Annotated in this window: 40 protein-coding genes (1 of these 40 only partly in view); 22 read left to right on the top strand and 18 right to left on the bottom strand. The window is 47.0% G+C overall.

Going from position 1 to position 57,671, the window contains the following annotated elements:
• The 8 genes from F3I09_RS17760 to F3I09_RS17795 form a co-directional block, all read left to right on the top strand.
• Positions 1-747, top strand: partial view of an efflux RND transporter periplasmic adaptor subunit gene (locus F3I09_RS17760; RefSeq protein WP_149696368.1) — the 3' portion only. It extends 396 nt beyond the left edge of the window; the window shows 747 of its 1,143 coding nt (coding positions 397-1,143); its start codon lies beyond the left edge, outside the window; it ends in the stop codon at positions 745-747.
• Positions 748-792: 45 nt separating this feature from the next.
• Positions 793-3,984 (top strand): efflux RND transporter permease subunit, encoded by a 3,192-nt coding sequence (locus tag F3I09_RS17765; RefSeq protein ID WP_149696369.1) that lies wholly within the window; start codon positions 793-795, stop codon positions 3,982-3,984.
• Positions 3,981-5,402, top strand: a complete 1,422-nt coding sequence (locus F3I09_RS17770; protein ID WP_149696370.1) for an efflux transporter outer membrane subunit — start codon at positions 3,981-3,983, stop codon at positions 5,400-5,402. The genes F3I09_RS17765 and F3I09_RS17770 overlap by 4 nt, the downstream gene beginning before the upstream one ends.
• Before the next feature lie 81 nt (positions 5,403-5,483).
• Positions 5,484-6,020, top strand: coding sequence for a hypothetical protein (locus tag F3I09_RS17775; RefSeq protein ID WP_149696371.1), 537 nt, complete (start codon positions 5,484-5,486; stop codon positions 6,018-6,020).
• A 421-nt stretch (positions 6,021-6,441) separates the two neighbouring features.
• Positions 6,442-7,716, top strand: coding sequence for a hypothetical protein (locus tag F3I09_RS17780; RefSeq protein ID WP_149696372.1), 1,275 nt, complete (start codon positions 6,442-6,444; stop codon positions 7,714-7,716).
• A 28-nt stretch (positions 7,717-7,744) separates the two neighbouring features.
• Positions 7,745-8,116 (top strand): hypothetical protein, encoded by a 372-nt coding sequence (locus F3I09_RS17785; protein WP_149696373.1) that lies wholly within the window; start codon positions 7,745-7,747, stop codon positions 8,114-8,116.
• A complete protein-coding gene (locus tag F3I09_RS17790) occupies positions 8,116-10,599 on the top strand; it encodes an Hsp70 family protein (protein ID WP_149696374.1) in 2,484 nt (827 codons plus the stop codon). The genes F3I09_RS17785 and F3I09_RS17790 overlap by 1 nt, the downstream gene beginning before the upstream one ends.
• 134 nt (positions 10,600-10,733) lie before the next feature.
• Complete coding sequence (locus tag F3I09_RS17795; protein ID WP_149696375.1) at positions 10,734-11,879, top strand: hypothetical protein; 1,146 nt, start codon at positions 10,734-10,736, stop codon at positions 11,877-11,879.
• A gap of 95 nt (positions 11,880-11,974) precedes the next feature.
• On the opposite strand, the gene F3I09_RS17800 is transcribed toward F3I09_RS17795, so the two are convergent.
• A complete protein-coding gene (locus F3I09_RS17800) occupies positions 11,975-12,436 on the bottom strand; it encodes a nuclear transport factor 2 family protein (protein ID WP_149696376.1) in 462 nt (153 codons plus the stop codon).
• Between the two features lie 42 nt (positions 12,437-12,478).
• Positions 12,479-13,318 (bottom strand): hypothetical protein, encoded by an 840-nt coding sequence (locus F3I09_RS17805; protein WP_149696377.1) that lies wholly within the window; start codon positions 13,316-13,318, stop codon positions 12,479-12,481.
• Between the two features lie 374 nt (positions 13,319-13,692).
• Between F3I09_RS17805 and F3I09_RS17810 the strand changes: the two genes are divergently transcribed.
• The 7 genes from F3I09_RS17810 (at position 13,693) to F3I09_RS17840 (ending at position 26,870) form a co-directional block, all read left to right on the top strand.
• The gene (locus F3I09_RS17810; RefSeq protein WP_149696378.1) at positions 13,693-14,175 is read left to right on the top strand and encodes an RNA polymerase sigma factor; all 483 of its coding nucleotides are present in this window, start codon (positions 13,693-13,695) and stop codon (positions 14,173-14,175) included.
• A gap of 251 nt (positions 14,176-14,426) precedes the next feature.
• Positions 14,427-15,026, top strand: a complete 600-nt coding sequence (locus F3I09_RS17815) for a hypothetical protein (RefSeq protein WP_149696379.1) — start codon at positions 14,427-14,429, stop codon at positions 15,024-15,026.
• Between the two features lie 1,142 nt (positions 15,027-16,168).
• Positions 16,169-18,367 (top strand): radical SAM protein, encoded by a 2,199-nt coding sequence (locus F3I09_RS17820; protein ID WP_149696422.1) that lies wholly within the window; start codon positions 16,169-16,171, stop codon positions 18,365-18,367.
• The gene (locus tag F3I09_RS17825) at positions 18,368-20,293 is read left to right on the top strand and encodes a 7TM diverse intracellular signaling domain-containing protein (RefSeq protein ID WP_149696380.1); all 1,926 of its coding nucleotides are present in this window, start codon (positions 18,368-18,370) and stop codon (positions 20,291-20,293) included.
• 504 nt (positions 20,294-20,797) lie between these two features.
• The gene (locus F3I09_RS17830) at positions 20,798-23,773 is read left to right on the top strand and encodes a TonB-dependent receptor (RefSeq protein ID WP_149696381.1); all 2,976 of its coding nucleotides are present in this window, start codon (positions 20,798-20,800) and stop codon (positions 23,771-23,773) included.
• A gap of 11 nt (positions 23,774-23,784) precedes the next feature.
• Positions 23,785-25,263 (top strand): RagB/SusD family nutrient uptake outer membrane protein, encoded by a 1,479-nt coding sequence (locus F3I09_RS17835; RefSeq protein ID WP_149696382.1) that lies wholly within the window; start codon positions 23,785-23,787, stop codon positions 25,261-25,263.
• A 152-nt stretch (positions 25,264-25,415) separates the two neighbouring features.
• Positions 25,416-26,870 carry a glycoside hydrolase family 30 beta sandwich domain-containing protein gene (locus F3I09_RS17840; protein WP_149696383.1) on the top strand — a complete coding sequence of 485 codons (1,455 nt, stop codon included), beginning with the start codon at positions 25,416-25,418 and terminating at the stop codon, positions 26,868-26,870.
• A gap of 429 nt (positions 26,871-27,299) precedes the next feature.
• On the opposite strand, the gene F3I09_RS17845 is transcribed toward F3I09_RS17840, so the two are convergent.
• From F3I09_RS17845 to F3I09_RS17870, 6 genes are read right to left on the bottom strand one after another with little or no spacing between them, the layout of a single operon-like run.
• The gene (locus tag F3I09_RS17845) at positions 27,300-28,628 is read right to left on the bottom strand and encodes a sugar porter family MFS transporter (protein ID WP_149696384.1); all 1,329 of its coding nucleotides are present in this window, start codon (positions 28,626-28,628) and stop codon (positions 27,300-27,302) included.
• 24 nt (positions 28,629-28,652) lie between these two features.
• Complete coding sequence (locus tag F3I09_RS17850; protein ID WP_149696385.1) at positions 28,653-29,720, bottom strand: aldose epimerase family protein; 1,068 nt, start codon at positions 29,718-29,720, stop codon at positions 28,653-28,655.
• Entirely contained in the window at positions 29,714-33,016 is a 3,303-nt protein-coding gene (locus F3I09_RS17855) for a DUF5107 domain-containing protein (protein ID WP_149696386.1), read from the bottom strand. Before F3I09_RS17855 ends, F3I09_RS17850 begins: the two co-directional genes overlap by 7 nt.
• 24 nt (positions 33,017-33,040) lie before the next feature.
• Positions 33,041-35,227: a hypothetical protein gene (locus F3I09_RS17860; RefSeq protein ID WP_149696387.1), complete on the bottom strand. Its 2,187-nt coding sequence runs from the start codon at positions 35,225-35,227 to the stop codon at positions 33,041-33,043.
• Between the two features lie 3 nt (positions 35,228-35,230).
• Positions 35,231-36,736 carry a RagB/SusD family nutrient uptake outer membrane protein gene (locus tag F3I09_RS17865; RefSeq protein WP_188133852.1) on the bottom strand — a complete coding sequence of 502 codons (1,506 nt, stop codon included), beginning with the start codon at positions 36,734-36,736 and terminating at the stop codon, positions 35,231-35,233.
• Positions 36,737-36,755: 19 nt separating this feature from the next.
• Positions 36,756-39,767 (bottom strand): SusC/RagA family TonB-linked outer membrane protein, encoded by a 3,012-nt coding sequence (locus F3I09_RS17870; protein ID WP_149696389.1) that lies wholly within the window; start codon positions 39,765-39,767, stop codon positions 36,756-36,758.
• 204 nt (positions 39,768-39,971) lie between these two features.
• Between F3I09_RS17870 and F3I09_RS17875 the strand changes: the two genes are divergently transcribed.
• Complete coding sequence (locus F3I09_RS17875; protein WP_149696390.1) at positions 39,972-40,871, top strand: AraC family transcriptional regulator; 900 nt, start codon at positions 39,972-39,974, stop codon at positions 40,869-40,871.
• A 365-nt stretch (positions 40,872-41,236) separates the two neighbouring features.
• Complete coding sequence (locus F3I09_RS17880; RefSeq protein WP_149696391.1) at positions 41,237-42,382, top strand: acyltransferase; 1,146 nt, start codon at positions 41,237-41,239, stop codon at positions 42,380-42,382.
• 136 nt (positions 42,383-42,518) lie between these two features.
• Here F3I09_RS17880 and F3I09_RS17885 read toward each other — a convergent pair whose 3' ends face one another.
• Positions 42,519-43,142 carry an HAD family hydrolase gene (locus F3I09_RS17885; RefSeq protein WP_149696392.1) on the bottom strand — a complete coding sequence of 208 codons (624 nt, stop codon included), beginning with the start codon at positions 43,140-43,142 and terminating at the stop codon, positions 42,519-42,521.
• Between the two features lie 671 nt (positions 43,143-43,813).
• Here F3I09_RS17885 and F3I09_RS17890 point away from each other — a divergent pair.
• The 4 genes from F3I09_RS17890 (at position 43,814) to F3I09_RS17905 (ending at position 47,774) form a co-directional block, all read left to right on the top strand.
• A complete protein-coding gene (locus F3I09_RS17890; RefSeq protein WP_149696393.1) occupies positions 43,814-45,181 on the top strand; it encodes a porin in 1,368 nt (455 codons plus the stop codon).
• A 194-nt stretch (positions 45,182-45,375) separates the two neighbouring features.
• A complete protein-coding gene (locus F3I09_RS17895) occupies positions 45,376-45,804 on the top strand; it encodes a thioesterase family protein (protein ID WP_149696394.1) in 429 nt (142 codons plus the stop codon).
• A 187-nt stretch (positions 45,805-45,991) separates the two neighbouring features.
• Complete coding sequence (locus F3I09_RS17900) at positions 45,992-46,915, top strand: glycosyl hydrolase family 18 protein (RefSeq protein ID WP_149696395.1); 924 nt, start codon at positions 45,992-45,994, stop codon at positions 46,913-46,915.
• A gap of 328 nt (positions 46,916-47,243) precedes the next feature.
• Positions 47,244-47,774, top strand: a complete 531-nt coding sequence (locus F3I09_RS17905) for a hypothetical protein (RefSeq protein ID WP_149696396.1) — start codon at positions 47,244-47,246, stop codon at positions 47,772-47,774.
• On the opposite strand, the gene F3I09_RS17910 is transcribed toward F3I09_RS17905, so the two are convergent.
• From F3I09_RS17910 to F3I09_RS17950, 9 genes are all read right to left on the bottom strand, one after another.
• Positions 47,761-47,943 (bottom strand): hypothetical protein, encoded by a 183-nt coding sequence (locus F3I09_RS17910; RefSeq protein WP_149696397.1) that lies wholly within the window; start codon positions 47,941-47,943, stop codon positions 47,761-47,763. The two genes, F3I09_RS17905 and F3I09_RS17910, sit on opposite strands and share 14 nt — an antisense overlap.
• Positions 47,944-47,988: 45 nt before the next feature.
• The gene (locus F3I09_RS17915; protein ID WP_149696398.1) at positions 47,989-49,686 is read right to left on the bottom strand and encodes an ATP-binding protein; all 1,698 of its coding nucleotides are present in this window, start codon (positions 49,684-49,686) and stop codon (positions 47,989-47,991) included.
• Between the two features lies 1 nt (position 49,687).
• The gene (locus F3I09_RS17920; protein WP_149696399.1) at positions 49,688-50,812 is read right to left on the bottom strand and encodes a sensor protein KdpD; all 1,125 of its coding nucleotides are present in this window, start codon (positions 50,810-50,812) and stop codon (positions 49,688-49,690) included.
• A gap of 111 nt (positions 50,813-50,923) precedes the next feature.
• The gene (locus F3I09_RS17925) at positions 50,924-51,514 is read right to left on the bottom strand and encodes a GNAT family N-acetyltransferase (protein WP_149696400.1); all 591 of its coding nucleotides are present in this window, start codon (positions 51,512-51,514) and stop codon (positions 50,924-50,926) included.
• An 11-nt stretch (positions 51,515-51,525) separates the two neighbouring features.
• Positions 51,526-52,089: a K(+)-transporting ATPase subunit C gene (locus F3I09_RS17930; protein WP_149696401.1), complete on the bottom strand. Its 564-nt coding sequence runs from the start codon at positions 52,087-52,089 to the stop codon at positions 51,526-51,528.
• Positions 52,090-52,111: 22 nt separating this feature from the next.
• Positions 52,112-54,166: a potassium-transporting ATPase subunit KdpB gene (kdpB, locus tag F3I09_RS17935; protein ID WP_149696402.1), complete on the bottom strand. Its 2,055-nt coding sequence runs from the start codon at positions 54,164-54,166 to the stop codon at positions 52,112-52,114.
• An 83-nt stretch (positions 54,167-54,249) separates the two neighbouring features.
• Complete coding sequence (gene kdpA / locus F3I09_RS17940) at positions 54,250-55,962, bottom strand: potassium-transporting ATPase subunit KdpA (protein WP_149696403.1); 1,713 nt, start codon at positions 55,960-55,962, stop codon at positions 54,250-54,252.
• Between the two features lie 17 nt (positions 55,963-55,979).
• Positions 55,980-56,060: a K(+)-transporting ATPase subunit F gene (gene kdpF, locus F3I09_RS34780; protein WP_089837633.1), complete on the bottom strand. Its 81-nt coding sequence runs from the start codon at positions 56,058-56,060 to the stop codon at positions 55,980-55,982.
• A 118-nt stretch (positions 56,061-56,178) separates the two neighbouring features.
• Positions 56,179-56,538, bottom strand: coding sequence for a hypothetical protein (locus F3I09_RS17950; RefSeq protein ID WP_149696404.1), 360 nt, complete (start codon positions 56,536-56,538; stop codon positions 56,179-56,181).
• A gap of 324 nt (positions 56,539-56,862) precedes the next feature.
• Between F3I09_RS17950 and F3I09_RS17955 the strand changes: the two genes are divergently transcribed.
• Complete coding sequence (locus F3I09_RS17955; RefSeq protein WP_149696405.1) at positions 56,863-57,663, top strand: thioredoxin family protein; 801 nt, start codon at positions 56,863-56,865, stop codon at positions 57,661-57,663.
• Positions 57,664-57,671: the final 8 nt, after the last annotated feature.

Consider the following 57,671-nt stretch of genomic DNA (forward strand, 5'->3'; position numbering starts at 1 on the left):
AAAGTAGTATCTGATATACAGCTGCGTACAGCAAAAACGGCTTACGATGTGGCTACAGCCAACGTTGAACAGGCGAAAGCACTGGTAGCAGCCGCATCTATCAACCTCGGTTATACGAACATCACCGCGCCTGTAAGCGGATACATCGGCAGGATACCTAAAAAAGCCGGAGCACTCATTTCTCTGAATGATCCTGAGCCGCTGACAAAACTATCAGATGTACACGAGATCTATGCATACTTCTCCCTGAGCGAAAGCGACTTCTTCACTTTTAAAGACAACTATGCTGGCTCTACGCTGGAAGAAAAGCTGAAGAACCTGCCGCCCGCAACACTGGTATTGGCAGACAATCACATCTATGAACAGCAAGGTAAAGTAGATATGATTGATGGACAGTTCGAGAAGAATACCGGTGCTATCACCTTAAGAGCAGTTTTCCCTAACGCAAAAGGCACTATCCGTACAGGTAATACCGGTAAGGTAAGACTGCAGCGCCAGTTTAAAGATGCGCTGTTGGTTCCACAGGCCGCTACCATCGAAGTACAGGACAGAGTATTTGTATACACCGTTGGCAAGGATAACAAGATCACCCGTCAGGCTATCACCATTGTAGGTACCAGTGGTAATCAGTACCTGGTAAAAGAAGGTGTGAAAGCCGGTGACAGAATTGTAGTAACAGGAGTAGACCGTCTGAAAGAAGGCACAGAAATCAAACCGGAAAAGGCAAAACCAGCAGCACAGGGATGATCTGATCCTCATATGTTGCTTGTCTTTCTCCTAAAATAATTACACATGCTTAAGAAATTCATTGAAAGACCCGTTCTCGCAACGGTGATCTCTATCATAATGGTTATACTCGGGGTGCTCGGTCTCGCGAAGCTGCCCTTGCAAAAGTTCCCCGACATTGCCCCTCCGGCAGTGCAGGTAACAGCACTATATCCGGGTGCCAACGCAGAAACGATCCTGCGTTCCGTAGCGCCTTCACTGGAAGAATCCATCAACGGGGTAGAAAACATGATCTACATGACCTCTACCGCCAGTAACGATGGTTCCCTGGTGATCACCGTATTCTTTAAACTCGGTACAGACCCCGACCAGGCGGCTGTAAACGTACAGAACAGGGTGGCCCAGGCTACCGCACAGTTGCCTGCCGAAGTGGTACAGGCGGGTGTGACCACCGCTAAACAGCAGAATAGCTTGCTGATGGTGGTGGACATGTATTCCGAAGATCCTAAAGTATATGACCAGACATTCCTGGCCAACTACGCACAGATCAATATTATTCCTGAGATTAAAAGGATTCCCGGTGTGGGACAGGCCCTCATCTTCGGTGGTAACAAAGATTACTCCATGAGGATATGGCTGAATCCTAAACAGATGGCCGCTTACAACCTCACTCCAAGAGATGTGACCGCTGCTATCCAGGATAAAAGCCTGGAAGCTGCTCCCGGTAAATTCGGTGAAAGCAGCACGGAGTCTTTCGAATACGTAATAAAATATAAAGGTAAACTGACCAAACCAGAAGACTATGAGAACATCGTGATCAGGTCTAACGGCGACGGTTCCATGCTCCGTCTGAAAGATGTAGCCAGGGTTGAATTTGGCGCCTACACATACGGCAACTATACACGTGTGAACGGAAAGCCAGGTATCAATATCGCCTCTTTCCAGCTGGCGGGTTCCAACTCCAACGAGATCCAGATCGCCATCATGAAACTGATGGATAAATTATCAAAGGATTTCCCGAAAGGAGTGAAACACATGATCCTCTACAATACGAAAGACACGCTTGACTTGTCTATAGAACAGGTGAAACATACACTGATTGAAGCGTTTATCCTGGTATTCATTGTGGTATTCATCTTCCTGCAGGATTTCCGCTCTACACTGATCCCGGCCATTGCCGTACCTGTAGCCATCATTGGTACCTTCTTCTTCATCTCCCTGCTGGGCTTCTCCATCAACCTGCTGACACTGTTCGCGTTGGTACTGGCCATCGGTATCGTGGTGGATGACGCTATTGTCGTCGTCGAAGCGGTGCACTCGAAAATGGAGAAAAAGCACATGAGTCCAAGAGAAGCGACCATCTCTGCAATGAGTGAGATCAGCGGCGCCATCGTATCCATTACACTGGTAATGTCTGCAGTGTTCCTGCCAGTAGGTTTCATGGAAGGTTCTACAGGTGTGTTCTATCGCCAGTTCGCCTTCACACTGGCGATCGCGATCGTGATCTCCGCCGTGAACGCCCTGACTTTAAGTCCGGCGCTGGCAGCATTGTTCCTGAAGGAAGTACATCATCATAGTGATGATCCACACGATAAAAGCCATAAGCTTACTTTCAAAGAGAAATTCTTTGCAGGATTTAATACAGGCTTTGATCGTCTCACGCGTAAATACGTTGACAGTCTCCGCTTCCTGATCCGTCACAAATGGGTGAGCATTGTAGGGCTTGTAATAGTGATCGTTTCTACCATCTACCTGGTAAGAAAAACACCTACCGGTTTCATTCCTTCTGAAGACCAGGGTTTCATCGCCATCTCTATGTCTACGCAGCCCGGAGCTTCTCTTGACAGGACCACTGCTGTGATCAAACAAATGGAAAAGGTACTGGGCGATCTGCCGGCTAAAAAAGAGCTTATGGGATTGTCTGGTTTCAATATCCTGACTTCCGCTTCCAGCCCTAACGCCGGTGTGGCGTTCATCCTGCTGAAAGATGCAAAGGAAAGGGGAGAAGTGAAAGATATCAATGCCATCATGGACCAGGTAAGAGGAAAACTCGCTACCATCCAGGATGCCACCTTCTTCGTCTTCACATTCCCTACAGTGCCCGGTTTCAGTAACGTAGATGCACTGGATATGGTGCTGCAGGACAAGACCGCGGGCAAATTGGATAAATTCGCCGGTATTGCCTATGGCTTCATTGGTGAACTGATGAAGCGTCCGGAAGTGGCATTTGCATTCACCACTTTTAGAGCTGACTACCCGCAGTATGAAATTGAGGTAGATGCCGAAAAAGCTGAGCAGCTGAGCGTAAATGTAAAAGACATCCTGGCAACAATGGGCGCTTACTTCGGTAGCACACAGGCGGCTGATTTCAACCGCTTTGGTAAATACTACAGAGTAATGCTGCAGGCAGAGAAAGACGAACGTGCTGCGCCAGTTTCTATGGACGGTATTTTCGTAAAGAACAGGCTGAATGAAATGGTGCCGGTGAAATCACTGGTAGCACTGAAACGTGTGTTCGGTCCTGAAAACACTTCCCGTTATAACCTCTTCAACTCTATCGGTCTGAACGTGATTGCCAAACCCGGCTTCAGCTCTGGTGATGCGATCAAGGCAGTGGAAGAAGTAGCAGCCCAGTACCTGCCTACCGGTTATTCCTACGAATTCTCCGGTATGACAAGGGAAGAGATCTCTTCTAACGGGCAATCAGTGATCATCTTCTCACTCTGTCTGTTGTTCGTATACTTCCTGCTGGCAGCGCAATATGAAAGTTATATCCTGCCACTGGCAGTGATCCTGTCTATTCCTACCGGTATCCTCGGAGTATTCCTGTCTATCCGTTACACTGATATCTCTAACAATATCTATGTACAGGTAGCCCTGGTAATGTTGATCGGTTTGCTGGCGAAGAATGCCATCCTGATCGTCGAATATGCCAGCCAGAGAAGACGTGCCGGTAAGAACCTGGTGTTTGCGGCGATTGAAGCAGCAAGACTGAGGTTACGTCCAATCCTCATGACGTCATTGGCATTCGTAGTAGGTCTGATACCAATGATGAGCGACAACGGTCCTTCTGCTATCGGTAACCACTCTATCAGTATTGGTGCAGCAGGAGGTATGGTGAGCGGAGTAGTACTGGGATTATTCGTGATTCCTGTATTGTTTGTAATATTCCAGTTCCTCCAGGAGAAGATCACTGGTAAATCACCTGCCGTTGTTAACAATGAAAAGGCGAAAGCCGTTAAACCGGAATTAGTATGAGAGCACAGATAAATAAGTATTTTTTAATAGGGTTATTGGCGATTGGATTTTTGGAAGCATGTAAAGTGTCCAAAGATACACCGACCCCGCAGCCGGAATTGCCTGTTGCGTTCAGGAATAGTGTTCCGACAACAGATACGACGAGTATCGCAAGTCTTCCCTGGGAGAACTTCTTTACGGACGCTAGCCTGAAAGGCCTGATAGACAATGCCATTCGTAAGAATTATGATATGCAGATCGCCCTGCTGAATATTGAAACTGCAAAGCTGCAGTTAAGGCAGGCGAAACTGTTGAACGTACCTTCCGCCACACTGAACGTGACGGCAGGTACCACCAGGCCTTCCGACAATAGTTTGAACGGTATCAGCCTGAGTAACTTCCTGGGCACACAACACCTGGAAGACTATAATGCTAACCTGCAGTTTTCATGGGAAGCAGATATCTGGGGTAAGATCCGTAATCAGAAAAGGACGGCTTTAGCCGCTTATCTGCAGACCGAGGAATCTAAGAAGCTGGTGCAGACAGATATCGTTACCACCGTATCAAAAGCGTTCTACAATCTGCTGATGCTGGATGAACAGATGGAAGTAGCACAGCGCAACCTCAAACTGAACGACAGCACACTGCGCATTATCCGTTTGCAGTATGACGCAGGCCAGGTAACGCTGGTGGCCGTACAACAGGCAGAAGCGCAGCAGCTGACAGCCGCTCAGCTGATCCCGCAGATAGAACAGAATATGGCGGTACAGGAAAATGCACTGCGTATCCTGTCAGGCGAACTGCCTGCTGCAATAGAAAGGCATACCAAACTGAATGAATATCCGCTGACCGAAAAACTGTCAACCGGTATCCCTTCTGATATGCTGAGCCGCAGGCCGGATGTGAAAACCAGTGAACTGGCCCTGACAATGGCCAATGCCAAAGTGGGCGTGACCAAAGCGAGAATGTATCCTTCTCTGGTTATTACAGCCCAGGGTGGTATCAATGCGGTGAAGTTCAGTGAGTGGTTCCAGATCCCGTCCTCACTCTTTGGATTGGCAACAGGCGCTATTGCACAACCACTGTTTCAACACAAGGAACTGAAGACCCAGTTCGAAGTAGCGAAGATCGAAAGAGAACAATCTGTGATCCGCTTCAGACAGAATGTGCTGGATGCAGTAGGAGAGGTGTCAGATGCGCTGGTGAAAATAGAGAAACTGAAATCGCAGTATGATATTGCGTCCAATAAAGTGCAGACATTACAACAGGCAGTACACAATGCCAATCAGCTGTTCGAGAGCGGCAGGGCAACTTACCTGGAAGTGATTGTAGCACAAAGCAACGTATTACAAAGTGAGCTGGAGATCAGCAATCTCAAAAGAGATCAGCTGTACGCAGTGGTAGATCTTTACCGTTCCCTCGGGGGCGGTTGGCGATAAATGTACATTTGTTGTATATTCGGGAAGACGTCACATATTTTTGTGGCGTTTTTTCGTTTATATATAGTCCGGTTATCATTGATGAATACGTCCAACATCCTTTTTAATGCACTGAAACATCACCGTGGATACATCCACCGGGAGCTTGGAAATATGACATTGGATACCCTTCCCGAAAAGGTGAAAGTGCTGGGCAATTCACAGATGGATATTTACTATGGTACCCTGGACATGCCCGCCCTTTTCAGCGAAGTGGCAGCTAAGGTACAGGAAGCCGGTATCACTGACGAAGCCGGCTATCTGAGATGGCTGAAGGACAATGGCGGATACATTGAGATGACGCTTTCGGATACTTCCCGTTGGGTACTGTTACCCGGCATAGAGCCAGGCAGATATGTCCATCTGCATCCCGCACGATATTCCCCTCATAGCATGCGTGTAAAAGCTACTGTGTTGAAGACAGCCCTGGCCTGTCTGCTTGCCTGGCCAGATGGTTCGCAACCCGACCTTAGCACGCTTAATCAGCTCCGGAAAAATATACTGCGTCTTTCCCCCGTAAAAGACCTGGATAGTTGTGATCATCTCTGGGAGGTGATTGGTATGTTAAAGGCTGATTGATGATCAGTTACCCGATTATGTTTGAATAGCTATGGTCAGCTCCGCTAGAAGGTGCTGGGTGATAACCCCCGGAACCCGATTAACACAACAAAACATCAATCAACCTCACTAGGGGTTACTGTGTTTGTAGCGCTGGGTGATAACCCTCGGAATCCGATTAACACAACAAAACATCAATCAACCCCGCTAGGGGTTACTGTGTTTGTAGCGCTGGGTGATAACCCCCGGAACCCGATCAACACAACAAAACATCAATCAACCCCGCCAGGGGTTGCCGTATTTGTAGCCCGGGGTGATAACCCCGGGAAATTGAGGATCAGCGTGTTAACCCGTTTACAGAAATTATTCCCGCTGAGTATTAAATATATTAATATTTTTATGTTTTATATAATCCCTGGATCCCCTTACCGGACAATACACTATGATGCAATTTATTAATCCAGTCGAGATCCTTAACCTGGCTGCTACCGACCTCACCACCATTGATGACACCCTTATCAAAAGGGCTAAAAAAGCCGTTCTGGCGGAAATAGATCTCTCTGATGATGGCTTTTTCGATTATCATGGACAACAACTGACCCGTGCTGACTGTGAACGTGTGATCGAAGACCTGGAGCAGCGTGATAAACTGGAGTTCTATCATTTCATAGCTAATCATGCTGCGCTGAGCAAATTCCTCATCAACGGTGATGAAAGTTTCTTTACTGCCTTCCGGCATGAAAGCATTTACAAACTGCCTGAATTTGTGCGCTTTATCAGCCCTTATTTCGCCACTGCCTACGACAGCATGTTATGGAAAGCCTGGCAGCGGAATGATGGTTCATTCAGCCAGCTGACTGCGATTGACCCTATCATAGTCCCTGACGATACTGAAACATCCTGTAAGACCCTGCGGAACGCGCTGGTCAGGCAGGTAGAAGATGTCCTGGCGCTTATGGATGAAGTAAAGGACACAGCGCGGGAGATAGACATAAACGCTATTATGGCCCGGGTGGAGATATTGATGGACAAAGAGCGTTGGAATGTGCTGCCTTCGTATTTTCAGGAACTACGCAACAAGATGGCTATTGCCTTACGAAATCTCTCGGTAGAGATCAATAACACAAGAGCCAATCTGCCTGTAGCCAAACAGCTGCATCAGGATATACTCTTGCTGAAGATCGACGGCGTAGCCAGGGAAACTATCCAGAAAGATTATGAGGTGCTGCTGAATATTGAGCAGGAGATCAAGGCTGATAAAGGTGAAGACCCTATCGTGAACCAATACCTGGAGCTTCTCAGGTTATTATCCCAGATCGTCGAGGCAGCAGCAAATCCGCAGACAAATGTGGGAGGAGTAAAAATATGGATTGACAAGAACATTGACATTACAGCAATCAGTGCATTGGATGGGAAATACAAGTCTATCAAATATCGCCTGGCCATTAAACTAAGCACATTAGGAGGAAACATCTGGAAGCACCACCGGAATAAGGAAGCGGCTTTCAGTTATATCGAGATGGCGCAACGCATTCAGGGATTGGAGGCGGAAACACTGGAGTTGTTGTCACAGGCAAAATTTCAGATCTTCAGTGAGGATAGGTCGCCTGCAACGCAGCATGATCCTGGCGGCAGTAATGCGGCAACATCAAAAAAACTGCTATACGTTGCATTTGGTCTCATCATATTTATCATATTATTCAAAGCCTGTTCCTGATGCATGCCTCACTTAAATAATTAAACGAATGACCGACCCTATAAAAGTAACAAAAGCCTACCTGGACATCCTGAACCAGGTGTTCGAAATAGAAAAGAAATTGTCTGTTCTCCAGGAACCTAATTCCATCCAGCGAAACGTGAACAAACTGAAAGAGATCATGGAGCAGGGACTTGGCATACAGGGCAGCGATGATACAACAGGATTTGTTTATCACAACCCTATCGGCGAAGATTATAACATCACCCGCACAGACTGTGAGGCCAGCATTGCAGGAGAAAGCACGGATAATCTGCAGATCACGGAAGTAATAAAGCCGATCATCCGCCTTCATAGCGGAGGCGCCGGTTTCATTGTGCAAAAGGCAGTAGTCGTAGTAAAAGCTAAAAACAATCAGTAATGGAGCAAATGATCAATTTCGGTATAGACCTTGGAACGACCAATTCAGCCATTGCTAAATTTGCTGATGGCAAAGTGCAGCTATTCCACAACCCGGCCGATCCGGGTAGCTATACGCTGCCTTCAGTTGTAGCTTTCCACGACGACAGGATCATTGCTGGTAAGAAAGCAAAAGAGTGGCTGGAGAAGGACCCGCAAAGCGTGATAGGCCGGTTCAAACGGAAGATGGGTACTTCAGAACGCTACGATATCAAAAGCATAGGAAGTACAAAAACACCTATTGAATTATCCGCCATTATACTGAAAGAACTGCGCACATTCCTGTCTCAGTGGGAATACCCTGAGGCAAGTGTCATTACTATACCTGCGTCTTTTGATACCATTCAGGCTAACGCTACGAAAGAGGCGGCTTCGCTGGCCGGCTTCCGTCAGGTACTGCTATTGCAGGAACCTATCGCAGCCAGTCTGGCCTATGCGAATATGAAGAAGGAGACCAACCTTCCGGATGGTCAGTGGTTAGTCTACGACCTTGGCGGCGGCACATTTGACGTGGCCCTGATACGCGTAAAGGAAGGGGAGATGAAAGTAATGGACCATGAAGGGGATAACTTCCTGGGAGGCACCGACTTTGACAATCTTATCGTAGAAAAATTACTGATCCCCGCCGTTACAGCACGTTACCAGTTCCGGGAGCTGGAACAGGAAATGAAAAGTGCAAAAGGAAAATACAATTCGAAATACTTTGTATTGTTGCAACAGGCAGAAGAGGCGAAGATTATATTATCTTCCAAAACCAGCGCTGTGATTGTTATTGACGGACTGACAGACGAGAACAATACACCAGTTGACTTTGAATATACGATCACCCGCACTGCTTTCAATGAACTGATCAGCTCTTATGTAGATGAGACGATCCGTATGGTGCAGCAGATCATTACGCGGAACCGGCTTGGTGCAAAAGACCTTCAGTTTGTGCTGATGGTGGGAGGCTCCACCTTCATTCCCTATGTACGTCAGCGGGTGGAAGAGATGTTACAGATAGCGGTGAATTGTGAGATAGATCCTATCACAGCAGTGGCTGTCGGCGCAGCATACTATGCTTCAGGTAAACCTAATCTGCTGTCAGGAACTGATGCAGCTGCCATAAATAGTCCTGTTACGATCAAGGTGACTTATCCTAAAATGTCCCGCGAGAAAGAGGAGCTGTTCCTGGCGAAAGTGGCCGGAGACACTACGAATCTCTGTTACAGGATCACGCGTGAAGACGGTGGTTTTGATACGGGAGTTAAAAAGCTCTCTGAGCGTATCAGTGAGTATCTGCCACTCGTACAGAACGTTTATAACTTTTTCAGGCTCACGGTCTATGACCAGGAGAATAAAATTATTGATACAGGTACAGGTATCATTGGTATCGACAGTGGTTATGGCATCAGCGGACAACCTATTCCGGAAGATATCTGCCTGGAAATAGACGATGATGATCATCCGGGAGAGACTACACTTTTGCAGGTATTTCAGAAGAATAATGTGCTACCTTCACGGAAAGGTATGACGCGCGTACTGAACAAAACCATCTCTGCCACCAATGGAGAGCGGATCAGGATCAATGTACTGGAAGGGCCTCATTATGCCCTGCCCGAAGCCAATAAAAGCCTTGGCTACCTGGAAATAGCAGGCGATAAATTGCAAAGGGAAGTGCTGAAAGGTTCTGATATAGAACTGACCTTTAACATTTCAGAATCCAGGGACCTGACCGTTACCGCCTACCTGCAGATGGCAGACCAGGAGTTTAAACAGACCTTCACGCCACAGGAGAGACATACGCCGGTAGATGTGCTGAAGATGGATATCGGCATCCTCGCAGGTAAGTTGGAGAATGAAATATTCGAAACGAACAGGCAGGAAAATTATGCTGTCAGCAAACAGCTGGCGGAACTGAAGAAGGACATGGACAGCATCAAAGTGGAGGCTGGAGCATTGGCAGATGATGACGTGACAGACAAACGTTATCAGCTGGAAGACAGAAAACGGAAGCTGGCCCAGGCCATGGACCTGGCTACCAAAGAGAAGCGTTTAAACGAAGTGCGGGCTTTTTATTTTAAAGTTAAAACAGCCTGTCATCAGCACCTGACGGCTACCGGCAAGGAACAGGACCAGCAGCATTTCTACGACATCGTCAAAGATGAAGAACTATTCCTGGCTTCGCCCAGCCCAACCAGGACAATAGAAAAGTCGGAAGCGCTGCGTAACCTGCTGATAGCAATGTTATGGCGGGAGCCGGAATTTTTAGTGAATACTTTCAAGGAGCTGGTATCCAAACGGCGTGCTGTGAGTGACGACGCTGCACTCAAGGAAATGGAAGTGAACGGTCGTTTATCCATCCAGACAAAGGACTGGGCTAAACTGACGCAGGTGAATCATGAACTGATCGCAGGAGTGCCGAAAGAAGCAGCGCAGGAGGTGATCAGGAAAGTTGGGTTTTAAAGCGTAAGGGGGAATATGAATGCGCTACTGGACTGGTTGGAAAAATATGAGAATATTGGAAGCGCCGTGATTATCGTGGAAAACGACTTTGAAGAGGAAGAATACACTGACAATAAATAATTAATATCCTTACTATGGAAGTTTTTGAGTTATCCCGTGGGTGGAAGATCTTCGCATATATCATGCTGGGACTCCTTTTGGCGGTATTTGTTTCCCTGGCAATCTATTGTTTCATTGACCCTTCTCTTAAAAGAGGGATGGCCATTGCTTTGCCGATATCACTGGTGGCTATATTTTTTATCGTGTGTGGTTTTCTGCAGGTGGATGAAAAAGTAATCTTTGATGATTACAGTATCAGGAAAGAGTCGAGGCTTGTTAACAGGGAAATTCTGCTGAATGACGTAAAGGGATACAAGGTGGATGAGAAGTACGTGCGTATTATTCCTTATAAGGGGAGAGGCAAAAGTATACAGGCATCCAATTATCTCAGCGGTATAAGAAGCTTACAGAACAGGCTGGCTGCACGTTATCCTGATCTGAACCTCGAAGAAGCGCAGGAGGTATATGATGAGGCAATAGCGCAAACGGGAGAAGAAGATGCTCATAAGTTGTTAAAACAGGCGAAAATAGAAACATATACACTTACCGGTATCACCGTTGTACTGTGTGTACTTTGCTTCCTGTACTTCGACTGGTACCACCTGGCATTATTCTGTTGTGTGCCATTGTCTTTATTGCTGCTGCTCAGGCATAAGGGATTGGTACAGCTGGATAGCAGTAAGGAAAGCCCATTACCTACTATGTTCATGATACCATTATTTGTACTGATTGTACAGATATTGCAGACTAGAACCATTTATATTGTACACTACAGCAAGGTATGGCCGCTGGCCATTGGTATAGCGGTGGCATTAACTGTGATGTTATGGCTCTGCAGCCGGTATCTTAACAAAAAAAGGAAAGCATATGTGGTGACTGCAGTCATTATGGTGCTGATCTTTTTGGGTAATGGCTATGGCTTCGTAGTGACGACGAACGCCATCCTCGACAAAGAGGGTTATGAATACTATGAAACCACGGTAACGGATAAACATATTAGTAAGGGGAAATCAACAACCTATTATCTAACCTTACAGCCATGGGCACACCAACCAGAAAGTGAAAGGGAATCAGTGAGTCGCAAACTGTATGGAGAAGTTGAAATAGATGGCAAGGTTGGCATCTATTATTATCCCGGCGCATTCCATATACCCTGGTACCAGATAGGACGGGCTGAATAGCTAAATCTTATCCTGCGAGCCCCGGGACCCGTACCATAAATTACTGATAGGTACATCCCCTCCCAAAGTATAGATTGCATTTATGGAGGTATGCGTCATTGGCAGCCGTTCTTCCGGCGGGTGTCAATGATGTACTGGATTTTCCATCCTTCGGCCAGCCTCACCAGCTGAAATGAATTAACGCCACAATGCAATAGCTGCTGCTGGAAATAAAAGTTATATGGCGTCCAGGCGGTAGCAAGGTCTCCGTCTATTTTTACAACATCAAAGGTGATACGCTCGTCAGCCGCGTCCTTTGGCAGCTGCCCAATGCTGGATGCAAACCCGCTAATGGCTTCCGTACGTACGCTGACGGTACCTTGTTTATCTTTAACAACAGTCTGCAGCACGGCGCCGGGAGCAAAACACTTCATCAATGCAACACTGTCTGCATGCATCATGGCAGTAAAGAGGCTGTTAACGGCAGTCTTTACAGAATCGGTAGTAGTCTGGGCATTGGCAGTCCCGAAGAAAAGCGGAAGAAAAACAAATAGGGTCAGACAGGTAAAACGTCTCATTTTTTTACCTGAATTTACGAATTACCCAGACTATGAAAAGCATTATTTCTTTACCGCTTTAGCACCATCCCAGACAAACACTTCGCGGTTAGTCGTAGTCTTTACTACCTTTTCCCCATCTTCTCCAAACTCTTCATCCTTAATTACTTTGATGATCTTTCCTGCCTGTCCGCCGGGCTCTTTAGGAAACAGTAACACTTCATCGTGGCTGATAGCGCCTGCATCGAACATGCTTGACTTTTGAGGCAATGACAGGAATTTATTGCCGGTCCAGCCGTAATAGTAATAGTCAGTCGGGATACCACAGGCTTCGCCGCTAAAACACAGGCGCAGGATGGCGGTTAACTTATCAAGTCCCATATTGCCTAACAGTTTTCCTTCAGCTGAAATGGCAAATTGTCCGCCGGTAACGATCAACTCTTCCTTATCTAGCAAATGGTGAGTGGCGCTCAGGGCCTTCAGCACCACAACATATTTAGGATCATCTTCTTTGGCAGTGCCAGGGATCACTTTTTCGATGCCGTATAACAGCTGTACACTGTCTTTTTTGTATTGTCCCAGTGCGGCCAGTCCCAGCCAGAGGTATCCTTCTTTTTGTTTACCACCTGCTTTATAACGTACCTGCCACCACGGCGTTGTCATACCTCTCAGGGTCAGCTCAGTCTCAGTCAGTTTAGCCGCTATAACGGAATTGCCGGTAGTAAGCGAATCCATAATGGGCGCCTGTGATGAAGGGGATTGCCTGATATATGCCTTATCGGAAAATATAGTGATGGTATCGCCTTGTTGCACTCTCCAGAGGTTATATTCAACATTACCGCTTAATTGCGCCGCAGCCGGGGTCACTGCCAGCAGCAGCATGGATAGTAAAAATTGTTTCATAGGTATATTTTCATTTGCAAAGATATTCAAATGTTATTTGCTAAATGGTAAATGTTACCCAAGGCCGGTATACGACATTTTTCAGGTACTAGAGAGGGGCGGGGCTTCTCAGTCAATATGCCGGATCCAGGTCTGATACCTGGCGCCGGATTATAAAAACAGGCGCTTGCTGCAACCTTCCGGATCCGGAGAAATGTCATACCGCAATGTGTATCTTTAGTCTCCGGCGTTGGCGAATGGAATACCTTTATCTTACTTACCGGGTGTCTTATTCTGGCGTTACCAAGTCTTCACTAAGCAGTTATCAGACAATAAATCCGGCAGGCCTGTAATTTTTCGGGCGTTGCGGCGACTAATTATATAAAGCGCATACCTTGGAAAAAGAATTTCTACAAACAATCAATGAACATCAGGGCATTATTGCTAAGGTCTGTCGTATGTACTGCACAGAACCGGCCGATGGGGAAGACCTGTTCCAGGAAATCGTGCTGCAGCTCTGGAAGGCCTGGCCCAGCTTTAACCGGCAGTCCAAAGTCAGTACCTGGTTGTATCGCATCTCGCTGAACACAGCGATCACCGGCTTCAGGATAAGCCGGACGAGGCCCGTTTTCCGTCCGTTGGGTTTTGATAATGACAACTATGCCGAACCGCCGCCACAGCGAATGGATCTGCAATATGCCCCGGAATTGCAACTAGCCATCAGCAGGTTGAATAAGTTTGACAAATCCCTGTTGTTACTTTACCTCGACGATAAACCTTACAGCGAGATAGCTGAAATACTGGGACTGAGCGTCTCTAACGTAGGTGTGAAGATCAACAGGGTAAAGAAGAAATTGAAAGAAATGCTACAACCCTGATCATTGGACGCAGGTGATTTAAAAACAATCAAGAACTGTTACGCCCCAGATCATTGGAAGTGAGTGATTTAAAAACAATCAAGAACTGTTACGCCCAGATCGTTGGAAGAGGGTGATTTAAAAACAATCAAGAATTGTTACGCGCCAGATCATTGGAAGCAGGTGATTTAAAACAATTAAAAAATATTCCCCTGATCATTGGAAGAGGGTGATTTTAAAAACAATTGAGAAGACTTTTACAACTTATCATTATGGAACTGGACGATTTTAAAAATAAATGGCAGCAGGAAAATGACAGACTTGCCCGCCAGCAACATAAGGCCCCGGCAGTAATTGAAGAACTGCTGGCCCATAAAACAACTGACCTCGTTTCAGTGATGAAAAGGAAATATGAAAAGATCATTACCATGATGCTGGGTAGCATGCTGTTGATGATACTGATGTTTTCTGTTATATCAGATGGTTTTGCCTACCCGGGATCTGCTTATGGCTTCGCCAAATGCATGTTCTTTTATGTACTGCTCATTGCATTTTACTGGCTGAAATTCAGAACTGTGCTACACCTTACGTTAAGCGACTTCCTGGAGACCCGAATGACGCAACTGCTGCACGTACTGGAAAAAAGCCGCCGGATAGAGATCATTTTCTGTATCGTGTTCTATGTGGCACTGCTTACCGTAGGCCGCTTCTTTTATGGAAAGGGACTGGAGGGATTATTTACCCTGCAGATGCTTGGCCTGTTTTCATTGTCCCTTGCCTTTGCAGGCGCCATGATTTGGTTGATAGCCCGGAGACATACCCGGCAGATCAACGAATTGAAGCAGTACCTGCAGGAATATAGGGCTGCCTGATCATCGTTTTCGTTGGTGGCACAACAGAGAAATAACCTGAATCAATACCTTGTTACGGTTCCCTGGTATGGCCCCCGGGAGGAACCATCATCCCGGGGCCATCGTTTATCCCACTGTATTACATCCTCGATCCCGTCGTTACGCCAATCCCGTTTTTGCGCCATCATAGAGGAGGGCATCATCGTCCCCGGGTTGCATCGTCATTTTTGTCAGGCTATTATGGTCCTCATTTAATACCTGGGGACATGCAGCATTCAATCAACGTCATAAATGCATAATCTTCTCATTTTCAATTCATTTTAAGATTGCTTACAGGCTTTTATCGCTTCAGACACAGTCTGGTAAGTACTTGTGTTCTATATCTCCATATCACTTAATCGTCATCTGGATATCGCTTTGTCGTCATTTCTATATCGATTCGATATAGAAATGACGGTGAAATGATATGGAAATGACGGTGAAGCGATATAGAAGCATCGAAACCATATCAATACCAGAGCGGATCATAAACGGAAAAAAGGAGACATTTTCTGCATTCAGCCCGTCTGTGGCGGGTTACGTGTTTATGGTCCTGGGGCCAGCCTGGAATGGTGGCCCATCCCATTCCAGGAGGGATGCAACGTTTCAGGGCCACCGTTACGTCGGGTATAAAGCGTATATGAGGATCATCCATGCTGATGTGATGGCAGTATACCATACCCATCATCGTCCTGATAAGCAGGTCCCAATATATTATCGTAGGGAGAGCGGAAGTAGCAGCGGTTTCAGATGGGAATGGCGGGCCTTCGGCTCTCGGGTGACACGACCGATGTTGTTCAATCCTCATTCAAACCCTTATTCGATTGACAACGCTCCATAGCCATCCAGAGAGGCGCCGACCGCCATCCCATACTGAAACCGGGCTACTTAGCGATCGAATTTCCAAGACCTCTAAAGCACATGTATTCGAAGTCCAACCTAAAGGCATGGTAAAGGCATGGTAAAGGCATGTATAATGCCCCGAAAATCCTGATTAAAACCATGATGGAAATCATTCGCTACAATCAGCTCCGGCAGGAGCTGTGTGTTTGTAGCCCCGGGTGATAACCCGGGGGACGGGGATTTCCGTTATTTATTAATAATTTGCATCCAAATTGAATGATTTGGGTGCTTCTGTTTTCCTGATTACACCGCCTTTCACTCAGCTGAATACGCCTTACCCGGCCACAGCTTACCTGAAAGGCTTTTTAAATACTAAAGGAATTACCTCTTTCCAGTCTGACCTCGGTATAGAGGTAACCCTGGCCCTGTTCTGCAAACAGGGGCTGCAGGAATTGTTTAGCCTGATCAATAGTCAGCCGGCTGAACACTCAGACAACATCACCCGCATTATAGCCTTGCAGGATGATTACATACAGACCATCAACGATGTGATCCTTTTTCTGCAGGGCAAGAATCCCACGGTTGCCCATCGCATCTGCAAACGGGACTTCCTGCCGGAAGCCGGCCGTTTTGCCCAGCTGGAAGACCTGGATTGGGCCTTTGGCTCCATGGGAACACAGGATAAAGCCAAACACCTGGCTACGATGTACCTGGAAGACCTGTCTGACCTGATCATGGAATGTGTGGATGAGCACTTCGGGTTCAGCCGTTACGCCGAAAAACTCGGCCGTTCTGCCAATAGTTTCGATGAACTTTATGCCGCTTTACAGGCAGAATACACCTTCATAGACCGTAAACTCATAGATATACTGGAAAAGCATATGGCAGCTGTTCAGCCTAAACTGGTGGCTATCTCCGTACCTTTTCCGGGTAATTTGTACGCCTCCCTCCGTTGCGGACAGTGGATCAAAGTCCATTACCCCGGCGTGAAGATCGCCATGGGCGGAGGCTTTGCCAATACAGAACTGCGTTCTGTTTCCGACCCGCGTGTGTTTGAATTCTATGACTTCATTGCACTGGATGACGGCGAAGCGCCGCTGGAGAACCTGGTGGCCCATGTGGAAGGCCATAAGGCGCTGAATGAGCTGAAACGCACCTTTGCTATCATTGACGATAAGGTCACTTACCTGAATGACAAGGCCTGCGGGGATTACAAGCAAAGCCAGGTAGGTACGCCCGACTACAGCGATTTCCAGCTGGATAGTTATATCTCAGCCATTGAAGTGGTAAACCCCATGCACCGCATGTGGAGTGATGGGCGCTGGAACAAGCTGACCATGGCCCATGGCTGCTATTGGGGCAAATGTACCTTCTGTGATATTTCCCTGGACTATATCCGCCTGTATGAACCGATCGCTGCCCAGCTGTTGTGCGACCGTATGGAAGAGATCATTGCGCAGACCGGCCAGAACGGGTTCCACTTCGTGGATGAAGCAGCACCTCCGGCAATGATGCGGGCGCTGGCGCTGGAGATCCTGAAAAGGAAGCTGAATGTCAGCTGGTGGACGAATGTGCGCTTTGAGAAAAGCTTTACCCGCGACCTGTGTCTGCTACTGAAAGCTTCCGGTTGTATAGCCGTTTCCGGCGGACTGGAAGTGGCGTCCGACAGGCTCCTGGAACTGATACAAAAAGGTATCACCGTGGCCCAGGTGGCACAGGTGAACCGCAACTTCACAGAGGCAGGTATCATGGTCCATGCCTACCTGATGTACGGATTCCCAACTCAGACGACCCAGGAAACCATCGACTCCCTGGAAATGGTGCGTCAGATGTTCAAAACAGGGATTTTACAGTCGGCCTTCTGGCATCAGTTCACGATGACCGCCCATAGTCCCGTAGGACAGCACCCTGAAATGTTCAGTGTGCGGAAAGAGACAGAAGAGATAGGCGCTTTCGCCAATAATGACATCGTACATATTGACGAAACAGGGGCGGAGCATGAGCTTTTCGCCTATGGATTGAAGAAGTCCTTGCTGAATTATATGCATGGCATCTGCCTGGACGATCCATTACAGAAGTGGTTCGAATTCAAGGTGCCGAAAACGAAGATCGTCCCCGACTATATAGAAAAAGCATTGCTGGAAGACCAGTATGCCCCTGCCAAACCAACAGCCAAAATTGTATGGCTGGGCAAAACGCCGGGTGTACAAACCATTACAAAAACCAAGAAAGGTAGTTCCTGGGAAGTCACATCCCTGACCTTCCAGAACAGGAAGGAAAAGGCGAATATCAGCGTGAATAAGGAAGAGGGGATCTGGCTGGCGGATATGTTGGAGAAACTATCTGTCCGTAACCAGAAGACCTATACCCTGAAAGATGTGATGGATAGTTATGCGGCCGCCGGACTGGAAGATTTTGAGCTGTTCTGGGACAATAAACCAGTAAATTCACTGTACAAATTCGGACTATTGAAATTGTGAATGAAGCATTTTAACAGGGGAAAGCGGCTCGCTGCCCTGTGCCTGCTGCTGATAATCGCAGCACTGACAGGGACATCCGCCTATGCACAGGAGGCGGTACAGATAAATAGCACGTTACGGGAACACATTTTCACTTACAATGAGATTGAATACCTGGAAGATCTGCCCGGTACCCTGACCTTTGACCAGGTGAGGAGCGACAGTGTTGCCGCCAGGTTCCGGTCCAGCCCAGTCAGTACACCGCAGAACCAGCACCTGGGAGCACCGGTATGGTTCCGGGTAAAGATTAAACACGACCCCACAGCGCATAGGTTTTACCTGCTGGAATTCTTTGACCAGACTATCGATGAAATAGATGCCTGGCTGCCCGATACTGCCGGCGTATACCGCAAGGAGCGGATAGGAGATAAGTATCCCTTTGCACAGCGCTGGTTCCATCATAAGAACTTCGAATTATCGCTGGATAACGACCGGCAAGGTGAAGCGGTGTGCTACTTCAGGATCAGTTCCGCCCAGACGGCAGATGTGATCATTGTGCTGCGTTCCATTGACCGGTTTGTGTCTTATGCCCTGAGTGAATACCTCACTTTCGGGATCTTTTACGGCATGATCTTCATTTTCAGCTTCTACAACCTGATCATGTTTATAGCCATGCGGCAGCGGCAATACCTGTATTATGTGCTCTATAACCTCAGCGTGGTGCTTTACGAGATGTGTACGGACGGTATTGCCTATCAATGGCTATGGCCCAATGCACCCAACTGGAACCAGTACGCCTTTGCCTGGCCCTTGCTCAGTATGAGCATTTTTGCCCTGTTGTTTACCCAGCGCCTGCTGGCAGTACATGTCAGGGCGCCACTCCTGAATAAACTGATCATGGGGGTGATTGTGGCCCGTTGTGGCTATTTCCTGGCCTGCCTGCTGATCAATCCTTACTGGTTCAATTATAAGTTCATCGAACTCATACCCCTGGCGGTCGCTTTCTACACAGGGCTCTATATCTGGCTGAGAGGGTACCGGCCCGCCCGTTTCTTTGTGTTGGGGTATAGCTTTTTGTTTGTAGGCTTCATGCTGAAGTTCTTCATTATGCTGGGTTATACCTGGCTGAATTTCGGCATCGTCAGTTACTATAGCCTGAGTTTCTGTTTCATCCTGGAAATGTTCTTCTTATCCTTCGCTGTGGGCGATAAGGTACGCCTCCTGAAGAAGAAAAGGGATAAGGCACACCGCCAGATGATCCGGCAGATGACGGAGAACGCCCGCCTGAAAGATAACCAGAACCGGGAGCTGGAAGCCCAGGTGCAGGCGCGTACCAGGCAGTTGTCAGAACAGGCGGATGTCATTGCCGCCCAGAATGATGTGCTGGTAAAGACGAATAGCCTGCTGGAAGCTCAGGCGGCGGAGATCTCACGTATGAATGCCCTGTTGGAACAGGACAACCGTCAGTTGCAGACCAATGTAGAAAAAGTGACAAGGGCGAGGGCCTTATCGACTTCCCTTGATTTTGAAGAATTCAGTAAGATCTATCCCGATAAAGAGAGCTGCCTGCGCTTCCTGGCAGATCTGAAATGGACGACGTCTTTCCGTTGCCGGAAATGTGGTAACGAGCATTATTATCCTGGCCATCAGCCCTTTAGCCGTCGTTGCAGCAAATGCAGTTATGAAGAATCAGCTACAGCCTATACCATCTACCAGAATATCCGTATCCCGATCAATAAGGCGTTTTACCTGACCTTCCTGGTTTACTCCACCAAGGGCAGGATCTCCTCCCATAAACTGTCAGAGATCCTGGAAATCAGGCAGAGTACCTGCTGGTCGTATGCTACCCGTATCACTAAAATGATGGATGAAAGGAAGAAAGAACTGAAGCAGGCAAATGGTCAGGGTTGGAGTTTGCTTGTTTTAGACGAAAGAGAAGAGGCGTGAAGTGAAAGAAAGTGAAATTTATTTAAAGGTATGGAAGCGTATCAGGGTATTTATGCAATATATCCGTTATAACTAGGTATATCCCTTCATAATCAAGACTTCCAGACCATTAACATCCAGGGTATCAAAGCGTATCATTTTATTCATAATTGGCTATAAATCAGGTATTTGTGTAAATATTTTTCATTGTCATTTGTGAAACTCCCCCTATCTTTACAACATGAAACCTGGTGATGAACAATTGTAAGCCTGGTGATCGTTATGAAATGGAAAGTTCACGTTATGCGAGAGGTTATAAAGGAGGCTATCCAGCTTTAATGAAGAGGCTATGCGGCAGTAATGAGTATACTATCCAGCTTTAATGAAGTAGGCTATAAGGCTTTAATGAGGGATACTAACCGGCTTAATTTAATGTGAGAATAATTTCCAGTTATTGAACTTAAATCAAAATCTAAACTGATACGAGGAATTATCCTTATCCACAAACCAAAGTACCGACACATTATGAAAAAAAGGGGAACATTCCTGACAGCATTGCTGTTGGCATTGTGGGGTTTTGCCATAGCGCGCCAAGACGTTGCAGTAAAGCAGGACATCACAGTAAAGGGACATATACAGGACAAGCAGGGTAACTCACTTCCCGGCGTTTCCATCAAAGTTAAAGGAACTGCAAGAGGCACGGCGAGTCAGCCGGACGGTAACTTCACTATTCAGGCGGCGGCAGACGCTGTGCTGGAGCTTTCCTATGTAGGCTATACAACACAGGAAGTGCCGGTGAATGGCCGTACACAGATCACCATCACTATGGACGATACCAAAACAGAACTGGGGGAGGTAGTGGTGATCGGTTATGGTACCCAGAAAAAGAGAGATGTTACCACCGCCGTGGTGAGCGTGAATACTAAAGACATCAGTGAGCGGCCCATTACCCAGACAGCCGCAGCCCTGCAGGGTAAAGCTGCGGGTGTACAGGTAACGCAGCCATCCGGTAAGCCAGGCGCAGCCTTTTCTGTAAGGGTGCGTGGCGCTACTTCCGTACAGGCAGGTAACGAACCCTTGTACGTGATAGATGGGGTGCCTACTACCGATACAAGAGATCTCAATACCAACGATATTGCCACCATCACTGTACTGAAAGACGCCTCCAGCGCTGCTATCTATGGTGCAAGGGCCTCCAATGGGGTGGTGCTGATCACTACTAAAAGAGGTCGTTCCGGAGATGCGGTGATCAACTTCAATACCTACTACGGTGTATCTAAGATCGGTAAGAAGATTGATGTACTAAATGCTGGTCAGTATAATGATCTGATGAAAGACATGGGATTCACGGTGACGACGCCTACCACCACTACCAACTGGCTGGACGAGGTGTTCCAGACAGGTCATAACCAGAACTACCAGTTATCTGCTTCCGGTGGTAGCGAGAAATCGCAGTACTTTATTTCCGGCGCCTATACCAAAGATGACGGTATGGTGAAACCGGCAAAATACAACCGCCGTGTTTTCAGGGCTAACCTGGACAATCAGCTGAAACCCTGGATGAAGCTGACCACCAACATCAGCTATTCTAATGTAGACCTGAAAGATCTGAAGGATAATGACAATGCCGGCCGTAACGCAGCTATCCTCGGTGCGCTCAACGCGCCGCCGGTGATAGGCATCTATGAAACAGATGCTGATGGCCACCGCCGTTATACCATGAACCCATATAAATCCGGTTGGGATAATCCGCTGGCCGCTATCGAAGGGCCTACCCAGGGTACAAAAGACAACCGTGTACTGGGTAATGCTGCCCTGGATATCAACTTCACCAAAGACCTGAAGTTCAGGAGCAACTACGGTGTTGATTACATGAATCATAAGTACGATTACTACCTGGATTACATTATGACCACTCCGGGCCGTAATGATCATGGTTATGCCACCTCTCAGCGTTACAATACGCTGACCTGGCTTTGGGAAAACACCCTGAACTACGACAAGACCTGGAAGAAACATTCGATCTCCGCATTGGGTGGTGTAACATCGCAGAAGAACAATTACGACGAAACTAACCAGACTGGTCGTGATTTCCCTGCTGATCCTACTGTAAAGACATTGAATGCGGCCAACCAGATAACTGGCGATACCAAAGAATCCCAGTGGTTCCTGATGTCTTATCTGGGCCGCATCATGTATAACTATGACAGCAGATACCTGCTGACCGCCAACTTCCGTGCGGATGGTTCATCCAAACTGGATAAGAAACATAAATGGGGTTACTTCCCTTCCGTATCAGCTGGCTGGCGTATCTCTGCTGAGCCTTTCATGCGCGATGTGAAAGCGATCAATGACCTGAAAGTAAGAGCAGGCTGGGGACAGAATGGTAACGTGGAAGGTCTGAGTCCATATGCGTCCCTGGGGCTGAACTCTTATTCCCGTCAGACGCCAACTAACCCACTATCTGGTCCTGCTATCCTGCCTCCGGATGGCGCACCAAATCCAGATCTGAAATGGGAAACGACTACGCAGACCAACGTAGGTATAGACCTGAGCCTCTTTGACTCAAGACTGACCTTCTCTGCGGATGCCTATATCAAGAAAACAAACGACCTGCTGCTGGACGTAAAGCTTCCCCCACTGGCAGGATACGATCATATTACCCGTAACTCAGGAAAACTGGAGAATAAAGGTCTGGAGTTCCTGGTGTCTTCTGTGAACGTCGACAAAAAAGATTTCCGTTGGACGACCGACTTCAACATCGCCTTTAACCGTAACCGTATCACAGCACTTGAACTGTCAGACGTATACTATTTTGCTGAGGTAGAAAACCGTGATAAGATCATCACCCTGAGAAAGGGACTGCCATTAGGTACCTTCTACGGATATATTTCTGAAGGAGTAGATCCGCAGACAGGAAACATCATTTACAAAGATGTAAACGGAGATGGTAAAGTAACGCCGACCGACCGTACCGTGATCGGTAATGCACAGCCTACGTTCACTTATGGTATGAACAATAACCTGAGCTATAAGAATTGGTCATTTTCCTTCCTGCTGCAAGGCTCACAGGGGAATGATGTGTTCAATGCTTCCCGTATGGAAACAGAAGGTATGTACGACAGCAAGAACCAGTCTACAGAAGTACTGCGCCGCTGGAAAACAGTAGGTCAGGTAACAGACATCCCACGTGCCTCCAATAGAGATGTGACCAATTCCCGTACCTCTTCCCGTTTCGTGGAAAATGGTTCTTTCCTGCGCATGAAGAGTGCTACATTATCTTACAATCTGCCACAGCGTGCATTGTCCACCTTACACCTGAGCAGGTTGATGTTATACGCTACTGCGCAGAACCTCTTTACGATCACTAACTACAAGGGGTTTGATCCGGAAGTGAATGCTTTTGCCAGCAATGCCGCCAATGGTGTAACGCTGGGAATCGACTATGGTACATATCCTGTGGCGAGAACATTTATCCTTGGTTTAAACCTGTCATTCTAAACGTTTGAGTTATGAAAAGAACGAACCGTCTCCTCATCATATCAGCTGCACTGGCTTCACTGGTCCTGGGTGCGTGCAAAAAAGACCTGAACCTGGTGCCACCCTCCAATACAATTGTTGGTAATGAAGGGCAGGGTACAGCAGGTTCCTATATCAAAGACGCGGCTACATCCGAAGCGGCGCTGGCTAGTTGTTATTCCTTCTTCCGCAGTAATGCAGCCGAATACTATGTACTGGATTACTTCAATATCAGCGATGCGCAGTCAGACAATGCTTATGCAGGTGCTGACAACGCTGCCGGTTTTGAGATCGATGAATTCCGTATACTCTCCACCAACTCATGGGTAGCCCGTGACTGGAGTTATTTATACAACCAGATCTCAGCCTGTAACTCTGTGATCGTAAACGTTCCCAAGGTAACCGATGCATCACTGACAGCCACCCGTAAGGCGCAGATCGTGGCAGAAGCACAGTTCATCCGCGCACGTGCATACTTTGACCTGGTAAGGTTATTCGGTGATGTGCCGCTGGTACTCGAAGAGTTGCCTACTATCACTGCTGATAACCTGGCGGAAATTTATCCGTTGTTATATCCCAGACGTACAAGTGCAGACTCAGTTTACGACCAGATCACCAACGATTTGAAGTCAGCAGTTGAAGCGGTACCTGTTTCCGCAGTAAACAAAGGCTTTGTAACCAAAGGTGCGGTATACACACTGCTGGCTAAGATAGCTGCTACCCGTAAACCGATAAACTGGCCTGAAGTACAGGCCTACACCGACCAGGTAATTGCATTGGGCTATAGCCTGCTGCCGGTATATGACAACCTCTGGGATGGCGCACATGAGAACTCTGCAGAAGCCATCTTCGAACTGAACTTCGATGGCTGGGATACAGGTGGTAACTGGGGAACGAGTATGTTCCTGGGTACTGACTGGAAGAAGTTCTGCAATCCGAGCAATGACCTGATGCGTGCATACAGGGAAGCAAATGACAGCGTACGTTACAGATCAACGATCACGTTTGCAAATGTAACTGGTAAATGGGGTGATGCCCGCTTATCATTAGACAGCTTCCCCTTCTTCTACAAAATGCGTAAAACGGATGCCACTCAGAACATCATCATGTATCGTCTGGCAGATGTATTGCTCCTGAAATCAGAAGCGCTGAATGAACAGGGAAATGTAACAGGTGCTAATGCCATCGTTACACAGATCCGTGGACGTGTAAAACTCAATCCGCTCAACATCACCGATCAGGCAGCAATGCGTCTGGCAATCGAGCGGGAACGCCGACTGGAACTGGCTTTCGAAGGACAGCGCTGGTATGATCTCGTACGTACCGATCGCGCTATTCCTGTGATGCAGGCGGTAACCGACGGTAAAGGCGTCAACCTGGGTTATCACCTCACGGAACAGAGCCTGCTATGGCCTGTTCCGCAGGGTGAAATGGACCAGAACGCCAACCTGGTGCAAAACTCCGGCTACTAAGCCGTGGTTATTAGCTCTGGCTACTATTGGATATAAGATAGCGTTAACGAAAAAGATTGGTCTCGTCTCTCATGGGACGGGACCTTCTTTTTGCAGGTCAGTGCAGGTTGGATTGGTATCAGAAACATTCATCAGACAGAAAAACTTCCTACATGAAACAATGGATATACAGTTGTTGTATGGGCGTCCTATTGGTGGCCTGCAATAACCGACAGCAAACAGGTGACAAGCAGCACAATGATTCAGCAGCCGTTTATCTCACCACGCCAGATCAGCAGCAATTATTGGCACAGCAATCCGGGCTGGGAGGGGTGAAGGATACAGCTGTCATTAACATCCGGATGGATAGTAGCCGGCAGTTCCAGGAAATTGAAGGTTTTGGTGCAGCAATGACGGGATCTTCTGCATATGTGATGCAGCGGTATATGTCGCCCGGGCAGCGGCAGGCGTTGCTGGAGGATCTATTTGGTACGGAGAAGGGGATAGGGATCAATTACATTCGTATGTCTATTGGTGCTTCTGATTTTTCGACAAGCCCTTACAGTTATGATGACATGCCCGGTGGACAGCGGGATGATTCTTTGAAGCATTTCAGCATTGAGCATGATACTCAGGAAGTAGTGCCGGTATTAAAGCAGGTGGTTGCGGTCAATCCTGGTATTCATATTATGGGTAGCCCGTGGAGTGCGCCGGGATGGATGAAGACGAGTGGCAAACTGGAGGGAGGTTCTTTACGTCCTGATGCTTATGAGGTGTATGCGCGTTACTTTGTTAAATACATCCGGGCTTTTGGAGAGGCAGGCATTAAGATCACGGCGCTGACTGTACAGAATGAACCGCAGTACGAGGCATTCTATCCAACGATGAAGATGACGGCGCCTGAGCAGGGGACGTTTATTAAAGATCATCTGGGGCCTTTGCTGGAGAAAGAGGGGCTGAGTGAGCAGACCAAGATTATGTTGTTTGATCATAACTGGAATAGTCCTGAGTACCCGATCTCTATTCTTGATGATAGCCTGATAGCGAGATATACTGCCGGAGCGGCATTCCATTGTTATGAGGGTGCTGTGGGAGCTATGACTAAAGTGCATGATGCGCATCCTGAGAAGGGCCTTTATTTTACTGAGTGTTCAGGAGGGAGCTGGTCGCCGGTTTTTGCGGATAACCTGCAGTATATGGTGCGTCAGTTGCTGATCGGGACGATTAATAACTGGTCGAAGAATGTGCTTTTATGGAATATGGCTTTGGATGAAAAGAATGGGCCGACTACCAATCAGCCTGGGACAGGTGAAGGGAATCGCGGGTGTATGACTTGTCGGGGAGTAGTAACTGTCAACTCCAAAGATGGTGCTGTTACCCGGAATGTGGAGTATTATGCGCTGGCGCATTTTAGTAAGTTTGTGCGTCCCGGTGCTAAGAGGATTTATTCTTCTGCCTTGGTAGATAAGGGAGTGGAGAATGTTGCATTCCTGAATACAGATGGTTCACGTGTAATGGTGGTGATCAATACTACGCAGCAGGAGCGGGCTTTTTCTGTGAGCGAGCAGCGGGATGTGTATAGATACGTACTAAAGCCGGGAGCTGTGGCGACATTAGTCTGGAGGTGATGCCAACTGGTGTTAGTATCGTCGTTCGCTCGGTTTCATATAGTATTGTGGACTATGCCCGCTTGTAACGCTGTTAGAGGTTGGTAAGGTAGGTCAGCTATGGTGTTTTGATCGGCGGCACCGCCGTGCGGGGAACCGGGCGAAGGCCCGCAATTACAATATGAAACCGGTGCTACCTCCTGGCTATTCTAAAGCCCCTACGCTTGATAAATCTCAATAGCAAGTGCTCGAGGAGGGGTACAGCCCGATGTCCCACCTGAAACCGAGTTACGGAGATGACAGGCGGTTACTATTTTGCGTCAATACGCTACGTACCTGCATCATTTAAGCAGCCCAAGGCTCTAAACAAAAATCGTCCGTCGTTCAAAAACAAAACGACGGACGATTACATTAGTGAGTCCAACTCTTGTTAACCACAGCAAGTGAAAGCTAATGTATCATCACGCCTTCCAGTTCTTCCAGCGTCTTTCCTTTCGTCTCCCTTACATTCTTCCAGATGAACACGAAACCAAGTAGACAAATGCCTGCATAAATGTAAAAGGTGCTATCCTTGAGACGATCGAATAGAATAGGGAACGTAAACACCAGAATAAAATATGCAGCCCAAAGACAAAGCACTGCGAAAGAAGTTGCCGCACTGCGGATCTTGTTAGGAAAGATCTCCGCAATCAGTACCCAGGTGACAGGCGCCAATGACATTGCATAAGTGCCGATAGCCGCCAGTAAATACCAGGATACCTGCTCTGAGCCTGATGCCAGCATCCGCACCACGATAATGTATAGTATAGTCAATCCACCGGCCCCGATCAACATCAGCGGTTTCCGTCCGAGTTTATCTACCAGCAACATAGCCAGGATGGTGAAGGCAAGATTAACGCCTCCGATGAATACTGTCTGTAAAAGTTGCCCGTCCTGGGATACGCCAATACTCTTGAATATTCTAGGTGTGTAATTGAATACGACATTGATGCCACAGAATTGCTGAAACACGGCAAGTATAATGCCGATCACTACAGCAGGTAATACTGCTTTGCGGAAGATATCAGCAAAGTTCATTCGTTCGGAACCTACGAGGGAACCCTCAATTACGGACAATGATTCTCCTGCAAAAATGTCCCCACCAATTCTGTTAAGTACTGTTCTTGCCTCAGCAGAACGTCCCGCTTTTACCAGCCAGCGTGGACTTTCGGGCAGCCATAGCGCACCGATGAAGAACAGGAGAGAAGGAATCACGCCAAGACCAAACATCCAGCGCCAGGCATCCTCTCCATGATTGCGAAGGGTATAGTTAACAAGATTGGTGACGAGAATACCCGTAACGATAGTCAGCTGATTGATGGCTACCATACGGCCGCGGAGATGGGCAGGCGCTACTTCTGCGATGTACATGGGAGACAGCATGGAGGCCATTCCAACACCGATGCCTGCAACTAAGCGGAAAGCGATGAAGAGGTTCCTGTCAGGAGCGACTGCCATGGCAAGGGAGGAGATACCGAAGATAGCGGATGCCAGTAAAAGGCCGCGCTTACGACCGTATTTATCTGCCATGGAACCTGCGATGATACAACCGATAATAGCCCCCAACGCGAGACTACCAGTGGCGAATCCTTCCCAGTAAGCATCGAGCCCAAACTGCTTTTGCAGGAATGGAAGCGCCCCTGCAATTACAGCAAAGTCAAATCCGAAGAGGTAGCCTCCCAATGCGGAGATGAAAGAGATTCCCAGTATGTATGCGCCATTAAAAGATGAATGTTTCATAACGGAACTAGCAAGTTTAATAATTTATTGCACATCAAATGCAAAAATGGTATGCCGGCGATAAATATCACCGGGTGAAAGAATAGTGTCAGGAAAATGGGGATGATTCGGACTATCCGGGAATGCCTGTGTTTCCAGGGCTACCGCACCATGTTGGAGGTATGGTTTGCCTTGTTGTCCGGTAATACTGCCATCCCAGTAATTGGCGCTGTACACCTGTATGCCGGGTTGGTCTGTAAATACGCGTAAGATCCTTCCGCTGTAAGGATCTTCCAGCATTGCTGCCGCGACTTTGCCCATGTAATCAGGTTGTAATACGAAGTTGTGATCATAGCCCCTGTCAGCGGGTAGCTCATTGATATGCTCACCAATCCTTGCTGGTTTTGTAAAGTCAAGCGGAGTGCCGGCTACGGGCAGGATATTTCCCGTAGGGATATTTCTGTCGCTCTTTTCAGTATAAGTCTGCGCATTGATCGTCAACAAGTGGTCAGTGACCAATGGTCGTTCAAAGCCGCTGAGATTGAAGTACGAGTGATTGGTCAGGCTGACAGGTGTGCTTTTGTCTGTATGTGCCGTATAACGAATGTGCAGCTGATTCTTATCGTCAAGTACATATTGCACACTGGTAACTAAATTTCCAGGATAACCTTCCTCACCATCGGCACTGATATACTCCATGATGACGCCGGCTTCTGTGTGGCTCTGGCTGCATTGTGTTACCTGCCAGATCTTAGTATGAAAGCCTTCGAAACCACCGTGAAGATGATTCCCGTCATTGTTGATGGGAAGCTGGTACTCGCGTTCTTCCACTGTGATACGGCCAGCAGCAATGCGGTTAGCGTATCTTCCTACCGTGCAACCGAAATAGGCAGGATTATGCAGATAGTCGATTGGATTTAAGAATCCGGCTACTACATTCTTTTGTAAGCCTGTTTTATCTGGTGCATATATTGCCGTAATGGTAGCTCCGAAATTGATCAGTTGTACTACGACAGTGGCGCTCTCAAGGGTGATCATATAAAGGGGCGCTCCCCGCAATTCGCCGTACTGCGTACGGGTTGCGGATAGCGCCCTGCTATTTACATTTAGCATTGAATCGTCTTTGTGAATGGGTTAAATGTAGCGCCCTGGTGATTGACATCCAGCGTCAATACTTCATCCAGGTATTGCTGTCCTTCCTGTTCCTGCTGGAGACCCAGATGACCGAGCCCCATCAGGTAGAGACAATGTATACGGTTCCGCAGATTGAGATCCAGGTCGAATACCAGCATGTCAGGTAGTGACACTGCAAAATAGTCTATGCGGATAGTATCGTTGAGATGCGCTTTTCCAAACTGGATGAAGCGTTCAAAGATCTGGCGCGCTTTCTCCGCTTGTCCCAGTTGCTGCCATGCCAATGCCTGGTACACGATCTTGTCAGGTTGCGGATCGTTGTAATAGATAGCCTGTACCGGCTCACTGATACCTATAGTAGCTGCCAGGAAATGTTTTTTAGCAGTTTCTGCCTGTCCCAGTCCTGCATAGGCATAACCCAACAGGTAGTTGATATCATTCTCCTGGGCGCCGTACAGTTTCCCTTCACCCAGATTTTCAGGATAAGAGGATAGTACCTGTAACAGTGCAATAGCCTCTTCAAATTCTTCCTGTAGTATGGCCTGTTTTGCCAGGGCAGTATGACAGAGGATAAACTGTCCCACTACCTTGCCTTCGCCTCCTTCCCATGGATGGAACTGTCTTTGGGAGAGGAGCTGACGCGCCTGTTCAAATTCGCCGAGATTATTGTATAAGGTGATACGCTCCAGGTAAAGGTCATCTCTTCTTTCTACAAGTTGCATATTGTTTTCCAGTAAGGCCAGCCTTTCCTGCGATGATCTGCCGGTGATCTTGTATAACTGATCCAGCTCCATCAGGATGCGGGCATCATCGGGAGCCAGAGCGAATGCTTTCTCCATGAACTCCACGGCCTGCGCCTTTTTATACAGTTTGTTGTAATAAGCGAGTGAAAGGTTCCTGTGTACGATAGCGAAAGTATCATCGAGACTGGCCGATTGCGCCCAGCAGGCGATGGCTTCTGTATATTGCCGTTTGTCGTACCAGAGATTACCCAGGTAATATGCAGCCTTGGCATCGGATGGATTGGAAGCCAGTGCGCTTTGCAGGATGATCACTTCTTCTACTTTATTTGGGAAGCAGTAGCCGGAGTCCTGTTTTGCTGCCTGTTTGTAGTAGGTGCCTGCCTGTTCAGTTGCGTTGTTATTTGTGGCGAACCATCCCATGTAGTAATACAGGAGGGGAGATGTAGCACCGTGCGCGTCGAGGTATGATTGTAATACCTGGATGGCGGTTGCATAACAACCGGCATGCGCATAGTCGAGCGAAAGTTCCAGGTAGTTATTCAGGCTGCCACGCATTAAAGTGCGCAGTCTTTCCAGTACGCTGTTGTCTTTGCTGGCGAGATACCATTCAAACAGGCATCCGTAGTTAAACGGATCTATTTCCAGGGAGTCCTTTGCGAAATCAATACAATCTTCCGTCAGGCCTCTTTCTCTCAGGATGAGCGTTTGCAGATGGCGGGCAGTGTGATTGTGGTAATTGCGCACAAGGGACTTTTTTACGAGGGATGAAGCGTCATCCCATTTGTGGCCGGATGCGGCAATACGTGCCAGCATGAGGAAACCACTATGCTGCCAGGCATCATTCCAGGTGGCCTTGAACAATATATCGTATGCTTCCGTCTTTTTCCCTTGCAGGAATAAAGCGCATCCGAGGTTATAATATACTTCTCCGTCGTACGGATTTGGATTGCGGCTGGTCATTGTTTTGATAGCCGTTCTGAAATAGGGTTCTGCCTTGACGAATTGTCCGCGGCGGAGCAATAAGAGTCCCATGGCATTATTGCAACGGATATCGCCGGGGCTTCTTCTCAATCCTTCTTCATAGTAGTCTATCGGATTGAAGGTGGCATGGCGGTACTGTTCCAGGTGATGTCCATTCAGGTAGAGTTCTTCCACCTGTTCGATATCCTGCGGGAGACGAGCTGCAGTTGCAGGCGCTGGTATTTCATGCGCTACTGGTGGTGCGGGCTGCCAGGATACGAGTGTATGACCTGTTTCATCGGCAACAATCACTTTCCAATCCTCCGGTACTACGTTCGGACCACAGTCGTATGTGGTGGAGAACGGAGCATAGGGAGAGAGCGATGCAGGGAATTGTTGTACTTCAGTGCCTTGCTTCAGCAGACGGATCACGGCATTTTTGTAAAGGGCAGTAGCGTATACTTTAATGCTCAGTTGTTGCTCCTGCCATTCCATATTCAGCATAGCCTCTTTGGTAGCATTTTTAACTACCCCGGTCTGTGCATATGGCATGAAGTATTGTTCGAAGGTCTTGCCTTCATTAGGTTGCAGCCAGGAGAAGTCCGGCTGATTGTCGGTGAACATACCGGTCATCAGCTCGATATAAGGACCATCTTCGTCTGTCAGGTTCCTGTCCCAGGCATAGCCGAAGTCGCCATTGCCCCAGGTCCATTGCTTTTTACCGGGAGACACATGATGATCGGCTACGTGTAACATACCGGCCTGTGTATCGTGCTCATAGCAGCCCATAAAGTCATACTCCGAGCGGATAGCCATATAAGACGTGGGAACAGGAATAGTATGATAACGGGAGATATCAGTTCCCGGTGAGTAGTCTACTTTATAATAGGTGCCTGTTGCGATAGGGAAGTCAGATACGTCGCGCTTACCGTGGTCAAATACCGCATATACATCCGGAGGGAAAACTGACTGATAATGATCATTCACTTTCACGGCGGGATTGGCCCACCAGAGGAAAGTTTGAGGGAAAAGCGTACGGTTGAAGAGTTTTCCTTTTATTTCCAGGTAAGCCTTATCGGGATAGAGCGTGAAGCCTGCCATGCCTTTGGTGCGGAACATCACTTCCACTTCATTCACCCATACTGTTTTGCTGCCATCAGCATTTTCTTCCGTGGTGAAATCAACAGCTTGAAAGGTGCTGGGACGATGGTGCTGGGGCCAGTTGAATTCTATACCACCTGATATCCAGGGGCCTGCCAGACCTACAAGTGCAGGTTTGATGACCTGGTTGTAGTACACAAAATCTCTCTGTCTGATCTTATCGTATGCACGCTGTATACGTCCGCCCAGCTCAGGGAGGATCATTATCAGCAGGAATTCATTTTCCAGGAATACGGCCGTGTATTCCTGCGTGGTCTTCTCATCAGCGATCTGCTCGATAACGGGATGAGGGTACACAACACCACTACTGCCCTGGTATACTCTTTTCTCCAGGAACATAGGGTGTTTCTCCGGTGTGCCTGTCTTGTACGTGGGTATGGATACTCTTTCTATCCTGACTGTCACTTCCATATGGTCACTTTTATATTTATGCGTTTAATCCCGTGGGACCAGTTTAACTAATAATGCATCTTTGGGCGGCACTGTCAGCGTAAAGGAGGACTGGCCATTGCTGATCTCTCCCAATACGGCGTCTGTCATAAAATCCCTGATCTCATAGTGCCGTTTATCAGCCACGTCTGCTGTCTGCCAGCTGGCGTCAAAGGGCTTATCCTTTATGAAGTTGAACATGGCGAGGAGGGTAGTATCTCCCTTGCGGAAGAAGGTCATCTGCTGGTCCTGGGTGTCGCCGTCAGACATGCTAACCGGTGTAAAGGCAACAGGATGACTGAACCAGGCGCATACCGCGGGATGATTGAGGTACTTTTTCGCTCTTTCGGCTGCGATTTTCTGTCTGAAGTCAGAGCCGTCTCCCAGTATGCTGCCCATTACCATCATGGCATAGAGGCGCACCTTGATTTCCTGCTCCGTGAGTTCCGGATTATTCTGGAAGCTCTTCATCACGATCACGTCCAGGTTGGTGAATGGCCATAATGTGCCTTGCATCCACCACATATGAGAGCCGGCTGCGAGCGAGGCGGCTGTACTGCCCCAATGCGGGAATCCCGGTTGATCATCTCTGAGATGGGAGTATACATCTGTAGAGATGAAACGGGTATGCGCATACTGATGGGGGAACATGGGAGAGATAGCCTGTGTGATGAAGACGTCTGGTCCCATGATGGAATCTACCAGTGAACGGAGCATTTTCAGTCCTTCGCTGTATGCCTGCATACCTGAGCGGGTATTGCGGTTGTATCGTGTGCTGGATTCCAAAGCTCCGGCAGAGAGAAAATCTATTTTGATAAAGGTGGCATGGATCGCCTTTGCCTTTTGTAATTGTTGGATGATGGAGGCCTTTGTAGCCGGGTGGGAAGGATCGATAGGGTAACAGGCCCAGTCGCCTTCCTTATACATAATCGGTTGCCTGTTCTTATCCCGTAGTACGACATCGCTCAGCGGCGTTTGCGTACCCCCTACGGGATTGTCCAGGGAGTTCTTCCAGGTCCATACGGCAAAGGGGATAAAGTAGAAACCCATTTGTTGCCGCTTTTTCTGCCCATATCTGGACAAAGACGTTAGCAGTGAGGTTGTGTATATAGATTGGTCATACGAGTCAACGCTGAGCACCGGAGGGGCATATTTGTTGAAGTTGTCCAGGGTGGCAATGAAGTCGGACGTTTTAATCACGCCCGGAGGCATCATCACCCTGGTATTCCCCAATACACCTTCTACGCCGAAGCTGTTCCAGTAGAAGGGGGCATCTCCTTTCCATTCGCTTCTGCCTGCCAGTTGTACGTTTACCTGTCCATAGGTGGTAAACGCCTTGCGGGTATCTGTACCAGCTGCCAGGTAAATGAGGGGAGAGGTTACTGTTTTACCCAGCATAGTACCGTGCGGCACATGATCGTGGGTGCCATCCAATCCGCCGTACGCGGGTGGCAGGGATTTATCATCCGCGGTAGCGGCGCCACCATATACGATAAAAGAATCGATGCGGCCTGTTTCTTTAGCTGCCCCGTAACGGAAACCTGTTTTCCAGAAGTCGTGCGTCACACTACCGGTAACCAGCCCGGAAAGGCTGTGCTGGTCGTAAACGGAGGTGAACTCATAACTGATGCCTGATGCGGAAGGCCATTGCCGGGTTACGACCGGCACCCAGTTATCATTGTCGAAGGGAACGTCCAGGATGCGGGGCGCATTACCCGGAACAAACAGGTAAGCCTGCTGTTCCGGGATAATGGTTAATGGAGAGATGTTACGCGATTCCAGTGTCGCGTCACCCGTGGCCTGTACATCAAGCAGCAGGTGAGGCGATTGTGCGTAGACGGTAATATGTTGTTCCAGTTTTAAAGACCTGGAAGGGTCGCTGTGTATGATCGATATGGTAACACCTCTGCCGGAAGCATCCTGCATGGGAGTAGTAGTGTACTTGTGTTGGGAGAAATCAGTACTGGAGAGTTTACCGTTATTCAGTTCTTCTACGGTGGCAATGGTATTTTGTAGCCGTACACCGTTGCTGAACAGGTAGCTGACCCTACCGGTATGACTATCCACAATTAGCTTCAGGTCCGCATTGGACACTACAAGGCTGTCGGCCGATGGTGTCACCGTCTGCGCCAGTATGTTCCCGTATGTCATGCAAAGCAGGCCGGCAAATGATATGTTACGGATGATCCTCATAGATTAATAACCCTCGTTTTGATCTTTAGGAGTAAGTTTCGGATTGTTCTCAAATTCTTTTGCCGGGATCGGATACAACAGGTGTTTAGGCTGGATATTGGGCGTTGCATCAGGATTGTTCATCCTTACGGCATTCAGCAGGGTACCGGTCCTTTTCAGGTCGAACCATCTCCATCCTTCAAAGCCCAGTTCGCGCATGCGCTCCATCATGATCTCAGTGCGCAGCTGGTCCTGTGAGGGGACGCCGCCATGAACATCTTCCCATTTACCAAGACCGGCGCGCTGCCTGATCTTATTCAGGTTGGTCAGGGCGGTTGGTACGTCGTTCTGCTCGTTGACAGCTTCTGCATACATCAGTATTGCATCTGCGAGGCGGAGATAGTACATATTCCTGGAAGACAGTGAGCCACTCACGGATACGCCGGTGGTAATGTCAAATTTCTTCACATGTGGTTTGCCTACATCTTCCCACCAGGAGTAGTCAACCAGTTGACCGGCGGCATTATAGAACACTGTGCGGAATGTGGCATCTTTCCGGAGGTCGCCATCTTCGAAACTGTTGAAGAAGTAATCGGTAGGAATAATAACATGGCCGCCAGCTCCGGTCAGGTTAGGCTGGTTGATCTGCCAGGCGCCTGTGTTGTTGGCCATATTGCTGGTATTGTCCGGTTCATTGGAGAATTGTATTTCAAACAGGGACTCGATATTGTTTTCATTTTTCTCCACGAACAGGTCGGCGTATACCGGCATGAGGCTGGTTTTTGAAGAGGTCAGCAATGGTTCCAGTGTGCTTCTAGCGAGATCATACTGCTTGCGGGTGAGGTATACTTTACCCAGCAGTGCGATGGCTGCTTCTTTATTGGCGCGGCCCACATCCGGACCGTTATTGCCTTTATTGTTCAGGTGTTCAGCTGCATACTGCAGGTCGGATATCACCAGCTTGTATACATCTTCAGCGGTACTTCTCGGATAACCGTCTCTGACAGCATCCGGGTTCTCAACGTCGGTAGGCATCGGAACGCCATCGTACAACTGTACCAGGTAGAAGTAGAACAATGCGCGCATGAACTTTGCTTCTCCGAGCGCCCGCATTTTGAAGTCTTCATTTACGGCAGATTGCTGTGTATACCTGATGGCAGTGTTAGCGTTATTGATGCCCTTATAGCAGTTGATCCAAAAGCCCTGTACTACATCGTTTTGGGCAGTTAGGAGGAGCGAGTAACTGTTCACTGCTGCAAATCCCTGCCAGTAAGGACCCCAGGTAGGTACGAAGATGGTCATTTTTGCCTCATCGGTGCCCACCATGCCGACTATGGCATAATCTGATCTTTTCAGGACCAGCAGTTGGCGGTAGATGCCTGTGATGCCAGCTGTAATGCCGGCTTCGTCTTTATATAGTTCTTCCGGAGAAACGAAGACCTCCGGTTTAATATCAAGCTGTTTACTACAGCCGGAAGCGAACACTCCGGCGAGTACGATGAACAACAGTATATAGCGATGCGTTTGCATAAGTATCATTTTTAGGAAATTATAAACCCATTTTTAAACCGAACAGCCAGGTCCTGAAGCGGGGATATATATCGTAAGCCCCCTGTGCCACACCTATTTCAGGATCAGTTCCTTTATACCCTGTGAACAGGAATGGTTCCAATGCCTGGGCATATACGTTCAGTGACCTTATTTTCAGCTTAGATAAAAGGGTCGGTGAGAAGTCGTATGCCAGTGTGATATTCCTGATGCGGAGGAAGTCTCCTTTCTGAACCGCGAAGCTGGAAGAGCCCTGTGGCAGTGTTCTGGTAGAACTGCCGAATGCATTGGGACGTGGAATGTTGGTATTCGTATTTTCTGGTGTCCAATAGTTCAGTCCATCTTTCAGGATCACCTTTCGGCCATCTGAATAGACATAGTCCATATACGCCTTGTTGTAGATATCATGACCGTACATATAACTCGCAAATACGGTCATCGATACGCGTTTGTACCTGAAATAGTTCCAGATACCGCCCCAGGCTTTAGGAGTAGTACGGCCTACTATTGCCCTGTCGTATTGATTGATGATGCCATCATTGTTCAGGTCTTTGATACGTACGTCACCTGGTCTGCCGGTAGGGTTCAATTTGAAGTCATCGCCTTTATTGTAGATGCCATCGAACACATAATCGACGATCAGGCTGTTTGGCGCCTCACCTACTTTCAGGTAAGGGCTAAGAGAGTCTCTGCCTGGCAGCAATGCGGTTACTTTGGATTTATATTTAGACCAGTTAAGATCCATCTGCCAGTCGAAGTTAGGGGTCTTAACCGGGTATAGTTTCAGCCCGATGTCCATACCTCTTGTGTTCATAGATGCCACATTGATCATAGTAGCATCGAAGCCCTGTGAAGGCGCCAGTGTGTTTTGTAAGAGCAGGTTTTTGATATTCTTGTTATAGAAGTCAAACGTCATTTGTATCCGGTTGTTCAGCAGGCCGAGGTCAAAGCCGGTATTGAACTGATGCTGGCTTTCCCATTTCAGTGCGCTGTTCCCCTTGTTGCTGCCTATCTGGTAGCCGCTGGATTGTGTACTGCCATTAAAGGGATAAGTGGCGGCATTCATCTGTGAGAAGATCTTGTCGTAGGAAACGTCCTGGTTACCGATCACACCATAGCTGATCCTGATCTTGGCATCGCTGACGCGTGATTTAAACTTTACGCCCAGGAATGGTTCATCGATCAGGCGCCAGGCGCCGCTGATGGAGGGGAAGAACCCGTAACGGTTCTCTGCACCGAAACGGGAAGATCCATCGTAACGGGCGGTGACGTTGAGGATATAACGTTGTTTGTATTTATAGATAGCCCTGCCCAGCAGTGAGCTGGTAGCCCAGTTAAAGTAGTCGCTGGAAATATAATCCCTTCTGGTGGCCAGGTTCATGTTTTTATAAGTCAGTTCATCTGTCGGGAAGCCGGAAGCCTGTTCGAAGTTCCATTCCTGTCTTCTTTTCTGGAAAGTAAAACCAGAGAGGAGGTTGAGGGAATGTTCCTCAGAAGGGTTGTAATCGTAGGTCATGGTATTTTCCCACAACCAGTCGCGGTAACCGAAGTTCTGTACTTTGGCCACGCCTTTCTGCAGGTATCCGGCGCTGGTGTTTCTTGGGTAGTATTCAAACTGCTGGTTCTTATAGATATCTGCACCCACGTTGGAGCGGAAGCTCAGGCCGGGCAGCAGTTTATAATCCAGGTACATATTGCCTATCAGCCTGTCGTCTATGCGGCGGTTGGTAGCGTCCAGTGCAAGGGAAAGCGGATTATTGTTTGTGAGGTTGCCTGTGCTTGGATCTATTTCTATGGATGCTTTACCTGTTGAATCATAGATGGGCCGCAGAGGGCTCATGGTCACGGCGGCATAGTAGGCTTCATTGCTAACGACACTGGTCTGAATGTGGGAATAGTTCGTATTCAGGCCAATGGTCAGTTTGTCTGTTACGGCCGATTCCAGGTTTGCTTTCAGGGCGTAGCGTTTCATGTTGGAGCCTTTGATAATACCATCCTGGTTGAGGTAGTTACCACTCAGGTACACCTTATTCTTACCGATACCGTTGGATATGCTCAGTGTATGGCTTTGTTGTTGTGCAACCTGTGTGATGGCGCCGGGCCAGTCGTAGGTCTTACCTTCCGCCAGACTTTTCAGTTCTACGGCGCTGAATATCTTTTTGTCTGTTTCCGGGTCATTCATTGGCCAGCCGGTAGCACTTTCATCATACCATGCGAGGCGGCGGAGATAGCCATACTGGGCGCCGTCTATGAAATCGTAGGTTTTAACGATCTTCTGTACGCCGTAATAGCCGTTGTAGTCAACGGAAGCACGGCCGGTTTTAGCCTTCTTAGTAGTAATGATCACTACGCCGGCAGCTGCACGGGCGCCATATATAGCGGCCGCAGAGGCGTCTTTCAGCACGTCTATGGATTCAATGTCATATGGGTTGATCTCCCTGATATCGCCGGTGAGGATGACACCGTCTACCACATAAATGGGACCGTCGCCCTGCGTGATAGAGTTGATACCCCTGATCCTGATGGTTGTACCGGCGCCCGGCTGATAGCCTGCGCTGCTGATCTGCACACCTGGTACCCTGGCCTGCAGGGCGCTGTTGATGGAGGTAGCGGGCAGTTCGGAGATCTCTTTGCTGGACACGCTGGATACGGCGCTGGTGATGTCTTTCTTTTTCTGCTGACCGTAACCGATCACCACGACTTCATCCAGTCCGGAGACCTCTGTCTCCATTCTTATGACGAGCGATGTCTGTCCGGGATTGAAGGTGACGGTCTGGGACTTGTAACCCACGAACCGGAAAGTGAGGACGGCTTTTGCTGTGGGCAGGGGAAACTGTCCGTCAGCATCCGCTTTCATGGAAGCTCCTTTGTTGGTCGCGTTGTTGATGGTGACGAAAGGTAGCGGTTTACCTGAAGCTGCATCCAGCACCTTGCCCCCTGGTGCCTTGTCTTGTGCTGATATCCATGTGTTTAAAGATAACAGCAGGATAAACAGGGATAAAATTTTTTTCATAACATGAATTTGCCAGTGTTTGAAATGCTGATTGATACTAAGTACCCGAATAGATTGTCAGTTGTTGGTTTGCTGATGTTGTGGAATTGTGTTTTAGTTCACGGATCAAATTTCGGGTTTCGCTGTAAGGGGGGAAATAGGGTTTCTTATGAAAATGATGGATTATTTTCTGGTTTTTGTATCTTGGTCCCGGATTCCATGAATATGAAAGAGAAAGTACTTAAAAAACGGGAAGGGTTTGAGGGGCAGCAGCTGATAGTGGTGCCTAAAAAGATCTCAGCAGATTTCCTGACGAAGGATCCCATTACCCGGCAGCTGTACATTACTGATATCGGGTATTATCCGAGAGCGCGTTATCATTATATTAGGCGGGCTGCAGGGGCAGGCCAGCATATTATTATCTATTGTATAGAAGGGCGGGGATGGATAGAGATAGACAAAAAGAGGATTGATGTCTTACCCTCCCAGTTGATGATTATCCCTTCCGGTATGGCGCATAAATATATGTCGGACGAGCATGACCCATGGACAATTTACTGGATACATTTTAAAGGGGATATTTCGGCTTTTATAGTAGAGCTGATCCTTCAAAGGGCGAAGAACTACAAGTTGCACCTGACATATAATGAGACCCGTATCCGCTTGTTTGAGGAGATCTGTTTAAATCTGCAGAAGGGGTATAGCGGGGATAATCTCCGATATGTGAATATGATCTTTAATCATTTTCTTTCTTCGTTATTATATGAGGAAAAGTTTAATCATGCAGGGCAGGAAGAGGCTGATGATATCATTGCGCATACGATAAGTATGATGCAGAAAAGGCTGGATCAGGTGATCACCTTGCAGGAGCTGTCGAGCTATGCGGGATTGTCGGTTTCTCATTTCTCGGCGGTATTCCGTGAGAAGACAGGGTATTCGCCGATAGAGTATTTCAATCATCTGAAGATCCAGAAGGCGTGTCAGTATCTGATGTTTTCGAATGCTACGGTGAAGGAAGTGGCGAACAGGTTGGGGGTAGAGGACCAGTATTATTTTTCGAGGATGTTTTCGAAGTTGATGGGGATGTCGCCGTCGGAGTATAGGAATAGGGCGGTGGAGCAGTAAGAGAGTGACCGGCTGGTAGTGCAGCAGCCTGTCGTGGGAAAGTGGTTATAACTTACGCTCTCTCTCTAATTGAAGCATTTCTTCCCAAGATGAATTCGCTACTATGGCAGGCGTAATTATAATTTTGAGGTTGCGGATATACGTGGTTTTATCATCAAATTTTTTCGGGATGATTTAGATGGAAGATATTTGGATTTCTGTTATTTAGATTTCGATTGCAATAAAAAACTTTTGCAGGAAAGCCGGATTTACATACATTCGCGACATCCCAAAAGACGTGCCCCATATAATAAGAACCGAATATACGTTTATAGCTGTCTGCAAGACAGCGACCAGTCCACTGAAAAAATGAAAAACTAGTAGTCATGCGAACCTCAGAAAATCATGTTACGTTGGAGAGCAAAAATGCTGAACATTATTATTGGTTAGATCTGTTTAGAGGGTTAGCGGCCCTGATTGTTGTTACAACCCATTGCCGCACCATGTTATTTGTTGAGTATGGTTTATTGCCTCCTGAGGACAAGACGGTACAAAATTCAATCTTCTTCTTTCTTACCCGCGTTTCGCACGAAGCGGTGCTGCTTTTCTTTGTGCTCAGCGGTTTCCTGGTTGGAGGAAAAGTTATTCAGCGATTGAAAGCGGGAACTTTTAACCTTAAATCGTATGCGCTTGACAGAACGGTGCGCATAATGCTACCCTTGCTTTCAGCGTTGATATTAATTCTTATATGCAATACGATTATTGGTCAGAAATATAGTGTTATTGACTATTTGGGAAATATACTTTCGTTGCAGGGCATATTGGTACCCTGGGTCAGCGGACCATTATGGTCATTGGCATATGAGGTCTGGTTCTATGTTTTAATGGGAGGAGCGGCCTGGTGGTTAACGACCACGAAAAACACTTATCGGTATATAGGCATTGCGCTTCTCTTTATTAACTTCCTGATTTTTTCAGACAGCCTCAAGGTAACCTATCTTTTTATCTGGTTACTGGGGGCTATGTCCTTCTTTTATGTAAAGAAGAATAATTTTGTTTTATTAGGAGGTGTATTAGCCCTTATCGCTTCTATGATGGCTCTTCAGTTCTTTGGCAGAGAGAGCCGTACTTTTAAATTGCATGATGTTGATAATATAAAGACTATCTGTGAATTGTGTCTGGGAATATCCATGTGTATTATTGTTCAGCAGGTGATACACCGTAAGCCGAAGGGTAAATTGGCGATCCTTTTAAATAAGTTTGGAACCTGGCTGGCAGATTTTTCATATACTTTATATCTGACACATCTGCCGATAGTATATGTTCTGGTACACTTTGGATTCCCCAAAAGTCAGTCAATAAATGTTGTATCCATTGGTTATTACCTTTCTGCTATCGCTATCTCTCTGGTTAGTTCATACCTGATTTATCTCGTATTTGAGAAAAGAACGAAGTATGTTAAAGAGATACTAAAGAGAAAAATCCCTTCGAAGGAAGGTTTGGAGCAGCAGCAATACCGGAAAAGGGCATAGGGAAAGTAAATATTGCAGTAGATAGTACAGAACATATAACACCAGATAATACGGAAAACCCGTTTCTATCGCCTTGTCATCATTGATGCATGAGATAGAAACGGGTTTCTTCATCCTGGAGGTGTCAAAGCCAGGATCAATCCACTACAAAGCCATATTTGGCCAGGTTCTCTTTCGTTGCTTCGTATGTTTTATGCTGAAGGCCGTTGATGCCCAGACCTTCTGCTACAGATACAAACATTGCTCTGTCATCGATATATAATACTTCCGCTGGTTTTACCAGCGCGATATCCAGTGCTATGCGCCAGATGTCGGCATCTGGTTTCCTGAAATGCACAAAACAGGAGGAAATAAAGAAGTCTACAAACTTATTGATACCAAATTGCCGTATACGGTATTCATTTAACTCCCTGCCTTCATTATTGACAATGGCGATCTTGATACCATATTTCGCCTTGATCTTACACACGAGGTCTATCATTTCGGGAATAGGCGTAGTAACGGAGAACATAAACGCCCGGAATTCTTCTTCGGTAAAAGACCTTTGTTCGTAAAATACCGTTCTGTGCAGGTATTCGTCCAGTGTCAGTTTGCCTTCCTCATAGGTGTCAAATGTGAGGTGGTGACGTTCTTCCAGTTCCGGAAGATCCAGCGAGAATCTGGCGGCCGCCTCTCTTCTTGCAGTGCGGTCCCAGCCATTGCTTAGTAGTACACCGCCTATGTCCAGGAATAATGTCGTAATTGTTGGATGCTGTTGCATAGTGCTAAAAGTATATGATCTGCTGTATTAATGGTAAAATCGTTTAATCTGTTGTCCTTTTCCGGGACATTAAAACAGGAAAGTAATAAAAATATTAATAATTGATTTCAGAATACTGAAAAAGAACAACAGTAGCCCACGGATATACATGAAGATACCAGCAAAAATAGTTGGTATTACAAAGGCCGGAGCACAAAAGTACCCCAGCCGATAGCTAATTTAAGAACAGCAAACGCTACGTATTATAATAGAGATTTATAGCCTAACAAAAGACAACTGATAATAAATCTGTTGACGGGCTTATAATGACAAATGTGAGGCCTCTTTGTGGCTGCTTTTTATAAGCGTATGATGTATAGTGATTTGTGTTCTGTTGGGATGCCATGCCAGGCTTGAATTCCGTCTCATTTTGAGATGACCCCTGTTCGTTTTGAGAAAACAGGGAAGAAAAGAGAATGACCTGCCATTCTGATAAAAGTTTCTCAAGATGAGAGGCTTTTTTTATGTTTTTTCCGGTATGGCCCGGGCTGTGATTCCTTCTGAAATGTGCTATGGTAAGGAGTTGGAGTTGGTTTCTGAAATTATTATTGCGCTAACTGGTACATGCTTTGGCATATGGTACAGCATTATTAGGCAACTTGTTTAATATGGGAACCAAACAACACAAACAAATGAAAAAAGCATTTCTAGTACTTGCATTAGCATCAAAGACTATTTGTACAATCGCACAGGACACCACAGCAACTACGGAAAAAGTACCATTTGACGGCATTGATCAGACCTGGCAGAATGGTAACGACAGAAGGGAGAATCCGGCATTTCAGAATATGAAATTCTTCACCCCAAGTATCATGATGGATATCAACTATACACATTCGTTCAATAAACCCAATGATAATACTGTAGTAGGATCTACCGCACTGGCCCGTAACAATGAAGTTCAATTGTCTGCCTTGCACTTTGGTGGCGATTTCTATTATAAAGGCGCCAGGGCAAGGGTAATGACCCAATTTGGTACACGTTCCATTGTGGTGCCACGTAATGACTACAGCCCTTATCGCGGACAGTACCAGTTAGCCAATGCATACCGTTATTTAAGCGAGGCTTATGCCGGATATCACATCAATAAATGGTATGGTATTAACATTGACGCGGGTATGTTCATGAGTTATGTTGGTCTGAACTCATACTATCAGCCGGAGAACTGGGAATACCAGGCTTCCTTTACTTCTGACAATACTCCCTGGTTCTTCAATGGACTACGTATCCAGATCTTCCCTACAAAAAACATAAAGATCGAACCCTGGATCATCAATGGCTGGCAGAGCTATGGTAAGTTCAACAAAATGCCAGGATTCGGTTTCAACTTCACCTACATGTCCGACAACAGCAACCTGAAGGCGCTGACGAATGACTATTATGGCACTGACGCTGCAGGTATACCTGAAAGAAAACGTTTCCACTCTGATAATAGCTTACTGGTGAGATATTATAATAAACCGAAGTCAAAAGGCATCAGCAGAATGGCCTTTTCTCTGACGGGAGATGTTGGTTTTGAAAAAGGCGGTGGCGTGAATGGATTTAAAGACAGTGATAAAAACGGGCCTGCACAGTATTTCCTGAGCGGAATGGTCTATAACCGTGTATGGTTCAACAGGAACAAGTTTGCATGGACTGTAGGCGGTGGCGTGATGACGAATCCGGGCAGATATTTAGTGCTTTACCCAACAGGCCAGGCGAGTCCTTTACCTAATCCGCTCGATCCTACCAAAACAGAAGGCGCGTTCCCGTTCAGTGCTAATCCTGGTGATAAATTTAAGGGCTGGGATATGTCGACCAACTTTGACTATATGCCAAACCAGAGTATCACCTTCAGATTTGAGCTGGTGAACAGGCATTCCGATGTACCTTATTTTGCGGGAGAAGGTGGTGTAACTTCCCAGACTGGTTATACTACAACGCCACTGGACCCTAACTGGCGTCCTGACCTGGTGAAATCAGAAACAAGAATTATACTCGCTGCATTATTCAGACTGTAATAGTTTTAACCATTTGAATACATGATGCCCTTCCTTTTCCGGGAGGGCATTATTCTTTATATGAGTTCCGGTAGGCGTAAGCCTGCTATAGCATAGAATATCTGTCAGAATATCCCCATAATAGGGGATATATGGGATGTAAGAAATCAGCCGGCCAAGGCTTATCTTTGCCGGCATAAAACTAAAGGTCACACATGGAATATTCAAAAATCTATAAGGTAAAGGAGGAACATATCGACGTACAGGGTATCATGGATGGGTTATATTACCCTTTCTATATGGAATACTGCCGGCATGACTATATCAGGGAGGTATTGGGATTTGACTTCGCTGAGGAAGCTGCCAAAGGTATTCATATGGTATTATCCCAATACACGATCAAGTTCCTGCGTTCTTTGAAGAAAGATGATGAATTTACCGTGACCTGCGAGTTGTTTGCAGATGCCGGTGGTCAGCCGAGACTGCATTTCAAACAGTCCATTATTCTGAATGGTAAGGTAATGACTACTGCAGTGTTTACCGGTACCTGTGTAGCCGCGACCGGGGGCAGACCTTATCTGCCAACAGGAATGACGGATAAACTGGTGGACGCACCAAAACTGGATGTCGCGACGTTAAAGTAAAAGTTGTTTAGTTATATATTTTGTCTCCCGGATGGTGAAAACTGTCCGGGAGTTTTTGTTTTATATTAATCTACGTTTGATGGTTGCAGGAATTCTTTGTCCTGATTAGCTGAGGCTGATTTTGCAATATAGAATCATTTAAATTAGCAATGACAAGATTTCCATGTAAACCCTCTATCCTTGAGTTATGAAAACATCCCTTTTTGCAAGCCTGTGTATTGCTTTATTGGCAGTTGTAGTTTCCTGTCAGAAAGAATCTGAGCAACAGCCGCAGCCTGAAACTCCTGATGTCACTGTTGAAGCATTACCCACACATTTTAAAGTGGCGTATTATGCCTTTGATGCTACTCCCAATCAGTTGCCACTCACACAATTCGCCAATGAAGCGAATGTAGTGGTATTGTTTGAAGGTACTGCCTGGGAAATGGCAGATTCTGTTCACTATGGCAGTTCAGGTAGTTATATACTGAATGTCAATCCTAATTATCACTCTTATAAATCTATCCGGGATCATGTGCGTGTGCTACAGCAAAGAGGTGTGAAGGTATTGATGAATGTAGATGATGCTCCATCATGGAACACCACTACGCCTTTTACTACTTACAATGGTCAAGGGCTTAACTATCAGCAGTTTGCCTCCTTTGTGAAAGCCTGTATCATTGATTCGCTGCATTTCGACGGGATTGCACTTGATGTGGAGCATTTGGGCAGTACGGCCGCCAATACGAATTTTACCAACCTGGTGAAGCAATTTGGTAGTTACTTTGGACCATTATCCTCTAATAGTACCAGCACCGTGTATACTGCTGCTATATACAGCGGAGCACAGGCAGGGTATGCTATCGGACAATCTCCGTCGGTAGCGCAGTATCTGAATTTTGTGGAGGATATGGGTTATTCTCAGAACAATACGACGCGCTTCAACCGTTGGGCTAATTCCATTGGAGCGAATAAAACCATGATCGGGGTTTCCAGGCAGTATAACTCCGTGAGTAGTGCAATAACTGCGGCGGACTGGTTGCCTGCAAGTGGTAGTAAGGCGGGGATTATGGTGTTTGCAGGGAATGTTGATTCTTCTTATACGAATCGTATTTTCAGGGCCTTGAGGTAGATAAAAGTGAAAGGCAAGGCTTCTTTCCAGAATAAACATTTTGAATATACGAATTACAAAAGAGGGGTAAGGCATACCCCTCTTTTACTTTATATTTGCATAAACAATTCCTCCTTCGGTTTTCTGAACTTCTTCCTTGCCAATGCCGGGTCATCGTTGTGCCGGTAGCCAATCGCGGCAATGACACAGGCAGCTGAAAAAACATGATGAGTATATTGTGGCACAGGGCCATACGCCTGTTTCATTAGCAGAAGCCCGTCGGGAGGCAGCGATAATACAGCTATTGCACTAAGGAGCTCCAATTGCAGAATTAACTAAAGATCAGATTATGGATCAGGCAGCAACTATTAAATTGATTGAACAGCATATTTTGAGCCAGCGTGGCACCCATTGGTTGAAAGCTACCTCTGTGCTGCCGGCATGGAAATACGCATTTTATAATCCGGCAAAGAAAAACAGCGAAGGATCGATAGTGATTAAAAGGGATTATAGTACGCTGATCGCCTGGGCTGCGCTAATATTGTTTTTTTCAATTTTGCTGGTGGTAAATGGCATTTATAAACTGTTATATCTTCCGGGCATTGCGGTTGTCTTGCTTGGCCTTATAAAATACTATTACTATGGTAATAGCGCCATGATTGTTAACGCCACCGGCATCACTTTTAATTTCCGTACTTACAATTGGAAGGATTATAATGCTGCATTTATCAGCTTTACCTGTTTTATTAAGGACCCGGACGTACAACTGATATTCGTCGATAGTTCACACCAACTTACCTTCCTGAATATTACCCATATGAGAAAATGGAATACTATCGGTACTGCTATAAGAGATTTTCAACCTGCTAACTGGAGGTAATAACGGCTCGTGGCACCACCGGTTCAACAGGTGCCAAGGGATAAGAAACAAAAAAGTTCGCTCTGACCGTAACATTCCGGAAGGTAGCACGTCCCCTGCCGGTGTTCCCGACGCCGTTGTCGTGTCTGAGCAGATCAATGTATTGTTTTTCGCCTGTTATTTCATTCATCACCGGTAAATATAATATTTTATACTTGCCGGTTTTACTGCTTACTTACGCATGATACACCGGCAAACTGAACCCAAACGTACTCCCTTCCCCGAGTTTACTGTCTACCCAGATCTTTCCGCCCTGTGCTTCTATGAACTCCCTGGAGATAGATAGTCCCAGTCCCGTACCCACTTTCTCTGGCGTGCCCGGTACTTTGAAATAACGATCAAAAATGCGGGAGAGGTATTTCTCTTCGATTCCTCTGCCATGATCACAGACGGAAAACTCGATGTTGTTGTCTTTGAGGGAGGTGGTGAGTTCTATCTCCGCGTCTTCGGGAGAGTATTTGACAGCATTGGTCAGGAAGTTGGTCAATACCCAGGCTGTTTTCTCCGGGTCTGTCATTATTTTATTGCCGTTCGTCTTTTTACTGATGCGGATGGCGATATTCTTCTGTTGCGCCAGTGCACTGACGGTATTGGTAGCATTATCGATGATGATGTCGGGTGATACGGGCTCAATCTTTAGTTGTATATGGCCTGTCTCTACCTGGCTCATATTGAGCAGTTCACTTGTGATCTTCAGCAGACGGTTGGCATCATCTGTGATACTTTTTACCAATTCTTCCTGCTCCCTGTTGACGTTACCTATACGGGAATCTGTCAGCAGCTGGGCGCTCATTTTAATAGAAGCAATAGGCGTTTTGAGCTCATGGGATATAGTAGCGATGAAGTTGGTCTTTGCTTCATTGAGTTCATGGAAGGGCGTAATATTACGAAGTACGATCACCTGTCCGACGAGTTTATCGAGGTTTGTTACGTTGAGTATATCGATGTGGAAATAGCTTTCCTTTCCATCAGCGTATATCTTGAGTTCTTTATTCGGACTATCCTGTTTCAACAGATTGCGCATCAGGTCATTGTGGAGCGCAATATCAGGTGCGTACTGGCCCCTGATCTCTGCTTCCTGCAGGCCAAGCAACTTTTCGGCTACCTTGTTCAGGAAGAGGAGGTTCCTGTTCTCATCAAGACCGATAATGCCGTCATTCATCTGGTTGATGATAGTATCGATACGGCTTTTTTCGAATTTGATCTTTGCGAGGTTACTATGCTCATACTCATCCAGTTTTTCGGCCATGCTGTTAAATGCCTGTGCGAGTTCGCCGAATTCATCGTGCTGTGAGATGCGGATGCGTTTGGTATAGTCCTTGTTTACAATAGCCTTGATTCCCTCTGAAAGAGTATTGATTGGCTCACTGATAATACCTGGGAAGTTAACTGCCAGTGTAAATGCGATGAGGGCAAGAAAACCGAAGATGAACATGGTGTAGTTGCTGAAACGCCTCGCATTCTTTTCAGCTACTACATTCTTCCGTTGAATAGCTTCCTGGTTGGCGGAATTGATCTGGTAGATCTCCCGGCGGATAATGGTCTGAATGGAGTCATTGGAAGGATCACTTTTTAACAGTTCAAATGCATTCCTGACGGCAACTGTAGCGCGTCCTTCACCTGGTTCAGTAATATTGGCTTCCTGCTTTGCAAGATTGCTTTCAAACTCGGGGAATACACTGGAGTCAAAGGGCACGCGGTCCATTAATGTCAGCATGTTATTGCTGTACACAAGTGTTTCGTAATTGTCTTCCAGGATGAGACGGGCGTCATTCTTAAGCTGGTATATGGAGAAGATCCCCAGGATACCGGAAATGAGAATGGCTACAAATAAAAATCCAATGCCTATGCTTAATTTCGTCTTTAGACGCATGTTACGAAAGAATTACAATGTCAATGTCCGATTCTGACAACTTGCCCAGCAGTTGTGAGAACACGGCCGTATTCAGCAACATCCCCATTACGTTGAGATGCGGTTTCCCGATGCAGATCGTTGTGATCTTTTTTTCCTCGGCTGTTTGCATAATACTTTTAGCAATATTAGTGCTTTTTACCTTTATCACTTCTCCACCCAGTTCCATCACCAGTTTGAAGTTATTGATCAAATGCCGTTGGGCAGCCAGTCCGATCTTGTCTCCATCCTCTTTGGGCGTTTGTACATAGAGTACATACCATTTGGACTGATAATAGGCGGAGAGCCTGGCCGTCTTACGGATCACTTTTTTAGCTATGAGATGATTGCTGCTGATACATGCCAGGAAGCGCTCATTTCTTGCCTGGGCGCTTCGCGGCAGCGATGAATCTATTTTACGTTCTACCTGGGTAGCTACTTCTTTCAGGGCCAGTTCTCTTAACTGGAGTATCCTTTCCGGCTGGAAGAAGTTCTTTATGGCCACGGCTATCTTGTCAGGAGTATAGATCTTACCTTCTTTCAGGCGGGTGATCAGCTCATCGGCCGTCAGGTCAATATTCACTACTTCATCGGCCTGTTGCAGTACCAGGTCGGGAATGCGTTCTGCAACATCCACACCGGTAATACCTTTTACTTCATCCTGTAAGCCCTCTATATGCTGGATATTGACGGCACTGATGACGTTAATGCCGGCTTCCAGAATTTCCATCACATCCTGCCAGCGTTTTTCGTTCTTACTGCCTTCAATATTGCTATGGGCCAGTTCGTCAATAACCACCACTTCCGGATGAAGATTCAATACAGCCTGCGTGTCCAGTTCTTCGAGGGCCTTGCCTTTGTAGAACAGTTCCCTGCGGGGGATAATGGGCAAGCCGTCCAGCAGGGCATGTGTTTCGGCCCGGTTATGGGTTTCTATGTAGGCAATCCTGATATCCACGCCATTGCGCTGCAGGGTTCTGGCCTCCTGCAACATGCGATAGGTCTTACCTACACCGGCACTCATACCGATGTATATCTTGAACTTTCCTCGCCTGGACTGACGGATCAGGTCGAGGAAGTGTTGGGCATTATTTTCTTTTTCGCTCATAGGCTTAATGTTCAAAAACTCACTTTCCGTCTAAACCCGGGCAGGTCTTCCTGGGAGAGAAGCGCCCGTAGCTTAGTACGGAGGGAGTGAGATGAATCAGGTTACGAAAGATCAGTACGCACTAGCCAAAAGCAGTGCTTCCCTTTCTTCTTCTCTTTGTACGGCGGGAGGCGTATAAAGCATCGCTGTACAAAGACAGTTCTGGCACCCTTTCTTCTGCAGGATATTAAAGTTAACACAACTCCTGCATCCTTTCCAGAATTCCGGGTCCCTGGTTATTTCATTAAAGGTGACTGGTAAAAAACCTAATTTACTGTTCATACGCATAATAGCCAGTCCACTTGTAATGCTGAATAGTTTTGCTGTTGGGTATTTCTCACGCGATAACTGAAAGATCCTTTTCTTGATACGGGATGCGATTCCTTGTCCGCGGAAGCCTGGGTTTACAATCATCCCCGAGTTAGAAACGAACTCCCCGTTGCTCCAGGATTCGATGTAAGAGAAACCTACCCAGATCTTGTTTACAGTCAGTGCTATAACGGCCTTTCCTTCTCTGATCTTCTTCATGATAGCAGTAACAGAACGTTTGCTGATACCGGTACCTCTTGCTTTGGCGGATGCTTCCATCTCTGCAGTGATTGTTGTAGCATATTTACAATCTGAAAGCACCGCCTTTCTGACGATCACTCTGTCGTTGTCCATTTCGGATAGTTTTATTTTAATGTGTCAAGGGCTAAATTGAGTTTCAATACCTTCACTTTGGAAGGTCCGGCAATACCCATCAGCGGACGTTCAGTATGATCAGACACCAATGTCATCAGTTTTGTTTCAGACAGATGACGTACTGCTGCGATACGTTTTACCTGTATCAGGGCGGCAGCAGGAGAGAGGTCAGGGTCCAGGCCACTGCCGGAAGCGGTTACCAGTTCTGCAGGGATGTCTTCTTTCTTTACACCCGGATTATGCGCCAGGAAAGTATCGATACGTTCCTGTACGGTTTTCTGGTAATCGGGGTTGGACGCTCCTTTATTGGAGCCTCCTGATCCGGCAGCATTATAGTTAACGGCAGATGGACGGCCATTGAAGTATTTATCTTCTGTGAAACGTTGACCTACGTTTTCATAACCGACTACTTTGCCATTTACAGCGACTGTTTTACCTTTCCCCTGTCCGGGAGCAGCTTTGGATACTGCCGCTATCAGAGCCGGGTAAAGAACGGCTAAAACGAGTACCATAAAAAGGGTCAGCTTTATAGAAGGCCATATATACTTTTTCATTGTTGTTTTTTTTGATCAGTGATTACATGAAAAGGGTAAGGAACAGATCGATGATCTTGATACCGATGAAAGGAATAATAACGCCGCCAAAACCATATATCAGCAGGTTCCTGCGCAACAGGGCGCTGGCGCCGATAGGTTTGTAGGCCACTCCTTTGAGTGCCAGTGGTATCAATGCAGGAATAATGAGTGCATTGAAGATCACGGCAGAAAGAATAGCGCTCTCCGGAGAAGCCAGGTGCATAATGTTGAGCCCCTGCAAAGCCGGAATAGCGGTTACAAAAAGTGCTGGTACGATGGCAAAATACTTTGCCACGTCGTTTGCGATGGAAAAAGTAGTGAGTGTACCACGTGTCATCAGTAACTGTTTACCAATTTCCACGATCTCAATCAGTTTAGTCGGGTCGTTATCAAGGTCCACCATGTTGCCTGCTTCTTTAGCCGCCTGGGTACCACTGTTCATTGCCACACCTACGTCAGCCTGTGCCAGCGCTGGTGCGTCATTGGTACCGTCTCCCATCATCGCCACCAGTTTACCACCTTCCTGTTCCTTACGGATATAGATCATTTTATCTTCAGGTTTGGCTTCGGCGATGAAGTCGTCCACACCTGCTTTTTCAGCGATATATTTTGCTGTGAGCGGGTTATCGCCTGTAACCATCACGGTCTTTACACCCATTCTCCGAAGACGCTCAAAACGTTCACGTATACCGGGTTTGATGATATCCTGCAGTTCGATCACACCGATCACTGCTTCGTTGCGGCTTACCACCAGCGGCGTACCACCATTGGAGGAGATCTCTTTTACTTTCTCTTCTGTTTCACCAGGGAATGGATGACCCGCTTTCTCAACGATATGACGGATAGCGTCATAAGCGCCCTTACGGATACGCAGTCCGTTGAGATTCAGTCCGCTGCTACGGGTTTCGGCAGTAAACTCAATAAAGGTGGCTTCTTCCGTGCTGGGTTGGGCAACTTTAATACCTTTCTCTGCGGCCAGTTCCACGATAGATTTACCTTCAGGTGTTTCGTCTGCCATAGAGGCCAGTGCACAGGCTTCGAAGAACTCTTTCTTGCCGATGCCAAGGGCAGGCCAGAAGTGAGTGGCTTTACGGTTACCGATGGTGATAGTACCGGTTTTATCGAGCAACAGTGTATCGAGGTCGCCGGCAGTTTCTACCGCTTTACCACTTTTAGTGATGACATTGGCTCTCAGTGCACGGTCCATACCTGCGATACCGATCGCACTGAGCAGCCCGCCGATAGTTGTAGGTATAAGACAGACAAACAGGGATACAAAAGCCGCGATGGTGATGGGTGTGTTGGCATAATCACCAAAAGGCTTTAAGGTTACGCAAACGATGGTGAAGACCAGCGTAAAGCTTGCCAGCAGTATGGTAAGCGCAATTTCGTTAGGCGTTTTCTGACGACTGGCTCCTTCTACGAGTGCGATCATTTTGTCCAGGAAGCTTTCACCCGGATCGGTCGTTACACGTACCTTAATCCTGTCGCTCAATACTTTGGTACCACCTGTTACGGATGATTTATCACCGCCGGATTCACGGATCACCGGAGCAGATTCACCGGTAATGGCTGATTCATCGATAGTAGCCAGACCCTGAACGATCTCTCCGTCCATAGGGATCATATCGCCGGCTTCACATATAAAGAAATCACCTTTACGCAGCTGTGAAGAAGGTACGATCTTGATCTCGTTGGTATATACCTCACCTATTGCAAACACCTTCTTTGCAGGCGTTTCTTCCCTTGTTTTACGAAGGCTTTCTGCCTGCGCTTTACCTCTTGCTTCGGCGATCGCTTCAGCGAAATTGGCAAAGAGAAGGGTTAGCAACAGGATGATAAACACAGCGAGGTTGTATCCGAAAGAGCCCTGTGAAGTATCTCCGGTAAGAGCAGTGTAGAGCGTAACAACCAGCATGATAGCAGTACCGATCTCCACGGTGAACATTACCGGGTTGCGGAACATGATCTTGGGAGAGAGTTTGACAAAGGCCTGTTTTAAGGCGCCGCTCACCAGTGCCGGTTCAAAAAGTTTATTATGAGTGTGTTCAGACATATAATTCAAGTTTTGCGAACAAGGTTGTCATAGGATAGTAACCTGATAATGATTTAGACTTAGGATAGTAACAAAAGATTTTATCAGAAGGACTGGAAATATTCTGCTATAGGTCCCAGTGTCAGTGCAGGGAAGAAGGCCAGTGCTGCGACAATCATGATCACAGCGTAGGTCATGATACCGAATGTAGCGGTATCTGTCTGCAAAGTACCTGCGGATTCAGGGATATATTTCTTCTTAGCCAGGATACCTGCGATGGCAACCGGGCCGATGATAGGAATAAAGCGGCCGAGTATCATCACTATGCCGGTGCTGATATTCCAGAATATATTATTGTCTGCTAAACCTTCAAAGCCGGAGCCGTTGTTGGCAGAGGAAGATGTATACTCATACAGCATTTCTGAGAATCCGTGATTTGACGGATTGTTGAGCCATGCACCGGGTTGTACTGACCATGCTATCTGCGGATGATGTGCCGCAAAGTATGCTGACAGTGCAGTGCCAACCAGTACCAGAAACGGATGGAAGAGCGCAATGATAGCAGCGATCTTCATCTCACGGGCTTCTACTTTACGTCCCATGAATTCGGGCGTACGTCCTACCATTAGTCCGGAGATGAATACCGCGATGATGAGGAAGATAAAGTAGTTGAGCAGGCCCACGCCTTTACCACCATAGAAACAGTTCGTCATCATACCCAACATCTGCATAGCGCCTGATAAAGGCATGGAACTATCGTGCATGGAGTTCACAGAACCCGTGGAGATGATCGTGGTCATTACCTGCCAGTAGGCTGAAGCTGGTACGCCTATGCGCACTTCTTTACCCTCCATGGCGGTGATATCTTTCAGACCCATATGACCCAGAAGCGGGTTGCCGCTTATTTCGGAGATAAGGTTAGGTATCATTAAGGTAAGCATCCCTGCGGTCATTACGCCAAAGATGACATAGCCGAGTTTTCTTCTGCGGATAAAGAAACCGAATGCAAAGATCAGCGCCATAGGCAGTATTACCTGTGAGACGATCTCTACCACGTTGGTAAAGTAGTTTGGATTTTCCAACGGGTGAGCGGAATTGGCGCCAAACCATCCACCACCATTGGTACCAAGGTGTTTGATGGCGATCATACCGGCAGCAGGACCTCTGGAAACCTGTACGGAATCGCCCTGTACGGTCACAATACTGTCTTTCCCGTCAAAGCTGGCCGGAGTGCCGTTGAACGCCAGTATGGTGGCCATAATGATGCTCAGCGGGAGCAGTATACGGGTGATCGTTTTTGTGAAGAATACGAAGAAATTACCCAGTTTCTCAGTCGTTTTTTCGGCAAAGGCCCTGAACAGTACTGCTACTGCGGCAACGCCGGTAGCTGCAGATACGAATTGCAGGAAGGTGATAACAAAGAGCTGGGAAAAATAGGTAAGCCCGGATTCGCCTGAATAGTGCTGCAGGTTACAGTTCACCAGGAAGCTGATGGCTGTATTGAAGGCCAGATCAGGCGTCATATCCGGGTTGCCGTCCGGATTGAGTGGGAGATGTGACTGGAACAGCAGGACGAAGAAGGCATATATCAGCCATACCAGGTTGATAGATAACAAGGCCGCCAAGTGTTGCTTCCAGTTCATCTCTTTATGAGGATCTATCCCGCAGATGCGGTAGATAAAACGTTCCACAGGATTCAGGAAGTCGGTGAAGGTACGTTCGCCATGGAATACTTTTGAAATGTATTTACCCAGCGGGAACGCTATCACCAGTGTTATGATAAAGGTGAGAATAACACCTGTTATTTCGCTGTTCATTATTAATCGGTTTGAGATCAGAATTTTTCAGGTTTCAGGAGAACATACACCAGGTAGATGAATACGAGGATGGATATTATTAGCAGTATTGTCATCATAGTTATTCAATTATATGTTTTCGAAGAAATCTATTGATTTATAAAAGAGATAAAAGCAAATAAGCATAATGAGCAGATAGATTGCGATAAGCATATGAAGTGTTTTTTAAATGATAGATTATACGCCTGGCTTCAGTACCTGCTGGATATAGAGGGAAAAGAGCACAGCCGGCATTACCCGCTGTATTTCCAGCCACTCCTGGCGACTGCAGGAAAGTCTGAAACTCGAGAATGAAAAGATGAAAACATTTTCGATGGCAGTTTTCATCAGCTGGTTACCACGGTTGTAGATCTTTTCTGCAAGTACCATACAACGTTGTACCTGACGCAGCTGATGCTGTTGCAACATCCTGGCGGTATAGTTAGCCAATACCTTTACAGAGAGGTATGCGCTGCCAAAAACGGGTGCACATACTATTTCCTTTTGTATTTCTGGTATTTCATCCGCTATTTGAGCGGCGGCTTCATATTGGTTCATAAAAATCAATTTACAGGGTAATAAAGGCGAATGGCATGCCTGGTCCTGGCATAAAACGGCAGTTTCGGCGGAAAACCGCTACTGGCAAGGAATTATAATTGCTGAGCATGAGTAGGGTGATAAAAAAGGTCCTTTAAAACCCTCTCATTTTGAGAAAGGTTTATCAATTTGGATAAGACAGACTCCCCCCTGAATATTGGGCCCCCCGGTTGTCCGGTTCACCCCCTGATTTGCCCGACAGGCGCTTTGGCACTATGCGTTGTTCCGGATTTGTTGTCCATTTGTACTGTGATTGACAATTATTCAACGATTCAATTAAAACACATGAGACCAGTTAACATATTAATTATCACCACCGCTTTAACAGGCCTGCTTATCGGAATGGCCGCCTTTGTAAGCGTATCAAATGAAAGAGTAATGAAAGATGTACAGAAAGCGAAGGATAGCAAGGGCTTCGCTGTTGTGGAGCTGTTCACCTCGGAAGGATGCTCCAGTTGTCCGCCGGCTGATGCGCTGTTGGAACGTATCCAGCAGGACAATGAGAATAAACAGATATATATCATGGCCTTCCATGTTGATTACTGGGATCACCAGGGTTGGAGAGACCGGTTCAGCGATCATAGATACTCAGAAAGGCAACAGCAGTATGCCGGATGGTTTGGGCTGTCTACTGTTTATACACCCCAGGTGGTAATAAATGGCGAGAGGGAATTTGTTGGTTCAAATGCCGGCGCTATTGTCAAAGCGATCTCCAATGGTCTGGAAGATGGATCTACAGATAGTGTAAGTCTCCATGCAAAGATCGGAAAAGGCAAATTATATATAGAACACGAAGTACCCGGCATACAAAAGGATGCGGAGTTAGTACTTGCGTTGGTGGAGAAAGAGGCACAGAGTAATGTAAAAGCTGGTGAAAATTCAGGCAGGAAGTTATCTCATGTACAGATAGTACGGCAGCTGGCAGTTGTTGATGCAAACAGTAGTAAAGAAGTTGAGATGAAGTTGCCGGAAGGCTTTAGTGAAAATGGCTGGGAGTTGATAGGGTTTGTGCAGCGTAATGCAGATGGTCATATCACAGCAGCTGGCAGAACCGGGTTTCAGTCAGCAGAAGATGCAGGTAAATAATGCAAATC

The organism is Chitinophaga sp. CF418 (assembly GCF_900142925.1).
GTDB lineage: Bacteria > Bacteroidota > Bacteroidia > Chitinophagales > Chitinophagaceae > Chitinophaga.

What these genes read in the sequence shown, in the direction of transcription:
- F3I09_RS17850 (WP_149696385.1), bottom strand. Translation starts at nt 29,720, where the DNA reads ATGCTAAATGTAAATAGCAGGGCGCTATCCGCAACCCGTACGCAGTAC.
- F3I09_RS17910 (WP_149696397.1), bottom strand. Translation starts at nt 47,943, where the DNA reads ATGAATGAAATAACAGGCGAAAAACAATACATTGATCTGCTCAGACAC.
- F3I09_RS17780 (WP_149696372.1), top strand. Translation starts at nt 6,442, where the DNA reads ATGATGCAATTTATTAATCCAGTCGAGATCCTTAACCTGGCTGCTACC.
- F3I09_RS17805 (WP_149696377.1), bottom strand. Translation starts at nt 13,318, where the DNA reads ATGAAACAATTTTTACTATCCATGCTGCTGCTGGCAGTGACCCCGGCT.
- F3I09_RS17920 (WP_149696399.1), bottom strand. Translation starts at nt 50,812, where the DNA reads ATGAGCGAAAAAGAAAATAATGCCCAACACTTCCTCGACCTGATCCGT.
- F3I09_RS17915 (WP_149696398.1), bottom strand. Translation starts at nt 49,686, where the DNA reads ATGCGTCTAAAGACGAAATTAAGCATAGGCATTGGATTTTTATTTGTA.
- F3I09_RS17785 (WP_149696373.1), top strand. Translation starts at nt 7,745, where the DNA reads ATGACCGACCCTATAAAAGTAACAAAAGCCTACCTGGACATCCTGAAC.
- F3I09_RS17905 (WP_149696396.1), top strand. Translation starts at nt 47,244, where the DNA reads ATGGATCAGGCAGCAACTATTAAATTGATTGAACAGCATATTTTGAGC.
- F3I09_RS17870 (WP_149696389.1), bottom strand. Translation starts at nt 39,767, where the DNA reads ATGAAAAAAATTTTATCCCTGTTTATCCTGCTGTTATCTTTAAACACA.
- F3I09_RS17955 (WP_149696405.1), top strand. Translation starts at nt 56,863, where the DNA reads ATGAGACCAGTTAACATATTAATTATCACCACCGCTTTAACAGGCCTG.
- F3I09_RS17830 (WP_149696381.1), top strand. Translation starts at nt 20,798, where the DNA reads ATGAAAAAAAGGGGAACATTCCTGACAGCATTGCTGTTGGCATTGTGG.
- F3I09_RS17790 (WP_149696374.1), top strand. Translation starts at nt 8,116, where the DNA reads ATGGAGCAAATGATCAATTTCGGTATAGACCTTGGAACGACCAATTCA.
- F3I09_RS17770 (WP_149696370.1), top strand. Translation starts at nt 3,981, where the DNA reads ATGAGAGCACAGATAAATAAGTATTTTTTAATAGGGTTATTGGCGATT.
- F3I09_RS17855 (WP_149696386.1), bottom strand. Translation starts at nt 33,016, where the DNA reads ATGGAAGTGACAGTCAGGATAGAAAGAGTATCCATACCCACGTACAAG.
- F3I09_RS17765 (WP_149696369.1), top strand. Translation starts at nt 793, where the DNA reads ATGCTTAAGAAATTCATTGAAAGACCCGTTCTCGCAACGGTGATCTCT.
- F3I09_RS17930 (WP_149696401.1), bottom strand. Translation starts at nt 52,089, where the DNA reads ATGAAAAAGTATATATGGCCTTCTATAAAGCTGACCCTTTTTATGGTA.
- F3I09_RS17880 (WP_149696391.1), top strand. Translation starts at nt 41,237, where the DNA reads ATGCGAACCTCAGAAAATCATGTTACGTTGGAGAGCAAAAATGCTGAA.
- F3I09_RS17840 (WP_149696383.1), top strand. Translation starts at nt 25,416, where the DNA reads ATGAAACAATGGATATACAGTTGTTGTATGGGCGTCCTATTGGTGGCC.
- F3I09_RS17795 (WP_149696375.1), top strand. Translation starts at nt 10,734, where the DNA reads ATGGAAGTTTTTGAGTTATCCCGTGGGTGGAAGATCTTCGCATATATC.
- F3I09_RS17900 (WP_149696395.1), top strand. Translation starts at nt 45,992, where the DNA reads ATGAAAACATCCCTTTTTGCAAGCCTGTGTATTGCTTTATTGGCAGTT.
- F3I09_RS17890 (WP_149696393.1), top strand. Translation starts at nt 43,814, where the DNA reads ATGAAAAAAGCATTTCTAGTACTTGCATTAGCATCAAAGACTATTTGT.
- F3I09_RS17925 (WP_149696400.1), bottom strand. Translation starts at nt 51,514, where the DNA reads ATGGACAACGACAGAGTGATCGTCAGAAAGGCGGTGCTTTCAGATTGT.
- F3I09_RS17815 (WP_149696379.1), top strand. Translation starts at nt 14,427, where the DNA reads ATGGAACTGGACGATTTTAAAAATAAATGGCAGCAGGAAAATGACAGA.
- F3I09_RS17950 (WP_149696404.1), bottom strand. Translation starts at nt 56,538, where the DNA reads ATGAACCAATATGAAGCCGCCGCTCAAATAGCGGATGAAATACCAGAA.
- F3I09_RS17825 (WP_149696380.1), top strand. Translation starts at nt 18,368, where the DNA reads ATGAAGCATTTTAACAGGGGAAAGCGGCTCGCTGCCCTGTGCCTGCTG.
- kdpB (WP_149696402.1), bottom strand. Translation starts at nt 54,166, where the DNA reads ATGTCTGAACACACTCATAATAAACTTTTTGAACCGGCACTGGTGAGC.
- F3I09_RS17895 (WP_149696394.1), top strand. Translation starts at nt 45,376, where the DNA reads ATGGAATATTCAAAAATCTATAAGGTAAAGGAGGAACATATCGACGTA.
- F3I09_RS17775 (WP_149696371.1), top strand. Translation starts at nt 5,484, where the DNA reads ATGAATACGTCCAACATCCTTTTTAATGCACTGAAACATCACCGTGGA.
- F3I09_RS17875 (WP_149696390.1), top strand. Translation starts at nt 39,972, where the DNA reads ATGAAAGAGAAAGTACTTAAAAAACGGGAAGGGTTTGAGGGGCAGCAG.
- F3I09_RS17885 (WP_149696392.1), bottom strand. Translation starts at nt 43,142, where the DNA reads ATGCAACAGCATCCAACAATTACGACATTATTCCTGGACATAGGCGGT.
- F3I09_RS17845 (WP_149696384.1), bottom strand. Translation starts at nt 28,628, where the DNA reads ATGAAACATTCATCTTTTAATGGCGCATACATACTGGGAATCTCTTTC.
- kdpA (WP_149696403.1), bottom strand. Translation starts at nt 55,962, where the DNA reads ATGAACAGCGAAATAACAGGTGTTATTCTCACCTTTATCATAACACTG.
- F3I09_RS17835 (WP_149696382.1), top strand. Translation starts at nt 23,785, where the DNA reads ATGAAAAGAACGAACCGTCTCCTCATCATATCAGCTGCACTGGCTTCA.
- F3I09_RS17865 (WP_188133852.1), bottom strand. Translation starts at nt 36,736, where the DNA reads ATGCAAACGCATCGCTATATACTGTTGTTCATCGTACTCGCCGGAGTG.
- F3I09_RS17860 (WP_149696387.1), bottom strand. Translation starts at nt 35,227, where the DNA reads ATGAGGATCATCCGTAACATATCATTTGCCGGCCTGCTTTGCATGACA.
- kdpF (WP_089837633.1), bottom strand. Translation starts at nt 56,060, where the DNA reads ATGATGACAATACTGCTAATAATATCCATCCTCGTATTCATCTACCTG.
- F3I09_RS17800 (WP_149696376.1), bottom strand. Translation starts at nt 12,436, where the DNA reads ATGAGACGTTTTACCTGTCTGACCCTATTTGTTTTTCTTCCGCTTTTC.